This window comes from Syntrophorhabdaceae bacterium, from assembly GCA_036504895.1.
Lineage (GTDB): Bacteria > Desulfobacterota > Syntrophorhabdia > Syntrophorhabdales > Syntrophorhabdaceae > PNOM01.
Window position 1 is genome coordinate 57,672 of record DASXUJ010000048.1, and the last position, 44,517, is coordinate 102,188.

The following is a 44,517-nucleotide window of genomic DNA, read 5'->3' on the forward strand; positions in this document are numbered from 1 at the left end:
TCGGCGAGGTTCTTCCAGAGAACGCTGATGGGCTTGTGGAAGACGTTGCTTACGAAAATGCCGCCCTTCGGCCCCTTCTTTACGTCGACATAACCCGTTGCCTCGAGGAGTCTCAGGGCCTCCCTCAGCACCGAGCGGCTCACCTTGAGGTCGTCGGCGAGCTGTCTTTCACCCGGGAGCCTCGAGCCTATCTTGATCTCGTCCTTGATGATCTTCCGCTGGATCATTTGGGCGACCTGCTCCGAAAACCTCTTTGTCTCGAATTGCTGGAAGGGCGTCTCCGGCATGGTATCCCGGCCCATCCTATCTGTCCTCGGGGACCTGCAGCTTTCCGTCCACGTCTTCGAGGTCCAGCCACCACTTTGTGCGGTAGTCCGGTTTTCCATATCCTAAGAGGTCGTCTCCCATAATGGCGACACTCCTCGCGAGGGCCGAGTTTCTCATGGCCCACCCGACTGCCCTGTGAAGGGGCGTATAGGGTTTATTCCAGGGGCAGACGGTGAGGCAGGTGCCGCAGCAGGAGCCTTTCTGGTTTCCCACCCGCATGGAGGTGCACTTCTTCACGTCCGTAGGCCACTTCTCGTAGCCGTTATGCATCTCCTTGCCCCCGTCGCTCAAGGCCCCGGACGGGCACTCGCGGGCGCATTTCTTGCACTTGGAGCAGAAGTCCTGGAGTCCGAAATCGATGGGTTTGTCAGGCACGAGGGGCAGGTCCGTGGTCACCACCGCCGCCTTGAAGCGCGGCCCCAGAAAGGGGTTTACCACGCAGTCTCCGATCCTGCTCATCTCTCCCAAGCCCGCCCAGAGGAGGATTGGGGGGACCACGACCCGGTAATTGGGCGCGTGGTGGGCTTCGGCAGGATAACCGAGGCGTCTGATATAGTCGGCGAGGATATTAGCGATAAAGCCGGAAGTAGCATAGGCGAGCATGCTCATGGAGCCGCTGATCCAGTCGTGTCCCGAGGTCGCCTCCGCGGTCCTCCAGTCCTGGTCCACGAGGATGGCGATTGCATATTTATGGGGGAGGTCGACCGGCTTCTCACCTGCATCCAGGTTGAACATCTCTATTGTTTTCGAATAGACCGCGTAGGGCGGGAGCGCACAGACACCCACCTGGTCGGCCCTCAGGAAATAGGCGGTCTCCTTGATATGGCGGGTGAGCGCCTCCGGGTCGCGGGGAAGGGGCGCCTTGTCAGAGGCGATCGGTCCGTTCTGAAAAGGTATCATATTGGTCCTGATGGTCGATAAGGCGTTGCCCAGGGGCTGCTTGCGTATGAACCGCCTGAACTCCCTTTCGAGGACGGGGCCATAATCTCCCGTTGCCGCCTTGATAAAACCCGCATCCCTTTCCCGGACCCTCTCCACCTTGTCATCGTTGATGAGAGTAGTGGGCCGTTCGACTCTCTTCAATGTATGGACCGGGAAGGGTTCCGCATCTATATGGGTATATCCTTTCATGGCAAATCTCCTTAAAAAATATATAGGTCAGACCTATATATACTATTTAGAAGAATGGGATTAATTTGTCAAGAGAAAAATTAAAGATGCGAAAAGGGGGCTATTTCGCCTTGCCGCCGTCGGGTTTATAGAATACGTGACGGCCGATGGCGGCGGTCCTGATATATTTCTGCGACCAGGGAGGTTTAGATCCTTTGCCATGAAAATAGAGGGCACCCCCGGTCTCGTCCTTCAACTCCCGGTTGAGGGTCTTGCGGGCCACCTCTTTCGCAACCGCGTAGGATTCCTGGTCCTGGGCCGTGTCCGGCTGACCGTCGCACCACCAGGAGAACTGGCAGGCGCCCTTTTCGCGCCCCTCCTTGACGACCCCGCAGACCGTGTCCGGAAAGCCCTCGTGTCCCACCCGGTTCATGACCACATAGGCGATGGCCCTCATATCGGCCTCGGTCGAGCTCCTCGCCTCCCAGTAGATCGTGCGGGCAAGACAGGTGATGGCGTCTTCCAGGGGCTCTTTACCCTTGGGATCGACCGCCTGGGCTTCCGCCTCCTTGATGGCAAGGCCGGGAGGCGGCGGCGCTTTCACTCCTTCGGAGGAGGTCTCCTCGATACGGGCAGCCTTGGTTTTGGCTGCCTTCTCTTTTTGCACCTCTTCGCCGCCGCCCCCGTTGGCAGGGCATGAGAATAAGGCGAGACAGATCGCGACGAGAACCAGGGAGACGGGAATGGAGCGCGCTTCGCCGCCCGCCCCCGGCCCCTTTCCTCTCGTGAATATGAGCCGACCTATCGTCGCCATGGCCAGGCTCCTCAATCGGACCCTCCTTTTCACGCTCGCCCACTCCTTCGCCTGTTGTTCCCGGTCGCCTTTATCCGGCTATCGAATATATTCACCCCCGATGCCGAAGGCAAGCCCTACGCCCGGTTGACAAGGGATGGACCACGCCTTATTACAATAAAATGAAGCACGTGCCGGCGGATGGCGAGACGATACAAATCGTGGAGCAGGCGCCTATGAGCCTGTCATAATCCATACAGGCGGATTCCATGAATGAGGACAAGACCCATACCCGCACCGGGACCGGAGACAGAAAGCTCGGGGACGAGTGGCTCGACTGGGACGGAGGGACCGACCACGGAGAGAAGGGAGTCGACGAGAGGATAAACACGTTCCTCATCCTCGCCGCATCCGCTCTTTTCGTCTTCATCGTCTTTCTCGCCCTCGGGTGGTACCTCGCAAAACCCCGGTTCGACCAGGCGAGCCCCCTTCTCGCGTACCTCGTGGGATCGTTCCTTCTTACGCTTATTGCCGCCTTTCTCCTTATTGCCATTATCGAGGCCGCACTCCTCCTCCAGTTCAAACGGTCCTTTATCCCTTACGGAATAGAGGAAAAGCTCCTCCTCACCCTTCTGCCCAAGAGCATATGGCTCGGTACGAAGCTCGGCGTCCACAGGGACAGAATAGGCAGTTCCTTTATCAAGGCCCATAACCTGCTCCTGAAAAGCCATGCCCGAGAAGTGAAGACCGACGCCCTGCTCATCCTCCTGCCCCGGTGCCTGAAAAAAGAGGCGCGGCAGCAGGTGGCGGCGAGGGTAAACGGAAGGGCAGCTCAAATCGTGACCGTTGCAGGAGGTGAAGAGGCGAGAAAGGCGATCAGGCAGTACAGGCCCTCCCTGATCCTTGCCGTTGCCTGCGAGAGGGACCTTCTGAGCGGGATTAAAGACGTGGCGGAGAAGATACACGTCCTCGCCATTCCGAACGAGAGGCCTGAAGGGCCCTGCAAGAATACCCATCTGCGGCTCGATACCCTCGACGAGGCCTTCAGCTTTATCGCGGCGAGGGAAAAAGGACCAGGAAGGGTGTAATCCGACGATACGCAGTGTAGCGCCTAAGAAATCCGACTAAGGAGGATACACATGCCACACATGGCATTCACGGCCATCCATTCATCCGTTATTGCACTGATCGCAGGAATTCTCATCCTTATCATGCCAAGGCTGCTCAATTACATTGTGGCGATTTACCTGATCATCGTCGGTCTCCTGGGGATTTTCGGCAGGTAAGCCGGTCTTCCTTCGTCTTTTCCCGAATCAGTGCCTATATTTCATGTATGAGGTATTTTGCCCTCGCCGTCGATTACGACGGCACCCTTGCGACGCAAGGCATCGTCCATGAGGCCACCGTTGCAGCCCTCGAAAGGCTGCGCCACTCCGGGCGGAAGCTCCTCCTTGTCACCGGCCGCGAATTAGAGGACCTTCAGGGCGTTTTTTCGGGGCTCGCCATATTCGATTTAATCGTGGCGGAGAACGGCGCCCTCCTCTACGATCCCGCCAGTCGCCAGGAAGAGCCGCTTGCAAAGTCCCCTCCCGGTGAATTCGCGGACACCCTGCGGCTGCGGGGAGTCCTTCCCCTTTCCACGGGCAGGGTTATCGTTGCCACGACGGAGCCGAATCAGACCGCGGTGCTCGACACGATCCGCACCATGGGCCTCGAGCTGCAGGTGATCTTTAATAAGGGTTCGGTGATGGTGCTGCCGAGCGGGATAAATAAAGCATCGGGATTGGGGGCGGCCCTTGAAAAGCTGAAGCTCTCTTCCCATAACGTGGTGGCCGCGGGGGATGCGGAGAACGACCATGCCTTTCTCGACAGCTGCGAATGCGCCGTTGCCGTTGCAAATGCACTGCCCTCCCTTAAGGAATCGGCCGACCTGGTGACATCGGCCGCCCAGGGTGCGGGGGTCGTCGAGCTGATAGATTGGATCCTCAGGTCCGATCTCACGGAGGTCGAAGCGAAGCTCGCTCGTCACCACCTCGTTCTTGGAGAGACACTGACCGGCGAGCCCGCCTTTCTCAAGCCTTACGGTGAGAACGTTCTTCTCGCAGGCACTTCCGGCGGTGGAAAGTCGACCCTCGCCACCCGTTTTGTCGAGGATCTGGTCTCCCATCGATACCAGGCGGTGATCATCGACCCCGAGGGGGATTATGCCAACCTTCAGCCGGCGGCCATATTAGGAACAACACGTGCCGCACCGGACCCTGCCGAAGTCCTGAAGCTTCTTGAAAATCCGCTTCAGCACGTGGTAGTCAGCCTCACCGGGGTAAGCCGGGACCAGCGTCCCTCATATTTCGAGGAGATCCTGCCCCGCCTTCTCGAGATACGGGGCCGTCTGGGCCATCCCCATTGGATCATCATCGATGAGACGCACCATGTCATGCCCGCGTCCAGGACCCCCGCTGTGGGCCTTTTCCCCGAGGGGATCAGCGGCCTCATGTTCGTGACCGTCGATCCCGGCCACGTGACTCCGAGCCTGCTGCCCATGATCGACGTGCTGCTTACCATCGGAGACGCACCGGAGCAGACCATCCGGGATTTCAGCGCTCTCACCGGAAGAGAGCCACCCCTGTTCGACACGTCGGGCCTGAAACCGGGCGATGCGTTTATCTGGCCCGTGCACAAATCCGCACCGGTGCGGTTCAAAGGGAGCCCTCCGGAGATGGAGCGGCAGCGGCACAAGCGTAAATATGCCGAGGGAGAGCTGTCGCCGGAGACGAGCTTTTACTTCAGGGGCCCTGAAAGCAGGCTCAACCTGCGCGCCCAGAACCTCATGCTCTTCATCCAGGTCGCCGAAGGCATAGACGACGAGACCTGGCTCTACCACCTGAAAAGGGGTGATTACTCCCAATGGTTTCGGGGGTCGATAAAGGACGACGATCTCGCCGACACGGCGAAGGAGGTTGAATCCCTGGAAGGGATTGGGGCCTCCGTAAGCCGCGAGCGGATCAAATCGCTGATCGAGGAGCGTTACACGGTCGCGGCGTGAAGAACGAAAAAGGGCACGCACCGGTGGAAAGGGCGCGCGCCTGTGTTTAAAGCTTTATGTGGAGGCTTTCGCCGAGCTTCCTGAACGCCGCCTCCCGCCGCAGGGCGTCTTCATTTCCCGTCTTCGCCGCTACGTCAATAAACTCGCCCTTCTCTTTTCTCAAGGTGAAATATACGTTCTGGGCCCTCCACAGGTCGAGGTGCAGGGGCAGACCCTCCAGAACCTGCAGCGCCTCGCTCACCTTCTCCATGAGGGGAATCATGTCCGGCCCCTCCGGGTCCCGGGCCACCTCGTGGAGTCGCGCATGGATCCAGGTGCCGGCAGCCAGGGAGATCCCTTCCGCGTTGATCTGAACTTCCCATTTTTTCGTATCCTCCACCAATTGGGAGAGCTTTTCAACAGAGACATCGCCCCTAAAGATCGTCTCCAGGTCGTCGTTCAAAGTCTGCTCCGCCGCGAGACGCATTTGAGGAGGGACAGGGTTCCGCAAAGATTGGAGAAAAGCCATAAGGCTGTAGTTATCTTCATAGATCGTCCGGTAAAGGGCCATAATTCCGTCGTAGCGGTCTTTCAGTATCTCATTGATGACGAATCTCTGCTGATCCCTGAAGAGATGCCAGAGGTTGAAATTCGAAGAGGAAGGAAAGTGCCTGTCCATGGTCCTGACCATTTCCGCCACATCTCCTTTTTTGAATGCAGACATGACTTCATCGTGCATGGTATTGAACTTTTCTTCGGTCTCGAACTCTTTTACCCCGCTCGACACATTATGGTCGCCCATGTAGACGGCGGCGAGGTTGAGACAGGCCTCATCCCACGTCCAATCGGAGCGTACGCGCCCCCTCCCGATCGCGAGCTTCATCTTACCCGCCGCTTCCGTATCGAATACCTCATCATCTATCGTAAAGGAGTAAATACGCTTTCCTTGTTCGGGATATTCCATGAAGAGAGAGGATATAATGTAATGGGCAGCCACACGCAGGATGTCGACTTTCGCCGGTTTCACGTAGAGCTCGTACACCTTGGCACCGTCCCCGACCACGTTGCCCGGGGCCTTCGCAAGCATGGCGACGAACTCAGGCTCCACAGGCGATTCCTGTCCCAGGCCGTCGAGGAGTTGGATCATCCGCGCCGCGTATTGTATCACCTGAACGGTCTCTATGCCCGAGATCTCGTCGAAGAACCAGCCGCAGCTGGTGTACATGAGCATGGCGCACCGCTGCATCAGAAGAAGCTGGAGGGCCCTGACCTTCTCCTCGTCGCTGAGGGGCCTGACGCTGTGCTCCTCCAGAAAAAGGGAGACCTTTTCCTCCGAAGGGTCGAGTACCACATCGATATACTCATCTCTCGCGCGCCACGGATTTTTAAGGTACTTCCCCGCTTCCTTTTCATAGACCGGTAAGGCCTTGTCCCTTAGCCAGTCGAGGGACTCCCTCAAGGGCTTTCTCCACTTCTGGTGCCATCCCTGATGCATCCCCGAATTGCACCCGCAATTCTCCTTCCACCGTAACACGCCATGGGCACAGCTCCATGACGAGTTCTCGTAGATTTCGACGGCCCGGGTCGGTGGGTGGTGTTCAAGATATTCACCGTACACGGTGACCTTTGCAAGGTTGTTCGACTCGATGTGGTGGAGGGCATAGGCAAGGGCCATATCCCCGAAATGGTGGTGATGGCCGTAGGTCTCGCCGTCAGTGGCGATGTGCACGAGCTGGTCCCATGTCCGGTCATCGTTGAAGGCGCCGATCAACCTGTTCGCGAAGGACTCTCCCTGCTTCAATATATCTTCGAAGGCGATGCCTCTCGAGATGGGGCCGTCGTAAAAGAACAGGTTGATGCTCTTGCCCGAGGGGAGGGGACAGGAATAGACCATGGTGGGATCGATCGCCTCCCCGTCCACGCTCTGCCATCCGTTCACGTCGTCGAGGTCCCTCACCTGGTGCGCCTGTCTCGGCGCGAGCACCGTAAACTTGATCCCCTGCTCCGCCAGGACCTCCAGGGTCTCAAGGTCGACCGCGGTTTCAGGCAGCCACATGCCCTCCGGCTCGCGATGAAATCTGTGCACGAAATCTTTGATACCCCATAACACCTGGGTCCTCTTATCGCTCCTGTTTGCCAGGGGCATGATGAGGTGGTTATATGCCTGGGCGATCGCGGAGCCGTGGCCGGAAAACCTCTCCATGCTCACCCGGTCCGCTTCCAGAACCGCTCCATACGTCTCCGGTGCGTGAACCTCCATCCAACTCAGAAGGGTGGGGCCGAAATTGAAGCTTATCCTGGAATAGTTGTTGACGATGTCGATAATTCCGCCGTCTCCCCCTGTGATGCGTGACGCGGTATTGGGGGCGTAACATTCCGCGTCTATCCTGTCATTCCAGTCATGGAAGGGATAGGCGGAGTCCTGCACCTCCACTGCCTCGAGCCAGGGGTTTTCCCGCGGAGGTTGATAAAAATGGCCGTGAATGCACACGTATCGATCCATAGTCTCCTCGCTCTCTCATCCGTGGGAGTGGCCCATCGGAAAGGAATATATGTGCAACCTAAGTACCGGACCCAGGCCCGTCAAGAATTAAAAGTACTACACAAAGAGACGATCAACGCCCAGGGGTCTTGACAATGCCCTAGGGCCGACTCAATGTATGAGTCATGAGACGGGAGGCCAAAGGTCTGCACGAAAGTGAAAAATAATGGGTCTTTGCGGCCGTGCCCGTTTCGAAACGGTTCCCGGGGAGACGGAAAAGCGTCTCCGAAAGGAAGGAGACCATGCTCACCAGGATCTTGTCGTTCACTGTCATAGCGGTTCCCGCGGCTCTTAATCGAGTTATGGAGGCCATGCTGACGAAAAGGTAAGCCCGAAAGGGAGAAAAAGGAGGGCCGGATGGCCAGATACTCGAAGAAGTCACAGGATACGGTCAAAGAGGTGATGGAAGAATTTAAGGAAGGGAAATTGAAAAGCGGCAAGAGCGGGAAGAAAGTGACGAACAGGAAGCAAGCCGTTGCCATAGGACTTTCCGAGGCCCGCAAAAAGGGCGCGAAGGTGCCTCCGCCGCCGGACAAGTAGAACGATTCAGCAGAATTCTTTCAGCGCCCCTCTCTTGCCTCGGCGGAAAGGGGCGCTGCCACTTTCTCGAGGGATTGCATCTCCGCCTTCACCCCGTAGATCGCCTCAATTGCGGCAGCGCCGATCATGAGCAACGCGCCCGCGATATAACCGTAGAAAACGTGTATCCTGGAGCCGGTGCCGATGAGGGTGCCGAAGAGCCAGGGAGCGGCGACACCTCCCGCGGCAGTACCCACCGAATAGAAGAAGGCGATCGCCATAGCCCGCGTCTCCAGGGGAAAGACTTCGCTTACCGTGAGATAAGCTGAGCTTGCCGCCGCGGAGGCGAAAAAGAAGATCGCGGTCCAGAGCGCGGTCTGACCTTCGGGAGAAAGGCTCGACAGGGAAAAGAGATAACCGGTAAGGGCCAGGAGAAGGCCTGAAATAGTATAAGTCCCGGCGATCATCTGCCTTCTCCCTATAGTATCGAAGAAGCGCCCGAGGACGAGGGGGCCCATGAAGTTGCCTATTGCAAGAGGGAGAAGGAACTGGCCGGTCGCGGTCGCGGGTACGTGGTAGAACCTGGTCAGCACCAGGGCATAGGTAAAGAAAATCGCATTATACAAAAACGCCTGGGAGATGACCAATGAGAGGCCGACGACGGAGCGGGTCCGGTAATGGGTGAACATGGTGCGGGCGACGCTGCCGAAGCCGAAGGTCCTGCGGGGGTAGAGGGTCAGGTATTCAGTGGGGGTGGGAAGCTTCCGCCCCGTCGCCCCCTCGATCTCCGCCTCGACCCGGGCGACCACTCCCTCCGCCTCTTCGCGTCTTCCGTGGGTGCAAAGCCACCGCGGGCTCTCCGGCACATGCCTTCGCACGAAAAGAATAATAAGCCCGAGCAGCGCGCCGGTGCCGAAGGCAATGCGCCAACCGAGCTCGACCGGAAAGAGACGGGGGTCGAGAAACCCGATGGCGGAAACGGAGCCGAGGGCGGCCCCCACCCAAAAACTCCCGTTGATGATCAGGTTCACGCGGCCCCGGACCCGTGCCGGGATCAGCTCATCGATCGCGGAGTTGATAGCCGCATACTCTCCGCCTATCCCGGTGCCGGTGATAAAACGGAAGATGGTGAAGCTCAGGAGGTCCCAGGAGAAGGCGGTGAGAAAGGCGCCGCTGAGATAGACGGCGAGGGTGACAAAAAAGAAGACCTTACGGCCGTACCGGTCGGTAAGGTAGCCGAAGACAAGAGAGCCCAGCACCGCGCCCGTGAGGTAAAAAGATGCAATGATGCCGAGTTCGGGGCTGGTGAAACCCAGAGTCTCAGGCTCCTGGAGTATGCCGCTCATTGCCCCTGTGAGCGTGACTTCAAGCCCGTCAAGCACCCAGGTGATACCGAGGGCGATCACCACGAGCCAATGAAACCTGCTCCAGGGCAGCCGGTCGAGGCGTGCCGGCAGGAGCGTCCGGAAGGGCTCCGCGTCGAAAGCCGGACCCTCGGGCGGGGAAAGGGATGACGCCACTACTCACCTTCCGGTGGGAGCTTCAGCGCGGATTACTGCAGTGACTTCGTGTGTCAGTCCGTCATCGGAAAGGGGCATCCCCTGTTCATTCAGGATATGCCCGTCACATGTAATTTCCGTAAATCCCCTGTTGAGGCCATGGGGATTTGCCACTTGAATGTGATAAAGGCTTCTTCCGAAGCGGTATGTCACCCTATAGCCCGGCCAATCTTTCGGAATGCAGGGCGATATGAGGAGGGTATCGCCTCTCCGGCATATGCCGAGGATTGCCTCCAGGCCCACCCGGTACATCCATCCGGCCGCACCCGTATACCATGTCCATCCTGCCCGACCCGTGTGAGGCGCGGTGCTGTATACATCCGCGGCGACCACGTAAGGCTCCCCGCGGTAAAGGGCGATCTTCTCCTCTGTATCGCCGTGGGTGATCGGGTTGAGCATACGGAAGAGGTCGACTGCCCGCTCCCCCTGTCCAAGAAGGGCATAGGCCCAAACGCTCCACAGGGCGGCGTGGGTATACTGACCCCCATTTTCCCTGATTCCCGGGGGGTAGCCTTTGATGTAACCGGGATCGTGGGGGGTTTTATCAAAAGGGGGAGCAAAAAGCTGTACGAGCTGTGCCTCCGGGTTTACGAGCCTCTCCATCACCGATTCCATGGCTTTTTCCGTGCGGGATTTTCCACCGGCCCCCGAAATAACCGCCCAGGACTGGGCGATCGAATCGATCTGACACTCCCGGCTCCGACCCGATCCCAGGGGGACGCCGTAATCATAATAGGCGCGAAGATACCATTCTCCGTCCCACGCGGTAGATTCAAGGTTTTGCTTGATGATATCGGCATGCTCGCGGTAAGCAGCAGCCTGTGTGTTCTCGCCCTCCATGTCACATATTCCGGCAAACTCGTTCATTACCGCATAGAGAAACCAGCCGAGCCAGATACTCTCACCGAGACCCTTGACGCCGACCCTGTTCATGCCGTCGTTCCAGTCGCCTGCGCCTATAAGGGGTATACCGTGCATACCGGAGGTCGATCCCTTGCGGATCGCCCGCCGGCAGTGCTCGAAAAGGCTGTACCCTTCGGGCGTGGTCTCATAATAGCCGTATCGCTCCTCCTCGTCGGGGTCCAGGGGTTTGTCCCGGAGAAAAGGCATTTTTTCGGCGAGAATCGACCTGTCGCCCGTGCTCTTCACATAATGAGCCGTGACAAAGGGCAGCCACAGAAGATCGTCGGAAATGCGGGTGCGAACGCCCCTCACCGAGGGCGGGTGCCACCAGTGCAGCACGTCGCCTTCCTCGAACTGCCTGCCTGCAGCCATGAGAATATGGGCACGGGCCAGTTCGGGGCCCACATGGACGAGGGCCATCACGTCCTGCAACTGATCTCTGAACCCGTAGGCGCCGCTCGACTGGTAGAGCGCCGTCCTCCCCCAAAGGCGGCAGGTAAGGGTCTGGTAGAGGAGCCAGCGGTTGAGCATGCCGTCCATGGCCGGATCCGGAGTTTCAACCCTAACCGCGCTCAAGAGGCTCTCCCAAAAAAGGGTTATCTTTTGCCGGGTGTTCTCCCCGTTCCCGGGCTGCCGGTATAGGTTCGCCAGGCGCAACGCGTCCCCCCGGTCCGCGCCCTCGCCCATGATGAAGCAGGTCTCTTTTGCTTCCCCGGGCTCAAGGTCGATGTGGACCTGTAACGCCGCGCATGGATCGATGCCTGCCTCCGTGCGGTTCGCGAGGCCGATACGGGTAAGCGCCGCAGGACGTGCGGGATTTCCCATGGAACCCATGAATTCGGTGCGGCAGGCGGTCAATCCGTGAAGCTCCGTGTCGGAGCAGACAAATGCCACCCGCTCGTGAAATTCCGTATTATAGGCATTACGGGCGAGCAGTGCCTGCCCCAGCTCATCGAACTCGGAGACCACGAATTGCTGCATCCGCTCCCGGTCGTTCCCCAGGAGCCATTCCACATAATAGGTGAGGGTGACCCTCCGTGGGCGGCTCCACAGGTTTTCGAGCCGGACCTGCACGCATTTCACCGGGTCATCGAGGGCGGCGAACAGACATACCTTCTGTGCGAGGCCGTGGCTATGGTGCTCAAACTGCGAATAGCCCATACCGTGCCGGACCAGGTACGGTGCATTACCCGGAGAGGGGAGAGGCGTGGGTGACCATATCTGGGCCGTTTCTTCGTCCCGCAGGTAGAGGGCCTCCGCCGGGGTATCGATCAGGGGGTCGTTGTGCCAGGGGGTGAGCCGGTTTTCACCGCTGTTGATCGCCCAGGTGCAGCCCAGGCCGCCCTCGGACACAAGAAAGCCGAAAAAAGGGTTCGCTATGACGTTTATCCACGGCGCAGGCGTGGCCTGTCCCGGCTCGAGATAGATCACGTATTCCTCTCCCCCGGGGCTGAAGCCGCCGAGCCCGTTGTCCCATGCAAGATCCGTGGGCCGGGTAAGGGGTGGTGTGGGCTCTGTCTCTTCCGACGCGGATCGCCCGGGGACAAAGGCCGGCAGAGAGGCAGGCTCTCGCTGGAGGTTCTTCATCTGCTCGGCAAGGGAGCCTTTTTCTCCGTCCAGGATTGCCCTCGCCACCGTTTTCAGCAGAACCAGCTCCGCCTCATCGATCTGGTCGCCCCTGACGATAAAAATGCCGCCCCGGCGGTTTAACCAGGCATCACTGTTCGTGCGTGCAAGCAGCCTCAGGAGCTGCCCCTGAACCTCCTGCACATAACCCGTCTCCCGGGTATTGAGAATGACCAGGTCGATTTTCAGGCCCCGGTCCCGCCAATAGGTGTGGGCCCTGAGCAGCTCCTTCACCAGGGCAAGCTCTTCTTCCCTTCCGATGCAGAGAAGGAGAACAGGATAATCGCCCGAAACGGAAAAACGCCACAGGTCCTTCTGTCCTCTGGAATTGCTCGCGAGTATTTGCGGGTCCGCACGGAGGGCAGCATGGGGATAGAGAAGCACGGAAAGGAGTTCCTGTATGAGCTGCAGATCCCGCGTGGCAAGCTCCAGGCGGCTCAATTCCTGCTCGCTCTGAGATCTGATCTGGCCGAAGGCCCGCTCTATGGCGGGCCACCGCCGGTAGAGCTCCGCGAGGCGAAGGGCCTCCCGTCGCGTTGAGGCCGCGAGGGTGAAGTAGGCGAGGTGGACGGTGCCGTTTTCAGGCAGCTCCAGCTCACAGGCGAGGGCCATGACCGGGTCAAGTGTCGCCCCCACCGTGCCGGAAAAGCCATGACGCTGCGTGCCGAAGATCATCGGATCTGCGCAGGTACGCTGCCGCCCGAGAAATCGCGACCGGTCCGTCTCCCACATGACAGGTCCTTTATACCCGTTTGCTGCCACAAAACCGTGAATGAGCCAGACAGGGTCTTCCGATGCGGATCGGATGCGCCTATGGAAGAGAAGGGCATTCATCTCGGGCAGGTATTCGCTCTCTATAAAAAGTTTGTTAAACGCCTGGTGGGCCTTGTCCACATCCCTGGCGGCGAGGACTATCTCGCCGTAGCTCGATATGGTGAGACGTCGCGTACGGGCGCTCACGTTCGTTACCGAAAGACGCCTGATTTCAACGGGCTCGTGGGGCGCCACGGTGATCTCCAGGTGAAGCACGATATCCTGCGTCTGGCACTGAAAATCTACCTTATCCGGGGCAAAAGAGACTTTCCGCAACTGGGTCGTACCGTCTGCGGGTTGGTATCCTGCCGACCAGAGATCTCCGGTTTCCGGTTCATGGACGTAGATCCAGCTCCCCCAGTTATCGAGGGTTGAATCGGCCCGCCATCGCGTTAAGGCAATCTCCTTCCACCGGCTGTAGCCGGCCCCGCCATTCGTGATGAGGACTCCGTAATCTCCATTCGAGAGGAAATGAACGCGCGGCACGTGAGTCTGCACGGGAACCGACCACGGGGTGAGGGCCACCTTCGCCCGGGCAACGGGTCCTGACGCAGCCTCATCCTGCATGTGGTGATCGACAAAGGCCTTCTCAGGTACCTGCTCCTGAAGTAAAAGCTCCACGCTCTGGATGCGCGGATCGCAATGAAAGTGTCTGACTATGGTCCCTTCAAGCAGATAGTTGGCCATGGACAGGAATATCATACCCTGGTGGTGCGCATAGAAGGAGCGCACAATGGCATGTTTTTTCCCCATGGCAAGGCGTGCCTCGGTATAATCGATCGATTCATAAAGACCGAAATTTCCCAGCATGCCCGTGCGGACGAGGGAGGCCACATTCTCCATTACCGCCTTCGGCCGATATGGCAGCGCCAGCATCGAGGCATAAGGAGTGATCACGAGATCGTCTTCGGCCCCCCTTTTAAACCCCAGGCCGGGGACGCCGAAGGCCCTGTACTGGTAGTTCATGTGGGGATCGAACTGATAATAGGCCGATTCCGAAATTCCCCAGGGCACGCCCTTCTTTTTGCCGTAGGCAATCTGGCGCTCGACCGCCGCCATGTCGACCCGGCCGAGGAGGGAGTCGTCATCTTCATGCATGAACAGGGTCGGCATGAGGTATTCGAACATGCTGCCGCTCCACGAGAGAAGGCCCACTCCGTCTCCGTCCATCAGTGCCAGGGGACGGTTGAGGTGGAGCCAATGAGATTGAGGGACATCACCTTTTGCGATCGCGATCAGACTCGCGATGCGCGCTTCAGAGGCGAGTAAGTCATAATAGTTGCTGTCGAGTTTTCCCGCATCGACATTGTAGCCGATATGGAAGAGCTGGCGCTGCCGATCGAGAAGAAACCCGAAATCCATCTCTTCGACAAATCTATCGGACTGACGGCCGAGCTCATCATATATCTTTAAGAGGTTTCGCGCATTCACCTCCGCAGCCACCAGCGCGTCGCCCAGGTCGACAGCCCACATAAGGGCCTCACCCAGGTCATCCTCATCGGCTACTAGGCCGGGGAGCAGTGAGCGCAGGCGATTCAAAAACGCATAGGCCTCCTCGCATGCCTGTTCCACCTCATCGAGAAGCGGCGTTGGCGGCAGGGCATGGTTCAATAAATTCCACGTATCGGAGATCAAAGGCTCCTCGGAGCCGGAGATAACCACCGGCGCACGCTCGAGCATCTTGAGCCACGGCGCAAGGGTCGCCATCTCCCGCTCGGCCGTATGCAGCTGATAATGGATACGCTCGACCCAGAGGCGCACGGCCGACAGGCTTGGGGCCTCAACAGCCCGCCCCCCGGCCTCGATGAAGGCCATCAGGTGCCTGTCGAGCTCCGGCCGCTCTTCTTTCTCGAGATGACCGAGAAGGGGTCCCCACGCCGCCGGATCGTCCTTGACCGCCAGGACCTTCCCGCGAATCCGGTCCCAATAGGCCTGGAGCGAATTCACGGCGATCGGCGCCGATTCTTTCAACTGTTCGACTACCTCGTCCATTATGTCGAGCGTATCGAGGAGTCCCTGCAGGTACTGCCAGCGAATGAGCGGCGCGTGTCTCAGGGAGAGAAACCCCTGCTTCAACGTGATGAGGCAGGCGGCAAGGTTTCCGCTGTCGACGGTAGAGACGTATCTCGGGGGCAGGGGGCTTGCCGCCCGCGTATCGTACCAGTTCAGGAAGTGTCCCCGGTACCGCTCCAGCCTTTCCATTGTCTCGAACGTTGATTGCAGGCGGTTGGCCAGGGCGAGGGCGCCGATATACCCGAGGTCGTGGGCGGCCATGGCGGAAAGGAGCATGAGGCCCACATTGGTGGGAGAGGTGCGCCGCGCCGGCAGTCCCCGGGGCGACTCCTGGAAATGGTCCGGAGGAAGCCACTGGTCGTCGGGGCCGACAAACTGCTCGAAGTAAAACCACGTGCGCCGTGCGAGGCGCCTCAACTGGTACCGTTGCCCCATGGGAAGCACCTCCCGGACACGCTTCAACGGGAGACCTATCCGATAGGAGATTTCAGGTGAAAAGAACCAGAGGCACAGGAGCGGGGCACAGGGCAGAAGGAGAGACGGATTGAATGCCAGGACCAGAAGGGCAATGGCCGCGCTCACCAGCGCTGCGCCGCCCATCTCCCTCCACACGGCAATTGAAGAATCCCGCATGCTCAGAAGGCGCGCGGTGTGGGCAGCGGTGGTCCATTTCAGCAGGTGCCTGCGCGTGATAATCAGGCGGAAAAGGGTGCTCACGATTGCATCGACGGCCATAATCGCTTCATAAGGCATGAACGTGACGAGGAGGAGCCACCGGGCCGCTGACTGCCACACCGACGAAGCTACCCCCTTTATTGTGCGGCCGTTCAGAAGGCCGGATAGCTCCGATGCGGCCCCGGTAAGCAAAGGCGTTGCCGAGGCAAGGAAGACAAAGATGGTCCATGGGAGGGCCGGACCGAGAAGCCCGAGCCACGCAAGAATCAGGAGGACGAGGAGGGCAGGCGAAAAAAGGCTGCGAAAAAGGTTATCGAGAATTTTCCAACAGCTGATGAGGGAGAGCCTGTGGGGTCTCGTGCAGCGGTCTGGATAAGGCAGTCGGGTAAAGAGCCAGGGCAGGAGTTGCCAATCTCCCCGCATCCAGCGGTGGAGCCTTCGGGCATACGCGATGTAGGTAGGGGGATACTCCTCCACGAGGGTGAGGTCCGTGGCCAGGGCCACCCCGACGTGCAATCCCTCAAACAGGTCGTGACTGAGGAGCGCATTCTGGGGCACCCTGCCGGCCAGGCCCCGCTCGAACGCGGCGACATCGTAAATGCCTTTCCCCACGTAAATCCCCTCGCCGAACAGGTCCTGGTAGATGTCGGAGATGGCGCGCGAATAGAGGTCGAACCCTGTGTCGCCGGCAAAAAGCCGCATGAAACGGGACCGGCCGGCCCCCGGGGGTCTTATTTGAATCCTCGGCTGAAGGAGGGTATAACCCCCGGTTATTTCACCGGTCCTTTCATCGAGCCGGGCGCGGTTCAAAGGATGGGCAAGGGTGCCTATGAGGCGAAAGGCCTCACCCCGCGGGAGTATGGTGTCCGCGTCGAGGGTGATCACATATCTCACGTCAGGCAGTATGGTCAGATCGCCGGCAAGAACGATAAAAGAAGTGGCTTCATTCCCGGCAAGTAACCGGTTGAACTCTTCTATCTTGCCCCTCTTGCGCTCCCAGCCCATCCAGACGCCCTCAGTCTCATTCCATTGGCGCTCACGATGAAAAAGGTAGAATGGTCCGGGCGGACCGGCCGCATCAGGGCGTGCATATCGCGCGTTGAGACGCTCGATCCCCGCGACGGCCTCATCCACGAGCGCCTGGTCCGCCTCGGTCACCCTTTGGGATGCATCGGTAAAATCCGTCAAAAGGGCGAAGGAGAGGTAGGGATCTTCATTACCGAGAAAATGAAGCTCAATCTGGCGCAGCAGAGCGGCGACTTCATCCTGATCTGTCAGCAGGGCGGGGACGACCACCATGGTACGGCAATCCGGGGCGACCCCTTTGCTGAAATCGAGCTTCGCCAGGACACGGGGCGGCAGGACATGAGTGAAAACCCAGTTCATCAGTCCGGTGGCGCAGACGAGAACGGAGACGACAATGAGCGGCATGATAAGAGACAGGGACATAGGCCCCGTGTCGTCGTTGAACACGTACCGAGCCAGGGCAACGAAGATAAGCAGGGCCGTACCGCCGATACTGCCGAGGTAAAGCAGGGTCGGCCTGTCGCGCAGCCAGCGCAGGGCTCGTTCCTTCCGGGGTGGGGCGTATCCAAGACGGGCTTCCAACTGAAGGCATCCGGGACCTATGAGATAATAGCCCACATGGCGTTCGCGCGGGTCCCCGCCCTTATGCCGCCGGGACTTCTCTTCAGCGAGCCCGATCGCAAGGCGCGCCACATCGGTCTCGCTCTCTCCTGTGGCGAGGGCGAGCCTCTCCACCTCCTTTCTGTACCGGTCGCGGGTGTCGAAATCCATGGAGCCATATGTTCCGGAAGGGTCGGCCCGCAGGACCTGCTCCACATGGCTCAGGTTTTCGAATATCTCTTTCCAATCGAGGGCGGCAAGCTCTCTTAAACTCAAGATCCCATTGGCGATGATCGTCTCATCGGGGGCAGACGCCGTAGGGATGGGAATCACGGCCCCGGTCTCTGATATGCTCCCGGTTTGGGAGAGCCCCATTACCCGGGTCACGGCCTGTGCCACGGAGCCCAGAATCACCACGCGATACATGACGGGTAAAGCCCAGAGCTCGCCAATCTCGAGCACCCTGGTTTTTTGATATGATTCGATAAAGTGGAGTACCTCTCCAATCTGGAGAAGCCCTTGAGAGCTGCTCATCATCTCGACGGCGATCGCATATACGCGGGGTTTGCCCTTATATGGCGGCGCCGCCAGTTTAGGCAACTGGGCATAATAGGCGGGCGGTATATCTTTTCTTATCTCCCTGAGCGCCTCTTCAATGATGTGAAAATTATCGAGAAGCCATTCCGCTGCGTAGGATTGGGTGAATTCCTGCTCGGATAATCTGAGGAAATACTGGTAGGCCCGCTTAAGGGTATCCTCCCGTGCCTTAAGAGTATTCGCGAGCCAGTCAGGCTCCCCGGGGCCATGGGCAGCCTCGTGGGCCTCGGCCGCTCGTGCCGCCTCTTTTTCGACTTGATCAGGGTTCGAACTGGGCTCGTTCCGATACAAAAGGCCTCCATTCATTTCCCGTCCGTCTGATGGGATATTAGATTATTGTTAATGGCCTTTCATCTGTCGGGCGACTGTTTCGGCCTCACTCGGTTCGACTGCGCCTCGCGGCAGATCCTGCACCACGAGCAGCGGGGTAACACCATATTCAATAAAGGTGGAGGCCACGCTTCCATAGGGCCATTTTGTTTTTCCTGAATACCCATGGGCGCTCAGGATCACGAGATCGGCCTTTTCCTGCTTCACCAATTCATGAAGCCGTTCGGCCACGTGACTATCGGCGACGACCCGTATCTCCGTATCCACATTCGCACGTTTCTCAAGCTGTTCGAACTGCCTTGTCATTTCTTCCAGATTGCGCTCCACCACGCGGTCAGCGAGATCCATATCTTCCTGGGTCGGCACTTTGAGGCGGGGCATTTCCGGCCGTGCCGTCACATGGACGAGAAAAAGCTTACTTTCATAGGCCTGAGCCAGGGCGATTGCGGGCGATAAGACACATTCCGCCCTTTTCGACCCATCGAGAGGCAGCACAATCCTTTTGAATATTGACTGTTTCTCTTCCCGCTGTGTTTCCTTGTAGGCGCGCACCACCAGAATGGATGAATGGGCAAGGGCAATGACTTTGCGCATAACGCTTCCGTAGTTCCAGCTGCTCAACCCGCTCTGACCGTGACTGCTTAGCGCGATAAGGTCAAGGTCCCACTCGCCCACCAGTTTCACGATATGCTGTGCCGGGTCGCCATCGAGAAGGACCGACTCTGTTTTCGGACCCCTTTCTCCCAGAAGTCCGGCGAGGTTATCGAGGTAAGATTTGGCTTCCACTTTACACATGCGCCAGTCCAGCGGATCGACCGGTTGGGAGCAACCGTTCTGGTAGGGCTTTTCAAGGACCCTTAGCAGGGTTATCCGCGCGTCGAAGGCCTTGGCGAGCGCTGCCGCGTAAGGGATTGCGCATTCGGCAAGGCTCGATCCATCGAGCGGCAAAAGTATATGTTTAAACATCTCCTTCCCTCCTCGCCACGTGCAAACTGTGAAACTCACTGATCAAATATAATGCAGTTTACGGGAAGTACAATGGCGCGAGGAGCCGCGTCATGCCCATGGCCCGTCTATCTTCCGCCCAACAGCTCCTTTATCTCTTCCGGGTTTCTTGTGTTAAGCACATCGTCCGGCCCCAGCCATCCCCGTCTTGCCTGAGAGACGCCGAAGCGCATGAAGGCAAGGTCCAATACGCTGTGGGCATCGGTGGAAATAGCTACCTTGACGCCCATATCTTTTGCCATCTTACAGTAGGTGTCCGTGAGGTCAAGGCGGTCGGGATGGGCGTTCACCTCCATGACGCGGCCCCGGACCCGGGCTGCCCGCATGATCTGCTCCATATCCACTTCGTATGGCTCTCTCCTGTTAATCAGTCGTCCGCTGGGATGGGCGAGGATATGAAAGTAGGGGTTCTCCATGGCCTTCAGGATCCGTTCCGTCTGTCGCTCTCTGGAGAGCTTGAATTTGGAATGGACCGCGCAGACGGTCAGGTCCAGCTCCTCGAGACTGCGGTCGGGGAGATCGAGGGAGCCGTCTTCGTGGATATCCACCTCGATCGATTTCAAGAGCCGGATTCCTTTCAGCTTTCTGTTCAGCTCGTCTATCTCGGCATTCCTCAGAGCGAGACGGGCCGCGTCGAATCCATGGGTCATGGCAAGGCGAACCGAGTGATCCGTGATGGCGAGATAGGTGTATCCTAATTTTAGTGCGGCTTCCGCCATCTGTAATGGGGTGTTTCGGCCATCCGTCTCTTTCGTATGGGCATGGAGGTCGCCTCTGATCTGCCCGAGCCCGACGAGGGCGGGAAGCCGCCCCGACGAGGCCGCCTCGATCTCGCCCCAATTTTCTCTCAGCTCCGGCTCGATGTAAGGGAGACCGACCTGCCGGTACACCTCCTCCTCGGTCCTGCCCGCAATTTGCGTGCTCCCCCTGAAGACCCCGTACTCGTTGATTTTGAGTCCCTTCTTGAGACCCATCTTCCTGACGGCGATATTGTGATCCTTTGAGCCGGTGAAATAGTGAAGGGCGGCCCCGAAGCTTTCAGTGGGGACAAGCCTCAGGTCCACCCGGAGACCGGAGCGAAGGACGACGCTCGAGCGGGTCGTCCCGCGGGATATCACCTTCAGGACGTTTTCAAACCGGATGAAGCGGTCCATTATCGGACAATCAGCGCTGCATGCGGCGAGGATATCGAGGTCTCCCACCGTCTCCTTCCTGCGACGGTAGCTTCCCGCCACTTCCAGCCGGTCAAGGCCGTCAACACCCTTTAAATACCCCGTAAGGGACCGGGCGATCTCCTCGGCGGCGGAGAGCTTAATCCGCTCTTGCCCTGTACCGTCGGATTCTGCCCTGGTCATTTCCTCTATAACAAGACGTGCGGTTTTTTCCCCGAATCCCGGTAGCCGGCTCATCGAGCCGCCGAGCGCCGCCTCTTTCAATTGCTCGAGGGTGCTGACGCCCAGCTCCCGGTAGAGCGCTTTGACGCGTTTCGGCCCGAGGCCCCCTACCTTCATAAGCTTCGTCAGCTCTCCCGGCAGCTTTTCCTCTATGGCCTTCAATTGTGAAAAGGATCCTGTGGTTACGATCTCCCTGATTTTTCCCGCCAGATCCTGGCCGATGCCGGGAAGTTCCTTGGGGTCTTCACCCCGTTCGACCATTTCCGCCAGGCTTCGGGGAAGGCTCGCAATTACCCGGGCCGCGTTTCTGTATGCTCGCACCCGGAATTCATTGGCGCCTTCTATCTCGAGAAGATCGGCCATCTCGAAAAATTGTTCGATAATATCCGAATTGGGGACGGCCATGTTCCACCCTTCGCTGGAGGGACCTACTATTCTTTATCCCGCGGGCCGGTATAGGTATGTCCATAGGGCGACGCATTTTCTTGGGAGATCCGAAGGATATCCGCCATTATATCCCTCCTTGCGGGCCGCCGTTTAAGTCTTCATCCGCGGTTTTCACCCAGGAGCGGAGGACTTCCGCCACGCTCCATGCCTGAGAGATGCAGCCATGGGGGTGAAAGGGCGGATCGCCGTCGAATATTTCACTTATGGAACCCACGCATTTGTCCGCCAGGTGGGTCGATATCCCTTCAATAAAACCGCGGGCAGTGGCCGTGTCATCGGGGTACAGTTTGAGCCATCCGTCGATAAAGGGACCGATAAGCCAGACCCAGACCGTTCCCTGGTGGTAGGCTGCGTCGCGGGAGCGGATATCGCCGTAATATTTCGATTTATAGTGCGGATCGGAGGGAGCTAAGGAGCGCAGCCCGACCGGCGTCAGCAGGCGCTCCTTCACTACGTCCATCACCGGTTTCCAGAACTGTTGTTCCAGGACCGGATGACGCAGGGCGAGGGCGAGCACCTGATTCGGCCGGCATGAAGGATCATCGCCTTTTCCGCCGTCCAGCACATCATAAAGATACCCGCCTTCGGGAAACCAGAAGCGCTCGTTAAAGGACTTACGACATTTTTCCGCCAACTCCGAGAGGAAGGGCGCTTTTGAAACCTCCTTTTCCTCCGTCACCCATCCTTCGAGGAGCTTAAGGGCATTATACCAGAGCGCGTTTATCTCCACGGCCTTCCCCCTGCGCGGGGTGACGACCCAATCATCCACCTTGGCATCCATCCATGTAAGCTGGTACCCCTCCTGACCCTGGGTGAGAAGACCGTCCCGGGGATCGACCTTGATCCCGAAGAGGGTGCCGCGTACATGATGGTCTATGATATCGATGAGTTTGGGCAAGGCGAGGCGCAGGGTATCACGGTCATTCGTATACGCGAGATAACGGTCGAAGGCATGGAAGAACCAGAGGCTGGCGTCCGCCGTATGATAGAGGGCTTCTTGCTCGCCCTCGGGAAAAAGATTGGGAATAAGACCGTCCCGGACATAGCGGAGAAAGGATTTGAGGATCCATCCCGCCTCCGTGTGGCGTCCTGTGACCAGCGTAAGCCCTTCCAGGCTGATCATCGTATCCCGTCCCCAGTCGGTAAACCAATGATAGCCGGCGATCATCGTTCTCACTTCATCGCCCGACGCACGCGCCCTCACCTCATCCTGCATCCGGCCACCCGGGGTGATGATAAATTGATCGGCAGTAAGCACGAGCTCCCCGCCCATCCCGCTGCGTGCCCGCGGTGCGGCGGCCTGGATAAGCAATCTCCTGCGTTCGGACTCGGCCAGCAGCGCTTCTTCGGGAGTGAGGGCAAAGATGACATCCCATGATTCCGTCGATGCGACGAGAGTCGTCGAGCCGCCCTGGTACAAGGGTATATGGAAATATCCCGGACTCCACAAATTCCCCCGCGCCTCGTATCCGCGGCTCTCTTCGATCCGGTAGAGGATCTCCTCGATCTTTTTCCCATCGACTGTAAAGTTTGCGTCCTGGCCGTACAGGAAGAGCCGCAGCTTGGGACGGTCGGGACGATGAGAGAGCTCGTACCGGTTATCGAGAATGGTCAGTGCATAAGGGAGCTTCAGGCTCTCGCCGACGGGCGCCTCATGGGAGCGGAAATGGACGGCAGGGCGGAGCTCCAGGCGGAGCGGTCCCGATGCCTTTATGACCCGATAGGTGATGTGGACCGTATTTTGATGGTGAGGGAGGATAAGCCGTTTTTCGATTTCCATATCACCCACGCGGTAATACCAGACAGGCAGACCCATTTCGAGCCGGAATTCCGATATGGGGCACTCTTCCCTGACCTGGCAGTATTCAGGCGCGTTTACCTCATTCGTGAGATCGAATACTGTCCCGTCGCTCACACGGATGCGCTCTGAGAGGTGGTTCAGCATTACCATTCTTCCAAGGGGCGAGGTGAGGGCGGCTACGAGAAGACCGTGGTATCGCCGCGTGATGAGCCCTGACACCCTTCCGGAGGCATAACCCCCAAGACCGTTCGTAACGAGCCACTCACGGACGAGGAGGGGTTCGCCTTCCTCGGGCTGCATTTCCGGTAATTCGATTGTCCGGATAAAACGGTTCATTGGCGTCATCTCCCATTCCGATACTCATTCACCATTCCAGGCGCAAGCACTATAGTCGACCTTGCCGGTATTTTCCACTTCTCTTCCAGATGGAAAATGGGAGTGCCCAGGCCTCCATACAGCACATCCTCGCTGTTCCAGAGGATTTTCCACCTCCTGTCGGGGGGAGGCGCCAACAGCGGTTCGGGGGCGGGACTGAGATCAAGGTCTGAGCCGAAATTGACGCTCACGAGCCTGTCATCGCCATCTTCGCCGAAAAACCTCAGGAGAAAGGCTTCGTCGGATAAGACCGCTCCGTCGAGCCCATTTGCCCCCTGGGCCCTGAATACGGGGTCTTCCCGCCGCAGCCTCAGGAGGTCCCTGTGAAGGGCATAAATATCCCGGTTGGTCATGCGTTCCCGAAAATCGAGTTTGGATCGTTCGAAGGTCTCGGGAGCGGTCGCGTCGGCAATGCGCTCCCTCATTTCGATTTGTGCGAGACTCGGAAATTGAGCAAGAAAGGAGAGCCTGTCCTGCTGCGCCCTTCGGGAAATCTCGGGCGCCAAGTCGGAGAAGTAGAAAAACGGGGTAGATGCCGCAAATTCCTGACCCTGAAAGATCATCGGGGTGCCGGGTGAGAGCAACATAAGCGCGGTCATGGCGCGCAAAAGTCCCGGACTCGTGATTTGATGAGCCCTCCGGCCATAACCTGAATTGGCGATCTGATCGTGGTTCTGAATGAAAGTGACGAAGGCGGCGGGAGGCAGACCGAGGGTCGGCGTGCCTCGCGGAGCAGTCTGCCAGGTATAATACTGACCCTGATACAGAAAGCCCCTTTTTGCAGCGGAGATAAATTCCTGAGGTTTTCCGGAGTAGTCGGTGTAATAAGCCTCTTTGTGACCGCTGAGCACGACCATGGCGGAGTGATGAAAGTCATCGTTCCAGACCGCGTCCATCCCGTACCCGCCCTTGCTGTAAGGTTTTATGAAGCGCACCTGCTGAGATTCGTTTTCGGCTATGATTAAGGTCCGTCGCTTTCCCGCGGCCTCGCGGATCCGCTTGGTGACGGGAATCAGGATATGTTCGAAGGAATCGTCGAATATGTTTTCTACTGAATCGATGCGCAGCCCGTCCAGATGGAATTCATCGATCCAATAGCCGGCGTTGGCAATGAAAAACTCCCGGACGGCGGCTGCCTGGGGGCCGTCAAAGTTGACGGTATTCCCCCACTGTGACTTTCGCCTGGCAGTGAAATAGGATTGGGAAAAACTCCCGAGGTAATTTCCGTCAGGCCCCACGTGATTAAAGACCACGTCGAGTATGACGCCGAGGCCCACGCTATGAGCGGTGTCCACGAAATAACGAAAATCATCGGGCTCGCCATAGAGACGGGTAGGCGCGAAAAGGTCCACTCCGTCGTACCCCCACCCATATCTCCCGGGAAAATCGGCTACAGGCATCATCTCTATCACCGTAATACCCTGGGAGGCAAGCTCGGGAAGCTCCGATGCCGCCGCACGAAAGGTACCTTCCCTGGTAAAAGTACCTATATGCATTTCGTAGATGACCTGGTTGGGGAGGGCAATACCCCTCCAATCGGAGTCGGCCCACGCATAGTGGGAAGGATCGACTACCCGTGACGGGCCGTGAGGCCCTTCAGGCTGGAAACGTGAAGCGGGATCGGGGAGAAGCAACTCATCCCGGTCCAATCGAATCCTGTAAAGGGTGCCGTCTTCTGCTTCGGGTAGAAAAATAGAGAAGTAACCGCGGTCTTCGGCCTTCATTTCGACTGAAATGGGACGACCTGCCCGAAAAGAGCCCGGACCGCCCTCCAGTACTATTTCCGCTTTTGTGTGCCGGTCGGCCCAGAGGCGGAAATGGACACCTTGATCTTTAATGACTTCAGCGCCTATCGGGAGCCGCCGGGATATTCCGTCCATCCTTATCGTCCCTGTTTTCTTATATTGTCCGGTATGGGGGCCGGAATAATATCGGGAATGGACCCACGGCAAAAGACCGTTTCTGTCATTCCTTGATTCTTTGGTAATCCTAAACTAGGCAGCAGCCGCTCCTTTGTCAACGGTATGAGATCGGGGCGATATCGCCCCCCAATCGGGAATCTTCCGAAGATTTTCGGCCGGCGCCGCCACTTGACAGCCGGAAAGGTCATGACTATCCTGCGACTAAGAGGCAACGTGATAAAAGACTGCCACATGTTCCCACGCAAGTTCATTCCCGGCACCTGATCCTCCTCCGCCTGAACATGTTTCTCAGGGACAGGCTTCGGCCCCTTGTCCAGTATCTTGATTGTGTGTCCACCGATGATAGGGTGTTGCTATATTTGGGCAAAATTAACGTGAAGGAGGTGAAAGGAATGAAGAAGACATTGATAGTTTTTTTAGTGGTGATAATCGGGATGGTTTTCGTAACCGCTTCGTTTGCAAAAGGAACGGCGAAAACCAAGACAGTCTCCGGTGAAGTGGTCAGCGTCGACCCCGCGTCCAATACCGCGGTGGTCAAAGCAGACCAGGGAGATATGACCTTCGCCATGGCTTCGACGAAATGGAAAAATTACAAATCCATGGAAGAGATGAAGCCCGGAGACAAGGTGAAAATCACGTACACGGAAAAAGACGGGAAAATGATGGCCACCTGGGTCGAGAAGAAATCATTAACGGAGCGGATGAAGGAGAAGGTCAAGGGAGATGAAAAGTAGAGGCCAAACGTGTGCCGGGATGGGAAGTGGTCTCATATTCTTCTCTTCCCGGCCCGGCCCGGAAATTTTTCCTAAAAAGGAGGTAGCCCATGGATGAAGACGTGTTGAAAGGAAAGTGGAAGGAGATCAAGGGCGGGATAAAGGAGAAATGGGGAAAACTGACCGATGACGATCTCACTCAGATCGAGGGCAAACAGGAGAAACTCCTGGGGATACTTCAGAAGACCTATGGGTATTCCAAGGAAAAGGCCGAGGAGGAGTACAAGACTTTCATGAACCGGTACAATGAGCCGCGGAAAGGGTAAGGACCGGCGGGCGCTCGTGCGGCCCTAATTAAACAAAAAAAGGGGAGCCTATGAGATTCATACTTTTAATAATCGTGCTCGTATTGCTTATAGGTGCGCTGCCCAGCTGGCCCTATAGCTCCGGCTGGGGTTATTACCCTTCGGGCGGCCTCGGATTGATCCTTCTGATTCTCATCATCCTCTTGCTGACCGGCGTGATATAGAAACCGTCCGGGGGACATCCGTGCCGGACACTGACGGGATGGGTGGCCCCCGGAATTGTCGAGCAGGACAGATATTCTCGACGAGGAGGCTATCATGGCACCAAGGGACCTTCCCGGAGAATTTCCCGATCAAACACAGGAAGCTCCCGGTTTAGAGCGCAGGATGTACCCGAGGCCCGAAATCATAAGGCCCGATTATAAGGGGGCGGAAAAGCTACAGGACAAGGTAGCCCTCGTCACCGGCGGCGATTCGGGGATAGGCAGGGCAGTCGCGGTCCATTTTGCCCGGGAAGGCGCGGATGTCGCCATAGTCTACCTGGAGGCGGAGCAGGAAGACGCGGAGGAGACGCGACAGATGATCGAAAAGGAGAAGAAAAGGTGCCTCCTCATCCCCGGTGATGTACGGGACCGCGCATTTTGCGCCGAAGCGGTCAGGAGGACTTTAAAGGCCTTCGGTAAACTCAACATTCTTGTAAATAATGCCGCGGAGCAGCACCCGGCCGATTTCCGGGATATTGACCTTGACATGATGGAGAGCACGTTTCGCACGAATATCTTCGCCATGTTCTATCTTGCGAAAGCTGCCCTTGCCCATATGAGTGCAGGCGATAGCATCATCAATACCACGAGTGTCACCAATTATCGCGGCAGCGACTATCTGGTCGATTACTCCTCTACGAAAGGCGCCATTACCGCTTTTACGAGATCTCTCGGAAAGAACCTGGCAAAAGAGGGGATACGGGTGAACGGCGTTGCACCGGGTCCTATTTGGACGCCCCTTATTCCATCGACTTTTGAAAGCGTGAAGGACTTCGGTAAGAAGACACCCATAGGGCGGGCAGGCCAACCGAGCGAAGTTGCCCCTGCCTACGTGTTCCTTGCATCGGAGGACGCCTCTTACATCACAGGGCAGATCATACACCCGAACGGTGGTGAAGTGGTCAATGCATAGTCAAAAATTGTCCGGATCCGCAACAAATAAAAAGAGGAGGTCAATATGAAAAAGGTGATGGTTCTTGTTTTTGCATTTGTTTTTGTATTTGGGGTTGCCGTCGGTCTTTCCGCTAAAGAGAGCAAGTTCAAAGATAACAGCTTTGTCAAGGATGCGGCGAGCAGCGGGATGTTCGAAGTGGAGGCAGGTAAGATCGCGGCGGAGAAGGCCACAAACTCGGAGGTAAAGAACTCCGCCCAGCGGATGGTCAACGACCACTCGAAGGTAAACCAGGAGCTCATGTCGATGGCGGAGAAAAAAGGGGCCCTTGTTCCCCAGAAAATGGAGAGGTCCCACGAAAGCGACCTTGAAAAACTTAAAAAGCACGCCCTTGCCGAGTTTGACAAGGAGTATGTGGATATGATGGTGAAGGAGCATAAAGCCGCTGTATCCCTCTTCGAGAAAGAATCAAAAAAAGGAAAAGACGCCGATATGAAGGCGTTCGCGGCCAAAACTCTGCCCACACTGAAGGAACACCTTCAGATGTGGGAGCAGATGGCCGGAAAATCAAAGAGCGGCAAATGAGAGGCAGCCCGGCTCAATGCCGCCCGATAAAAGGAGGTCTCACCATGACACCACAAAGTACCCAGATTTTTAAGATGCTGGAGCATGACCATCAAATCGTGAAGTCCCTGTTTAAATCGATGAAGAGCAAAAAGTCAGACCATGACAATATCTTCGAGCAGATAAGTAAGGAGCTCACCGTCCATTTTTCAGGGGAGGAGGAACTGCTTTACCCCGTACTCGAAGAAAAAGGACCCACCCACGAAAAAACACTCGAGAGCTGGGAGGAGCACAATTATGCAAAAGAGGTGCTCAAGGACCTGAAGGGAATGAACAAACAGGACGAGCACTGGCAGGCAAAGCTTACGGTGCTGCAGGAAATGGTGGAACATCATATCCAGGAAGAAGAGGGAATCCTCTTCAAACAAGCACAAAAGGTGATCGATAAGGCCCAGTCGGATGAGATCGGAAGGCGTTATCACGAGAAGAAGGAGCAAATGAACGGACCTATGAAGTCCTGAAAAGCGTCCCCAAGGAGATATCCGGATGTACAATAAAGACCCCCCGAAATTTAAGAAATAAGAGATAATTGAAAGGCGGGAAGGGTCTGCGACAGGGGGAGGAAAGAACCCCTCTTCAGCCCACGGGAGGAAAAGATGGCAAAGACAACAGCGGATCTCTTGGTCGAAAAACTGATCGACTGGAAAGTGGAGGTAATTTTCGGCATACCGGGCGACGGGATCAACGGGATCATGGAAGCCCTGCGAAAACAGCAGGACAAGATCCGATTCATTCAGGTTCGCCACGAAGAATCCGCCGCCTTCATGGCCTGTGCCTATGCGAAGTATACCAACAGGCTCGGCGTCTGTCTCGCCACCTCCGGACCCGGAGGCATTCACCTTTTGAACGGCCTCTATGATGCAAAACTCGATCAGCAGCCTGTGCTTGCGATCACGGGACTGCAATTCCATGACCTCATCGCAACGTATACCCAGCAAGATGTGGAGCTGGATAAGCTCTTCATGGACGTAAGCGTCTATAACAGCCGGGTGATGTGCCCGCAGCACGTGGAAAATATCGTAACCCTCGCCTGCCGGTCCGCCCTTGCCTATCGGGGTGTCGCTCATCTTACTATCCCGGCCGACATTCAGACCGAAAAAATTTCCGAAGAGGAGCCTACCCCGCGGAATGTGCCGCACCATACGTCGGATGTACCGATGCACATGTTCGCGACCCTGCAGCCGGCCGACCTGACGAAAGCCGCAGAAATCCTGAACCAGGGGAAAAATATCGCCATCCTGGCAGGCCGGGGCGCGCTCGATGCGACCGAAGAATTGGAGATTGCAGCAGAGATGCTCCAGGCGCCCATTGTGAAGGCGCTCCTGGGTAAGGCCGCAGTGCCGGACGATAGCCCTTACACGACCGGCCCGATCGGCCTGGTGGGCACGAAGCCGTCTCAGCAGGCCCTCGAGGAGTGCGACACCCTTCTTATCGTGGGAAGCAGTTTTCCTTACATAGAATTTTATCCGAAACCGGGAGATGCACGGGCAGTCCAGATCGAATTGGATTCCACACGGATAGGCCTCAGGTATCCCGTGGAGGTGGGGCTTTTAGGCGAGAGCAAGGCTATTCTGCGACAGCTCCTGCCCCTGCTTAAAAGGAATGATCACGACGGGTTCCTGAAAAAGGCACAAAAAGGAATGGAGGAGTGGTGGCAGCTCATGGAAATCCGCGGGACGAGGAAGGACACGCCCATGAAGCCCCAGGTAGTCGCGTGGGAGCTCGGCAAGCGACTCTCGAAGACCGCCATCGTATCCTGCGACTCGGGCACCATCGCCACATGGTGGGCACGCCAGATACCGGTGCGAAAAGGTCAGATGCACTCTGTATCGGGGAACCTCGCCACCATGGCCTGCGGGTTGCCCTATGCCATCGCGGCTCAGATAGCCTATCCGGACCGCCAGTCTGTGGCATTCGTGGGGGATGGAGGCTTCTCCATGCTCATGGCGGACTTCGTGACATGCGTCAAATACCACCTGCCTGTAAAAATTTTCATTATCAAAAACAATTTACTGGGTCAGATAAAATGGGAACAGATGGTCTTTTTGGGCAACCCTGAATACGCATGTGACCTGGAGCCGATAGACTTTGCGGCTTTCGCCCGGGCCTGCGGCGGGACTGGATTTACCGTCGATGACCCGGAAATGTGCGGCCCCGTGATACATGAAGCCCTCAACGCCCCGGGCCCCGTGGTGGTTGAAGCCGTGGTCGATCCCCATGAGCCTCCGCTGCCCTCGAAAGTGACTGTCGACCAGGCGCTCAAATTCGCCGAATCTTTGGCGCGGGGTACCCCTTACCGGGAAAGGATTATCATGACAGTGCTCAAAGATAAAGTGAAGGAGATGATCTGAATGTCTTCTGCCGAGTCCTTTACCGGTCGTCCGGAGACGCGGGTTCTCCCATGAGACCCCTTCTGCCTATCGGAAAAGTGACCGTGTCGGCATGCCCTGTACCGACGGATTTTCCCGAAGCCGACGGTACCCTTCCATGGGATGAGACCACCCTGGTAATGGTGGAGGCCGAAGCCGGCGGAGCGCGGGGCCTCGGTTTTACTTATGCCGACATGGCGACCGCGGTGCTGGGGCTCCAGTTAAAGCGACCCGACGCCCATAAATGCGACATCTGATCAAAAGGAGGGGCCATGTCCGCCACAGTGCATGACGAATACCGATACGTGGCGGTGGTGATTGACTTCTCCAAATATATGCACCGCACCCTTGAGCTCGATCCGGCTCGTAGAGTCGCGAGGGTACACCCGGGGACTGTGCTCGATCACCTCAGGAGGGAGTTAGAAGAGCATCACCTCGCCTTCGGCCCCGACCCCTCTCCCCATTCCCACAATACCCTCGGGGGCATGATCGGAAATAACTCCTGCGGCATCCATTCGGCCATGGCAGGGGAGACGGAGGTCAAAGGATCTTATGAGGTGAGGCTATGAAACGGGACGTGGTACTGATTACAGGGGCTTCGGCCGGGGTGGGACGGGCGACTGCCCGTGAATTCGCCCGGCAGGGGGCATATATCGGTCTTGTTGCGCGCGGGCTCGAAGGGCTTGAGGCGGCAAAAAGGGAGGTTGATGCTCTGGGAGGCCGGGGTCTGATAATCCCGACCGACGTATCCGACCCGGAGCAGGTCGAATCGGCGGCACAACTCGTGGAGAGTGCCTTCGGTCCGATAGACGTATGGGTGAATAATGCGATGGAGACGGTTATGTCTCCCTTCCTGGAAATGACCGTTGACGAGTTCAGGCGCGTGACGGAGGTGACCTATCTCGGCTACGTCAACGGCACGCGGACCGCATTGAAAAGCATGCTCCCGCGCGATAAGGGCGTCATAATCCAGGTAGGTTCCTCCCTGGCATACCGGGCAATACCCTTTCAATCGGCATATTCGGGGGCAAAGCATGCGATCCGGGGATTCACCGACGCGCTCCGTTCGGAGCTGATCCACAAGAAAAGCCGGGTCCGCCTCACTATGGTGCAGCTGCCGGCGGTCAATACACCCCAATTTTCATGGTGTAAGTCCCGCCTGCCCCGCAAGCCGCGGCCCGTACCGCCGATTTATCAACCCGAAGTGCCGGCCCGCGCGATTGTGTGGCTCGCACGGCACCCGCGGAGGGAGCTTTTCGTCGGAATGAGCACGGTGATCGCTATTTGGGGCAATAAAGTTTTTCCGGCCCTGGGGGATTGGGTCCTCGGTAAGAGGGGATGGCAGGCGCAACAGTATAACGGTCCTGCGGACCCCGATCGGCCCCATTATTTGTGGCTTCCCCTCCCGGGTGATCACGGGGCACACGGCGAATTCGACGAGCGCTCCCGCTCGCAGAGCCTCGAGCTCCGGATGGCGACCCATAGGGGCTGGACCGTTTTTTTCGCGGCCGCTGCCTCGGCATTCGCCCTTCTCTCCATGTGCAGGAAGAGAAGAGGTTAACCGCCCCCGGCGGAGTAATGAGCCTGCTTCTCTTGCATGATGGAGAGAACGAGAAATATTCCTATATTCGGTAGGAGGAAGAAAGGAGAATGGAAAAAGAACAACTGAGTGCTCCAGGAGAAAAATCCTCCCTTAGAATGAAATGGTGGATGTGGGTTATCATCGGGGCCGGAGGGCTGATCCTGGTCGCGGCGATTGTCTCGCAGGTGAGTATCAAGAGTCTCAGCCGCCATATCGAGCACCAGATGAATAGCAGGCTCAAGGGCTATACCGTCCGCGTGGGACGGGTCTATTTCAAACCCCTGCCCCTCTCAGTGGGATTGAGCAACGTGGCGCTCGTGCAGAACGCAAATCCCGACCCCCCGATGGCCGATGTGAAATGGATCTACGGGAGCATCCATTGGAGAGCTCTCCTGGCGGGACATCTTGTCGGAGATATCCTGATCGATACCCCAAAGTTACATCTGAACCTCGCCCATATCCGTGAAGAAGAGAAGAGCAAGGTCCCTCTCAGGCAAAAGGGTTGGCAGGAGTCGATCCAGGCCGTATTGCCGATCAGGATCAATATAATCACCATCAGGAATGGAGAAGTGACCTACATCGACGAAGGCCCCGCCAAACCGTTGCAGGTGAGGGAAATCTTTTTGAAGGCTTCCAACATCCGCAATATATCCGTTCCCGATAAAACATATCCTTCCGGAATAAAAATGGAGGCGCGCGTATTCGAGAAAGGGGCACTCAAGCTCGATGGCCGCGCCAATTTCCTGCAGGAGCCTTACCCCGGAGTGAAAGCGACGGTGGAGCTTGCCGGGATCGAATTGGCAGATCTCACGCCTGTTCTGAAGAAGGCGAACATTCTCATCAAGAAAGGAACACTTTCCGGAAAAGGGGCCGTGGAATACGCACCGGATATTACGGAGATCAACCTTGAGAGCGTCGAGTTGAAGGGCCCGGCCATCGATTACGTGACCCTTCCGCAGACGACCGAAGCGGAGAAGGAAAGGGCCCGGGCAGCCGCGCGTAAAGCGAAGGAGGCAAGCACCGAATCTTCGGCAAAGATACGTGTGGGCCTTCTCACCATCAGCCAGGGGGCCTTCGGTTTCGTGAATAAGTCGGAAAGCCCCCCCTTCCGGCTTTTTATCGACAATACAAATGCCACGATGAAGAATTTCAGTAACAGGTTTGCGGAGGGGCCGTCCAACCTCGACCTCACCGGGAAATTTATGGGTACGGGGAGTACCCGGATAACCGGTACATTCAGGCCGGAGAAGAAAAGCCCTGATTTTAACGTGAACGTCGTGATCGAGAACACCGAGATGCCCGCCATGAGCGACCTTTTTCGCGCTTACGGCGACTTTGATATCAAATCGGGGTTATTTTCCTTCTATTCGGAAGTAGGAGTGAAAGACAACATGGTCAAGGGTTATGTGAAGCCCCTCTTCAAGGAGATGAAGATAGAAAACCGGCAGGAGAAGGGCGTGATCCACAAGGCCTATGTGGGGGCAGTGAAAGGCCTCTCGAAACTGCTCCGGAACGAGCCCCGTAAGGAAATAGCGACCCAGACGGACATCTCGGGGCCCCTTGAGGGGCCCCGCCCCGATACCTGGCAAGCGCTCGTTAACCTCGTACGAAACGCCTTTATAAAGGCGATTCTTCCAGGTTTTCAGAGAGAAGTGGGACGGCCGTCGAGCAGTTGAAAGGTGCGGCGCCTCCTTCCCTCGATGTCATACGGGCCTCGATCTTCCGTGACGCCTTGCGGGCCGGTCCGGCTCAGCCTCTTCTGAAAAGATGGGCGACGAGGCTGGCAATGAAGAGGACGATGAAGATGAAGAAGAAGATCAGGGCGATACTTGCGGCAGCGGAGGAACGAGATTCTGTAGATGAAACCCTTTCACATGTCCCGGAACTCGTTCAGGGCGAGGTACCTGAGGAGTTCTTCGGCCTTTTCCATCATCTCACGGTCGATGCCAATCGCGGGATAATCGAGGCTTACAAGAAGGCTCAAGGCCCTGTTGACATCAGCCAGGGCCTTCTTCCTTTTCGCACCGCCTTCGCCGGCCGCTCCTCCACGGATATCGACGATAAGTTTATCCCGTAGACTAACCAGTGCCCGTACCGTGTGGTCAATGCGGTTTTCAAGACTGACCGGATCGTGATCGTATGCCTCATTGAGGCGGGAGATGGTCCTACGACAGAGCTCCTCGTAGCCCGCCTCGGATATTCCCGTGGCTGTTATGCGACCCTGTTTTTCCGCTGTTTCATGGTTATTCATGGGGTCCCCCTTTTGCCATTATCCCGGCAACCCCCAGGATAACGACCGCGAGCCCCCATCTCACGATAAAAGGAAGTTTTTTTGCGGCCTCGGGTCGGTTGGCGTACTCCGACGGATGGGCGGGCATTTTACGCCCTTTGTCCTCTTCCTCCGTCTGGATATGAATAAAGTAGGCTACCGGATCGTTTCCGGACCGATTCCCTGCGCGGAGAAGCATCGCCGGCACCAGTGCACCCAGTGCGACGCCGGATATCAGGCTCATGGCGGTCATGGGCAAGGCCCGTCTGCCGAAGATCAGGGGCAGGAGCTTTCCCGTGAAAAAGATCGCGGAGGCAATTCCCAAGCCGCTGCCACGGGGGACTGCAGTGCCTTGCTCTTCCTGCCGGGCACGGGGCCTGCTTTCCCATACCTTTTGGAGCATCATCAGGGCAAAGGCGCCCGTCAGTATTGAAAGCCGCCCTAAGCCCTCCGATCTCTTCCCGGCAAGAGTCCGTACCCCTTCCATAATCGAAAGGGCGGCTGTTGCATTTGCCGAAGCGACAAGGGAGGACATGCGCGGGAAACCGGCAGACCAGAAGGGGGTGCTCGTCTCTTCGAGCTCTGTCCCCACATAAGACGAAACGACCGTGCCTGCCAAAGACGCGGGTACCTGAACAATTCGTCCCATGATGCGTCCCGCCCGAGGGAGACCAAAATCTTCCATAAGCTGTGCAACTGAAGTCAGGGCGGACAATAGCCCGAACTTCGTCAGGGACCACACTCCGATGGACATGACCGAGGTGGGACGGAAGAGGCGCAGCATATTATACCATCGGGAGCGGGTATGGAGGTCGAGGACGAAAATGAGCAGAGCCATGAGGGCCCCGGCGGAGGCCATATGCCGCCCGGTCCGCACCATGGGCCGGTCCCCTTCGCCCCCGAATAAGTCCGCCACGGTGGCGATATATTGAGCGGCGCTTCCGATACCCTCCGTAAAAAAACCGGCGCCCGCACGCAATCCATAATGGCTCGATTTTACCGCAGGCATACCGTAATATGTTTCACCCTTGTATGCGGGCAGGGGCCTGCTTTTTACTTTCCCCCGAGGTCCGGGATCCGGGTTTTTCAGGAGCCCCTTTTCCGGCTCGCGAAGAAGAACCTGCCCATTATCCAGATACATGCCACCTCCCTTTTACCCTGCTCACTCCCTCTCATTCGCAGAAGCGCGTATAGTCATCGCAGTACATACTATTATGCCGGCGACCGTAGCGAGACCCCGGAAAATGCTGTGGGCGATGCGGCGGGACGGCAGCCTCGGGGACCGCGGCAGATTGTAGACCTCGGGACTGTCGAGGAGGAGAAAAAAGGCATGGAGACCCTTGATGCCTCCCGTCGCGCCGGGTGCACCGGGTACTCCATACAGGTATGCATCATCCCTACCGAGTGCGTGCAGCCGTTCGAGCCGGCCATGGGCGCGGTCGATAAGCTCACCCACTTCTCCGAACTGTATCGAATTGGTGGGGCACGTCTTCGCGCACGCAGGCTCCAGGCCCGCCTTAAGCCTGTCATAGCAGAGGGTACACTTATGGGCCTTCCCGTCATGCATATTAAGCTCTATTACTCCGAAAGGGCAGGACGGGACGCAGTAACCGCACCCGTTGCAGATGTCCTGCTGGACTACCACCGAGCCGTACTCCGTGCGGAAAAGGGCGCCTGTGGGACATGCCTCGAGGCACGCGGCCCGACGGCAGTGCTTGCAGACATCGCTCATCATGAGCCAGTTGCTCTGGAAGGGGGCAAGCATGGTAGGCCGCGATCCGCCGTTATCGGACATCTTTTCGATAAACCGCACATGACGCCAGGTGCCGGCCGACAGACTCCCAGTATTGTCAAAGCTGGTCCCCCGGAGGCCGATGTTGTCGGCGGGCAGCCCGTTCCATTCCTTGCAAGCCACCTCGCATGCCTTGCAGCCGATGCAGAGGCTGGTATCCACAAAAAACCCATATGTCCGGCCCGGCACCACGCGCACCCCGGCGGTGACTTCCGCTTCATCCGGGATCATCCCGCTGAGGCCTTTTTCGTAGGAGACCGCTCGCGCAGGAACGGCATCGGGATACACGGGTTTTGTCATGGCATCAACCTCTCTTGAGCCTTCCTTTTTCTATATTGCAGGTAAACGCTTTTCCTTCGTGGATGGAGCAGTTAGGGTCGCCCACCACCGCCGTCAACGTGTTTGCCACATCGCCGGTCGCATATCCCTGCCATCCGAAATGCCATGGAATACCGACCTGATACACTATGCCGCCGTTGATGCGAAAGGGCCGGAGTCTTCGGGTCACGAGCGCCTGGGCTTCGATGCTGCCGCGCGCGGTGGAGACAATTACCCAGTCGAGATTTCGTACGTCCTTTTCCTCCGCCAGCTCGGGTGGAATTTCGACGAACTGTGAGGGCTGCAGCTCGGCGGTGGAAGGGATCATACGTGTGGGAAGGGCGCCCGTATGCTGCTCGGTCAGGCGAAACGTGGTGATTGCATAGGGATAGGCGGGATCGGCGATACCGTGCAACACGTTGTCGCTCCTTACCCATTTTTTTGTGACAGGATTGTCCTGCTGCGTGTAGAGAAGATTCCTGACCGGAGATTCAACAGGTTCGTAATGGGTTGGTATGGGGGCATCTTTCAGGCCTGACGGCACGAAAAGGGAGCTCTTGCCATCGGCGATCATGATAAAGGGCGATCTACCGTCAAGGGCGTCCATTCCCTTCGGCTCCTTCGACCAATCGGGTTGGAAGCCCGGCTCTTTCGTTTTCTTGAAATCCGGGACATCGAGGCCTTCCCAGTGTCCGGAGCCCTCGTCCCACCAGATATATTTCTTCTTCTCCGACCAGGGCCGCCCTTCGGGATCTGCGGATGCCCTGTTATAGAGGATGCGACGGTTCTCGGGCCAGGCGAAACCCCAACCGAGATGGGTGCCCGGGCCGTCGGGGCCGTCTGCTTTGCGGGAGCGGGCGTGATTGAAACCGGCCCTGGGGAAGACCCCCGTATAGATCCAGCATCCCACGGCAGTCTCGCCGTTATTCTTGATATCTTCGGGTCCGGCGATCTGTTGCTTGTCTTTCCAGGTATACCCGTTTATCTCCCTTATCACCGCTTCGGTTTCGGGCTCCCCTGTGGGACCTTCAACAGGGTAATCCCACGTCAGGTTCTGGATGGGCTGGTCCGCTTTCTTCCAGCTTGACCGGTAAAGTTCCTTGAGCCGGCGGCCCAGGTGATAGACAAACCAGAGGTCCGAGCGACAATCTCCCGGCGGGTCGACCACCTTGTCGTGCCACTGGATGAGGCGATGGGTATTCGTGAAAGTCCCTTCCTTCTCGCCCGGCAGCGCGGCCGGGAGCAGAAAGATCTCGGTTTTAATCTGTTTTGGGTCGAGCTCGCCGGAGGCCGCCTCAGGGGATTTATACCAGTATGACGCGGTGTCGCTTTCAAAGATCTCGCGGACTACCATCCATTCGAGGTTCGGAAGGGCCTTGCGGATCATACGGCTGTTGGAGCCTCCGATCACAGGGTTCTGACCCATAAGGAGGAGCCCCCGTATGATGCCGTCTTCGATCGCCAGGGTCATGGGCAGTTGGGAATGATCGCCCATGATCTTGGGGATCCAGCCATACCCCCATCCGTTGGTCTCCGTGGCGTGGTCGCCGTACCACGCGCGCAGCAGGCTTATGAAGAATTTGTCCAGATTATGCCAATAGCCCGTGGGGACCGCTTCATTTTTCAAATACTCATCAAGGGTCTTATGGATGGACTGGTACGCGTTCGGATGGCGCAGGTACCCCGGAAGCATGTTATAGAGGGTGGGGATGTCGGTGCTCCCCTGGATGCTGCTATGACCGCGAAGAGCAAAAAGGCCGCCCCCGGGGCGGCCGATGTTGCCGAGGAGAGACTGAACGATAGCTGCCGCCCGGATGATCTGGACACCCGTGGTGTGGTGGGTCCAGCCTACCGAATAGCACCAGGCGGAGGTGCGCTCCCGTCCGCTGTTCCGCGTCAGCGTCCTGGCTATTTCAAGGAATGTCTGCCTGGGACATCCCGTGATACGTTCCACCATCTCGGGTGTATAGGCGGCATAGTGGCGTCGCAGGATCTGGTAGACGCAATGGGCGTCTTTAAGAGTTTCGTCGCGGGGAGGCGGTCCTTTCTCCATCCGCTTCAATTTTTCGCTATATGATTCGCCCGTATTCACATGATGTTCCGATAAGGAGGAAGGCATGACCTCCCCCTTGTACTGCCAGCTCTCGTGATTATATGAGCCCGTCTCGCTGTTCCAGCCGGAAAAAAGCCCGTCCAGTTGACTTGCGTCCTTGAAGTCTTCGTTTATGATCGTGCTGATATTTGTATAGTTGAGGGCATACTCCCTGAACCAGAGGTCGTTCTCAAGGATATAACGGATCAGCCCTCCCAGAAATGCGATGTCGCTGCCCGCACGGACCGGCGCATAAATATCGGCCAGCGCCGAAGTACGGGTAAAGCGGGGATCGGCGTGAATGATCGTGGCGCCCCTCTCCTTGGCCTCGAGAACGAACCGGAATGCGATGGGGTGGTTCTCCGCCATGTTGGAGCCCATGATCATAACGCAATCGCTGTTAACGAGGTCCCATTGGGCGGTGGTGGCTGCCCCCCGACCGAAGCTTGCGCCCAGACCGGGCACGGAAGGGCTGTGTCAGACCCGCGCCTGATTTTCCACCCATACCATTCCCAGGCCGCCGGCGCAGAGTTTCTTTATGAGGTAGTTCTCCTCGTTATCGAGTGTGGCGCCGCCAAGCTCCGCAATGGCCATTGTGTGGTTTACCTCGACATTACCGGGGAGGGTTTCCACAAAGGTCTCATCCCGCGTTTTTTTCACGAGTTGGGCGATTCGGTCCATGGCCCAATCGAGGGGCACCTCCTCCCAGGATTCGGCGAAGGGTGCTTTATATTTCACCGTCGTGAGCCTGTTCGGGTTCATCATCCAGCTCACGGTGGCTGCCCCTTTCGGGCAGAGTGTTCCCTTGTTTATGGGACTTCGGGGATCACCTTCCACGTGGATGATGTCATTCCCTCTGGCATAGACAAGCTGGGCACACCCCACGGCGCAAAAGGGGCAGATACTTCCTCCCACGCGGTCCGCGTCTTGCAGTCGTGCTTTAATGGCGCGCGAACCGGGCGATTCGGCTGCTTTCCCGAACCCGTCTTCCCCGGCAGCCTGGCGCATGAGCGGCCATGCCTGACCCGTACCCGAAGACGACGGCCTTTTCGTCTTTTCCATCTTTCGCTCCTGCAAATTACACGGCGATTCCCACGGCGTGTGCCGTTGCCGATTCGAAGCCTTCATCGCCGGTGAATTCAACGATGACATGGGTGCCCTTTTCATACCAGTCGAGGAGATCATTCCCTGTCGAAGCTGTATCATGGGCGAGGGTAAGAAGAATACTTTGCCCTTCGGACGTGGTGAGACGAAAGCGGCCTTCCTGCACAAGGGTGATATGTCCTTCCGCGATTTTCATTGCCTCCCCGCATTTTATCTGCGTCGTGCCAACCATTCCGTCCCTCTAGCGGAAAAGATGGTCAGAGGGAGGAAAAAAGTCAAGTGGAAGAGGAGAGGTCCTCCTCCCTTTGCGTTCTGTTCCACACGGGTGGTGGTCGGCTCGCACGGTAAGTCCCGATCCGGCCCCAGGTCATTTAAGGCTTCATTATCACCTTGGTCGCACCGTTCGCTTTTTTATCGAACATCTCGTATGCCTGGGGTGCTTCCTGGAGCTTGACGCAGTGACTTATTATCTTCGTCGTGTCGCAACGGCCGGTCTCGATCAGATGGAGCAGCTGCTCGTTGTAATTCTTCACGGGACACTGGCCCATCCGTATCTGGATCTCCCGGTTAAAGAGGTCGCCAAACGGGAACTGGTCGTAGGCGCCGAGATAAACACCCGGGACTCCGACGGTGGAGAATTTTCGGGCCACCTTTGCAATCCACATGAATATCTGCACGGGATTTTGCCCCTCGTAGGCGGGCTTCTTGACCTGCGGCGATTGCCGGTGTCCGACCGCCTCATAACCTACCGCATCTATGCAGACCGTGCCGGCGCCTTTGGTCGCATCGTGAACGAATTCCACGGGATCGGTTTTGCTGAAATTGATTACTTCGGCACCGAGGGCGCCTGTTTTCGCGAGTCTGTCGGGCTCACGGTCAACAGAGAAGACCCGGGCGGCTCCGCGCAGGAAGGCGCTCAATACCGCAAAATAACCGACGGGACCGGCCCCGAAAACGGTCACGTCATCTCCGGGTTGAACGTTTGCAATATCGGCCCCGAAATAACCGGTGGGGAAGATATCGGAAAGAAAGATCACCTGCTCGTCGGTCAGCCCCTCGGGCACGAGCAGGGGACCCGTATTGGCATAGGGCACCCGGACATATTCCGCCTGTCCTCCATCGAACCCCCCGAGCTTCTGGGTATAGCCGAAGGCCGCCCCCACTTCACCGTTGGGATTCGACCTATCGCATTGGGACCATAACTGGTGGCGACAGAACCGGCAGCGTCCGCAACTGATATTGAAGGGAATGACGACCCTGTCTCCCCCCTTTACCTCGTGGACCTCCGGCCCCACTTCCTGAATGATGCCCATAAATTCATGGCCGAGGGTTTGGCCGGGCTCCATTCCCTCCACGCTCCCGTGATAGAGATGGAGATCGGACCCGCAGATGGCCGTGGTGGTTACCTTTAATATTGCATCTTCAGGATGTTCTATTTTCGGGTCGGGTTTATCTTCAATCCTGACGTCATAGGCGCCACGATAGACTAATGCTTTCATCTGTTCCTCCTCCAGGTGAAGCAAAGCCCCCGGCCACGACACCGGGGGCTTCAGCCATTTACATCGCCTTTTGCCAGTACGATTCGGTATTCGTATTCCACATGGGGTCACTCGTATCGGGCCAGTTGTCTTTATCGAAGCCGGGTGCGTTTTCAAGCCGCTCCCGGGGTACATCGAGTATGAACTTGTGCTCTTCCTCTGAAATACTGAAGGCTTTCCAAGGGACCGCGAACAGCTTGTCTCCCACGCCCAGAATACCTCCGAAGCTGAGAACGACATAGGCAACGGTACCTGTTTCAAGGTTGATCATGATCTCTTCGACATTGCCCAGGTCTTCACCCGCTTGATTTCTTACTGCATCTCCCGCCAGAGTGGAACATGAAAGCACTCCTCTGTATTTTGCCATGATTTTTCCTCCTTAATAAGATACGGCTCCATCCGGTAAGCCATGCCTCCCATGACGGCACCGTGTGCAAATAATTGGAGAACTGCCCCGTACGCATTATATGCCGACACGCCTGCTCCATCCCTGAAGTCTTGACCCTCCCTGCGGCAAGCGCCGGGCAAGTCTACCCTTCTTTTCATATCTGACCTGACGGCTCCCCGCGGTCCGAAAGATTCTTCTTCAGGGTCTCGGCCCCTGCTTCGGCCGCCGACTTCATAGACTCTTTGCCTGCTTCATAATATGTCTGTGCCTTCTGCGCTGCTTCAGATACCCCGCCTTTCATATCATCATAGTATTTTCCTGTCTTCTCCTTCGCATCCCCCGCCATTGCTTTCAGCTTCTCCCTTGTCTCCCGACCGGACTTCGGCGCCACAAGCAGCGCGACTCCGGCGCCGATGGCGGCTCCCATAAGAAAAGACAAACCTGATCCCATGCCTGAGCTACTCTCTTCTGTTCTCACAATTTCCTCCTTTAATAGGTGTTTAGTCTTCAGAAACTCTATCCCCCGCAATTACCGCGCGAAAGATGTTCCTGAAGCGGGTCTTGTTTCCTTCGGGCTCCTCTGAACGAATGCCCATGCGTGGAAATCAGCCGATCGAGTTCATAATGAGTGCTTTGATCAATAGCAGGAGAGGGTGAATGGAAGCTGAATGGTTTGCAACACCGGACGCTTTAGTTTAATGGAGCCATGGCTCCTCCTTTCTCTAATCTCATAGAGACACGGTAATCATTGAAGCTCTGCCGCGTCAAGCCGTGGAGAAGGTATGGGGAGAACTTTTCGGCTGATGATATTGAAGGAATTCATCCTTTGCAGGACGGAATTTTTGCGCTATTGACATCAAGCGCCGGAGTACCTATTTAGTTTTAAGAACAGGCGATCATGTGGTCCACCAGTCGCCATGAATAACACTTCAAAGGAGGTATGACGTCATGAAACGAAAGAACATGCTTATCCACCTGTTGATCCTTCTTATGTTTGTCGCTGCCTTAGCTGCTTGCGGGTCCACGCCCAAGCAGGAAAGTACCGGAGATTACGTGGACGACTCGGTCATCACCACAAAAGTAAAAGCCCTTTTGGCGAAGGATGATATCCTGAAATCATTCGAGATCAGCGTCGAAACCCGGAAGGGCGTGGTGCTCCTGAGCGGCTGGGTCGACACCCGTGATTCCGTGAACAGAGCAGGGCAGATTGCACGAAGCGTAGCAGGCGTGCAGTCGGTGAAGAATAGCCTGATGGTGAAGTAGTCCCGCGTGTCCGGCCGGGACCAAAATCCCGGCCGTGACAGGACACCCGGCTACTTCACAGGTAGATAGAAAGGAGAAGATGGTGTCCATGGGAACGTGGACGAAGAAATGAAGGAGGTGCAGATATGATTTGAGAAATTGCCACATAGGCTTGGAAATTTATATACGGATAGGTATCACGCGCACTTCCTCGTGCAGTCCGCCTCGATGCACCCTCTCAATTCATCCGATCTTCACACGTACCCGCGCAAGTGAAAAAATATTTCCAGGAGTCTCGCCGGCAGTAAAGCTGCGGGGCGAGTTGTTTCCGGACGGACGGGCGCCCCACGCAATAAAGAAGGGCGGATATCCGGGATGAAGATGGAGTAGTCGACGCAGCAAATAAAAAGACTACCCCGAACTGCACGAGGACCCCCGACTGATGCTTCTCCACTAAAGGCTGGTCGCGAACGGGTTGTATAACGGGAAAGAGGCTTGATTGAAAACCAAATTTAAGGAGACAAGTATGAATAAGCTTATCGCAATATCGGCAGTTGCATTATGTGTGCTCTTTGCAGGAGTAGGTCCGTTGGCAGCTGCGGGTGATTCTGGGTATACCAGGTCCGATTCACAGAGCCGCAGCGATAGTGTAGATCAGTCAGCCACGGGTTCCACGGGCACCGGCTCCATGAATCAGCCGGACACAGGGACCATGAATCAGCCGGACACAGGGACCACGAGTGATACGGGAACCGGATCGATGAACCAGCCCGGCACCGGCTCCTCCTCGAGCGGACCGGCCAGCGGCTCCTCCATGAGTGGCCCCAGCACCGGCTCCATGGGAGGATCTTCGGGCGGCGCAACCGGCTCGGGCAGATAAGAATGGAAAGAGGGGGCCGGGGAAGGGTCCGGCCCCCTCAGGAATATTACGGCAAGGCTATGTCTCTTTACATGCAATCAATAAGATTTTACTAAAGGGATTCACCTCATGCAAATTTTGACATGGCATGTTCAAATGCTGTCTTGAGATCGTTCCACGTCTCTTCACTGTCGATCCTCAGATCTTCCCATGCATCCTCATCGGCTGTTTTGAGGTTCTCGAGCCTCATTCTCGCCTGGCGCTGTTTATGTTCGAGGTGCTCGATCATCCTGTTGTACTCAATCCGGCCTTCCGCGTTCGCATCGGCCGCTTTGGCCCTGAGGAGATCGATTTCCCCACTCCATTCCCGCAGCCTGGTTTCCAGCTTATCTTCATATTCTTGACGTGTTTCCATCCGGACCCACCTCCTGGAATGATGTTCAAATGACATGCTTCTGTCCCCGGAGCCTATATGTAAAAGATATAGAGGACAACCGATAGGCCTCTCTTCGTGCCGGTCCGATCGATCGTCCTCTTCGTCTTTCGGGCGTGTCCGCCGCCCCTTTCTACACTCTTCGTCCCCTGAAGAATCCTAAAATAAGGACGATAATGGCGATCACCAGAATGATATGGATAAAACCGCCCAGAGTGTAGCTAGTGATCAATCCGAGAAGCCATAGAACTAGCAATATTATCGCAATGGTCCATAACATGATAAGCCTCCTGAAGTTTTTTTGTCGACGCCACCACCTCCCTGTCAGAAAATTA

General features: G+C 57.1%; 37 protein-coding genes (1 of these 37 cut by a window edge). 17 read left to right on the forward strand and 20 right to left on the reverse strand.

Features of this window, described 5'->3' with window-relative positions; all coding sequences use genetic code 11:
- The 3 genes from VGJ94_06060 to VGJ94_06070 all read right to left on the reverse strand — a co-directional run.
- Positions 1–302, reverse strand: the beginning of a protein-coding gene (locus VGJ94_06060) for a GntR family transcriptional regulator (protein HEY3276165.1). The gene continues 439 nt to the left of window position 1, outside the view; 302 of the gene's 741 nt are visible here — the first part of the coding sequence; its start codon is at positions 300–302; its stop codon lies beyond the left edge, outside the window.
- Position 303: 1 nt separating this feature from the next.
- On the reverse strand, positions 304–1,458 hold the full coding sequence (locus tag VGJ94_06065; protein ID HEY3276166.1) for a reductive dehalogenase: 1,155 nt from the start codon (positions 1,456–1,458) through the stop codon (positions 304–306).
- A gap of 100 nt (positions 1,459–1,558) precedes the next feature.
- Positions 1,559–2,251: a cell wall hydrolase gene (locus VGJ94_06070; protein HEY3276167.1), complete on the reverse strand. Its 693-nt coding sequence runs from the start codon at positions 2,249–2,251 to the stop codon at positions 1,559–1,561.
- A gap of 248 nt (positions 2,252–2,499) precedes the next feature.
- Here VGJ94_06070 and VGJ94_06075 point away from each other — a divergent pair, with 248 nt between their 5' ends.
- The 3 genes from VGJ94_06075 to VGJ94_06085 are packed head-to-tail and all read left to right on the forward strand — an operon-like array spanning position 2,500 to position 5,273.
- Positions 2,500–3,318 carry a DUF116 domain-containing protein gene (locus VGJ94_06075; protein HEY3276168.1) on the forward strand — a complete coding sequence of 273 codons (819 nt, stop codon included), beginning with the start codon at positions 2,500–2,502 and terminating at the stop codon, positions 3,316–3,318.
- Positions 3,319–3,369: 51 nt separating this feature from the next.
- Positions 3,370–3,516 (forward strand): DUF3096 domain-containing protein, encoded by a 147-nt coding sequence (locus VGJ94_06080; GenBank protein HEY3276169.1) that lies wholly within the window; start codon positions 3,370–3,372, stop codon positions 3,514–3,516.
- 47 nt (positions 3,517–3,563) lie between these two features.
- Positions 3,564–5,273 carry an HAD-IIB family hydrolase gene (locus VGJ94_06085; protein HEY3276170.1) on the forward strand — a complete coding sequence of 570 codons (1,710 nt, stop codon included), beginning with the start codon at positions 3,564–3,566 and terminating at the stop codon, positions 5,271–5,273.
- 46 nt (positions 5,274–5,319) lie between these two features.
- On the opposite strand, the gene VGJ94_06090 is transcribed toward VGJ94_06085, so the two are convergent.
- Positions 5,320–7,755: a DUF3536 domain-containing protein gene (locus tag VGJ94_06090; GenBank protein HEY3276171.1), complete on the reverse strand. Its 2,436-nt coding sequence runs from the start codon at positions 7,753–7,755 to the stop codon at positions 5,320–5,322.
- 396 nt (positions 7,756–8,151) lie between these two features.
- Between VGJ94_06090 and VGJ94_06095 the strand changes: the two genes are divergently transcribed.
- Complete coding sequence (locus VGJ94_06095; protein HEY3276172.1) at positions 8,152–8,334, forward strand: DUF6496 domain-containing protein; 183 nt, start codon at positions 8,152–8,154, stop codon at positions 8,332–8,334.
- 20 nt (positions 8,335–8,354) lie between these two features.
- On the opposite strand, the gene VGJ94_06100 is transcribed toward VGJ94_06095, so the two are convergent.
- The 6 genes from VGJ94_06100 to treZ all read right to left on the reverse strand — a co-directional run bounded on the left by VGJ94_06100 (position 8,355) and on the right by treZ (position 25,357).
- Positions 8,355–9,833 carry an MFS transporter gene (locus tag VGJ94_06100; protein ID HEY3276173.1) on the reverse strand — a complete coding sequence of 493 codons (1,479 nt, stop codon included), beginning with the start codon at positions 9,831–9,833 and terminating at the stop codon, positions 8,355–8,357.
- Between the two features lie 3 nt (positions 9,834–9,836).
- On the reverse strand, positions 9,837–18,416 hold the full coding sequence (locus VGJ94_06105; protein ID HEY3276174.1) for a glucoamylase family protein: 8,580 nt from the start codon (positions 18,414–18,416) through the stop codon (positions 9,837–9,839).
- Between the two features lie 48 nt (positions 18,417–18,464).
- Positions 18,465–19,421: a universal stress protein gene (locus VGJ94_06110; protein ID HEY3276175.1), complete on the reverse strand. Its 957-nt coding sequence runs from the start codon at positions 19,419–19,421 to the stop codon at positions 18,465–18,467.
- 107 nt (positions 19,422–19,528) lie between these two features.
- Complete coding sequence (gene polX / locus VGJ94_06115; GenBank protein ID HEY3276176.1) at positions 19,529–21,259, reverse strand: DNA polymerase/3'-5' exonuclease PolX; 1,731 nt, start codon at positions 21,257–21,259, stop codon at positions 19,529–19,531.
- A gap of 106 nt (positions 21,260–21,365) precedes the next feature.
- Positions 21,366–23,438, reverse strand: a complete 2,073-nt coding sequence (locus tag VGJ94_06120) for an amylo-alpha-1,6-glucosidase (protein ID HEY3276177.1) — start codon at positions 23,436–23,438, stop codon at positions 21,366–21,368.
- Positions 23,439–23,443: 5 nt separating this feature from the next.
- Positions 23,444–25,357, reverse strand: coding sequence for a malto-oligosyltrehalose trehalohydrolase (treZ, locus tag VGJ94_06125; GenBank protein ID HEY3276178.1), 1,914 nt, complete (start codon positions 25,355–25,357; stop codon positions 23,444–23,446).
- A 434-nt stretch (positions 25,358–25,791) separates the two neighbouring features.
- Here treZ and VGJ94_06130 point away from each other — a divergent pair, with 434 nt between their 5' ends.
- The 11 genes from VGJ94_06130 (at position 25,792) to VGJ94_06180 (ending at position 33,823) form a co-directional block, all read left to right on the forward strand.
- On the forward strand, positions 25,792–26,133 hold the full coding sequence (locus tag VGJ94_06130) for a hypothetical protein (GenBank protein ID HEY3276179.1): 342 nt from the start codon (positions 25,792–25,794) through the stop codon (positions 26,131–26,133).
- 89 nt (positions 26,134–26,222) lie between these two features.
- Positions 26,223–26,438 carry a CsbD family protein gene (locus VGJ94_06135; protein ID HEY3276180.1) on the forward strand — a complete coding sequence of 72 codons (216 nt, stop codon included), beginning with the start codon at positions 26,223–26,225 and terminating at the stop codon, positions 26,436–26,438.
- A gap of 50 nt (positions 26,439–26,488) precedes the next feature.
- Positions 26,489–26,641, forward strand: a complete 153-nt coding sequence (locus tag VGJ94_06140; GenBank protein HEY3276181.1) for a DUF3309 family protein — start codon at positions 26,489–26,491, stop codon at positions 26,639–26,641.
- Positions 26,642–26,735: 94 nt separating this feature from the next.
- Entirely contained in the window at positions 26,736–27,593 is an 858-nt protein-coding gene (locus tag VGJ94_06145) for an SDR family oxidoreductase (protein HEY3276182.1), read from the forward strand.
- A gap of 45 nt (positions 27,594–27,638) precedes the next feature.
- A complete protein-coding gene (locus VGJ94_06150; protein HEY3276183.1) occupies positions 27,639–28,157 on the forward strand; it encodes a DUF4142 domain-containing protein in 519 nt (172 codons plus the stop codon).
- 44 nt (positions 28,158–28,201) lie between these two features.
- Positions 28,202–28,657, forward strand: coding sequence for a hemerythrin domain-containing protein (locus tag VGJ94_06155; GenBank protein HEY3276184.1), 456 nt, complete (start codon positions 28,202–28,204; stop codon positions 28,655–28,657).
- 135 nt (positions 28,658–28,792) lie between these two features.
- A complete protein-coding gene (locus VGJ94_06160) occupies positions 28,793–30,547 on the forward strand; it encodes a thiamine pyrophosphate-dependent enzyme (protein ID HEY3276185.1) in 1,755 nt (584 codons plus the stop codon).
- A 50-nt stretch (positions 30,548–30,597) separates the two neighbouring features.
- The gene (locus tag VGJ94_06165; GenBank protein ID HEY3276186.1) at positions 30,598–30,822 is read left to right on the forward strand and encodes a hypothetical protein; all 225 of its coding nucleotides are present in this window, start codon (positions 30,598–30,600) and stop codon (positions 30,820–30,822) included.
- A 15-nt stretch (positions 30,823–30,837) separates the two neighbouring features.
- Positions 30,838–31,134: an FAD-binding protein gene (locus tag VGJ94_06170; protein HEY3276187.1), complete on the forward strand. Its 297-nt coding sequence runs from the start codon at positions 30,838–30,840 to the stop codon at positions 31,132–31,134.
- Positions 31,131–32,126, forward strand: a complete 996-nt coding sequence (locus tag VGJ94_06175; protein ID HEY3276188.1) for an SDR family oxidoreductase — start codon at positions 31,131–31,133, stop codon at positions 32,124–32,126. Before VGJ94_06170 ends, VGJ94_06175 begins: the two co-directional genes overlap by 4 nt.
- 89 nt (positions 32,127–32,215) lie before the next feature.
- Entirely contained in the window at positions 32,216–33,823 is a 1,608-nt protein-coding gene (locus tag VGJ94_06180) for a DUF748 domain-containing protein (protein HEY3276189.1), read from the forward strand.
- Between the two features lie 194 nt (positions 33,824–34,017).
- Here VGJ94_06180 and VGJ94_06185 read toward each other — a convergent pair whose 3' ends face one another.
- The 8 genes from VGJ94_06185 to VGJ94_06220 all read right to left on the reverse strand — a co-directional run bounded on the left by VGJ94_06185 (position 34,018) and on the right by VGJ94_06220 (position 42,126).
- Complete coding sequence (locus tag VGJ94_06185) at positions 34,018–34,398, reverse strand: hypothetical protein (protein ID HEY3276190.1); 381 nt, start codon at positions 34,396–34,398, stop codon at positions 34,018–34,020.
- On the reverse strand, positions 34,391–35,557 hold the full coding sequence (gene nrfD, locus VGJ94_06190) for an NrfD/PsrC family molybdoenzyme membrane anchor subunit (protein HEY3276191.1): 1,167 nt from the start codon (positions 35,555–35,557) through the stop codon (positions 34,391–34,393). Before nrfD ends, VGJ94_06185 begins: the two co-directional genes overlap by 8 nt.
- A 21-nt stretch (positions 35,558–35,578) precedes the next feature.
- Positions 35,579–36,508, reverse strand: a complete 930-nt coding sequence (locus VGJ94_06195; GenBank protein ID HEY3276192.1) for a 4Fe-4S dicluster domain-containing protein — start codon at positions 36,506–36,508, stop codon at positions 35,579–35,581.
- A 4-nt stretch (positions 36,509–36,512) separates the two neighbouring features.
- Positions 36,513–39,626, reverse strand: a complete 3,114-nt coding sequence (fdh, locus tag VGJ94_06200) for a formate dehydrogenase (protein HEY3276193.1) — start codon at positions 39,624–39,626, stop codon at positions 36,513–36,515.
- 70 nt (positions 39,627–39,696) lie between these two features.
- Complete coding sequence (locus tag VGJ94_06205; GenBank protein HEY3276194.1) at positions 39,697–39,918, reverse strand: hypothetical protein; 222 nt, start codon at positions 39,916–39,918, stop codon at positions 39,697–39,699.
- Between the two features lie 175 nt (positions 39,919–40,093).
- On the reverse strand, positions 40,094–41,221 hold the full coding sequence (locus tag VGJ94_06210) for a zinc-dependent alcohol dehydrogenase (GenBank protein HEY3276195.1): 1,128 nt from the start codon (positions 41,219–41,221) through the stop codon (positions 40,094–40,096).
- 58 nt (positions 41,222–41,279) lie between these two features.
- Positions 41,280–41,627, reverse strand: a complete 348-nt coding sequence (locus VGJ94_06215) for a PRC-barrel domain-containing protein (protein ID HEY3276196.1) — start codon at positions 41,625–41,627, stop codon at positions 41,280–41,282.
- Between the two features lie 175 nt (positions 41,628–41,802).
- Positions 41,803–42,126, reverse strand: coding sequence for a YtxH domain-containing protein (locus VGJ94_06220; GenBank protein ID HEY3276197.1), 324 nt, complete (start codon positions 42,124–42,126; stop codon positions 41,803–41,805).
- A 470-nt stretch (positions 42,127–42,596) separates the two neighbouring features.
- On the opposite strand from VGJ94_06220, the gene VGJ94_06225 reads away from it, so the two are divergent.
- Positions 42,597–42,911, forward strand: a complete 315-nt coding sequence (locus VGJ94_06225; GenBank protein ID HEY3276198.1) for a BON domain-containing protein — start codon at positions 42,597–42,599, stop codon at positions 42,909–42,911.
- Between the two features lie 505 nt (positions 42,912–43,416).
- The gene (locus tag VGJ94_06230) at positions 43,417–43,770 is read left to right on the forward strand and encodes a hypothetical protein (GenBank protein ID HEY3276199.1); all 354 of its coding nucleotides are present in this window, start codon (positions 43,417–43,419) and stop codon (positions 43,768–43,770) included.
- 106 nt (positions 43,771–43,876) lie between these two features.
- Here the strand turns inward: VGJ94_06230 and VGJ94_06235 are convergent, their stop codons facing one another.
- Complete coding sequence (locus VGJ94_06235; GenBank protein HEY3276200.1) at positions 43,877–44,164, reverse strand: hypothetical protein; 288 nt, start codon at positions 44,162–44,164, stop codon at positions 43,877–43,879.
- Between the two features lie 151 nt (positions 44,165–44,315).
- Complete coding sequence (locus tag VGJ94_06240; protein HEY3276201.1) at positions 44,316–44,462, reverse strand: lmo0937 family membrane protein; 147 nt, start codon at positions 44,460–44,462, stop codon at positions 44,316–44,318.
- Between the last annotated feature and the right edge of the window lie 55 nt (positions 44,463–44,517).

Excerpts from the sequence above, each read along its gene's own strand:
- VGJ94_06065 (HEY3276166.1), bottom strand. The coding sequence starts at position 1,458 with ATGAAAGGATATACCCATATAGATGCGGAACCCTTCCCGGTCCATACA.
- VGJ94_06070 (HEY3276167.1), bottom strand. The coding sequence starts at position 2,251 with ATGGCGACGATAGGTCGGCTCATATTCACGAGAGGAAAGGGGCCGGGG.
- VGJ94_06075 (HEY3276168.1), top strand. The coding sequence starts at position 2,500 with ATGAATGAGGACAAGACCCATACCCGCACCGGGACCGGAGACAGAAAG.
- VGJ94_06080 (HEY3276169.1), top strand. The coding sequence starts at position 3,370 with ATGCCACACATGGCATTCACGGCCATCCATTCATCCGTTATTGCACTG.
- VGJ94_06085 (HEY3276170.1), top strand. The coding sequence starts at position 3,564 with ATGAGGTATTTTGCCCTCGCCGTCGATTACGACGGCACCCTTGCGACG.
- VGJ94_06090 (HEY3276171.1), bottom strand. The coding sequence starts at position 7,755 with ATGGATCGATACGTGTGCATTCACGGCCATTTTTATCAACCTCCGCGG.
- VGJ94_06095 (HEY3276172.1), top strand. The coding sequence starts at position 8,152 with ATGGCCAGATACTCGAAGAAGTCACAGGATACGGTCAAAGAGGTGATG.
- VGJ94_06110 (HEY3276175.1), bottom strand. The coding sequence starts at position 19,421 with ATGTTTAAACATATACTTTTGCCGCTCGATGGATCGAGCCTTGCCGAA.
- polX (HEY3276176.1), bottom strand. The coding sequence starts at position 21,259 with ATGGCCGTCCCCAATTCGGATATTATCGAACAATTTTTCGAGATGGCC.
- VGJ94_06120 (HEY3276177.1), bottom strand. The coding sequence starts at position 23,438 with ATGAACCGTTTTATCCGGACAATCGAATTACCGGAAATGCAGCCCGAG.
- treZ (HEY3276178.1), bottom strand. The coding sequence starts at position 25,357 with ATGGACGGAATATCCCGGCGGCTCCCGATAGGCGCTGAAGTCATTAAA.
- VGJ94_06130 (HEY3276179.1), top strand. The coding sequence starts at position 25,792 with ATGAAGAAGACATTGATAGTTTTTTTAGTGGTGATAATCGGGATGGTT.
- VGJ94_06135 (HEY3276180.1), top strand. The coding sequence starts at position 26,223 with ATGGATGAAGACGTGTTGAAAGGAAAGTGGAAGGAGATCAAGGGCGGG.
- VGJ94_06140 (HEY3276181.1), top strand. The coding sequence starts at position 26,489 with ATGAGATTCATACTTTTAATAATCGTGCTCGTATTGCTTATAGGTGCG.
- VGJ94_06145 (HEY3276182.1), top strand. The coding sequence starts at position 26,736 with ATGGCACCAAGGGACCTTCCCGGAGAATTTCCCGATCAAACACAGGAA.
- VGJ94_06150 (HEY3276183.1), top strand. The coding sequence starts at position 27,639 with ATGAAAAAGGTGATGGTTCTTGTTTTTGCATTTGTTTTTGTATTTGGG.
- VGJ94_06155 (HEY3276184.1), top strand. The coding sequence starts at position 28,202 with ATGACACCACAAAGTACCCAGATTTTTAAGATGCTGGAGCATGACCAT.
- VGJ94_06160 (HEY3276185.1), top strand. The coding sequence starts at position 28,793 with ATGGCAAAGACAACAGCGGATCTCTTGGTCGAAAAACTGATCGACTGG.
- VGJ94_06165 (HEY3276186.1), top strand. The coding sequence starts at position 30,598 with ATGAGACCCCTTCTGCCTATCGGAAAAGTGACCGTGTCGGCATGCCCT.
- VGJ94_06170 (HEY3276187.1), top strand. The coding sequence starts at position 30,838 with ATGTCCGCCACAGTGCATGACGAATACCGATACGTGGCGGTGGTGATT.
- VGJ94_06175 (HEY3276188.1), top strand. The coding sequence starts at position 31,131 with ATGAAACGGGACGTGGTACTGATTACAGGGGCTTCGGCCGGGGTGGGA.
- VGJ94_06180 (HEY3276189.1), top strand. The coding sequence starts at position 32,216 with ATGGAAAAAGAACAACTGAGTGCTCCAGGAGAAAAATCCTCCCTTAGA.
- VGJ94_06185 (HEY3276190.1), bottom strand. The coding sequence starts at position 34,398 with ATGAATAACCATGAAACAGCGGAAAAACAGGGTCGCATAACAGCCACG.
- nrfD (HEY3276191.1), bottom strand. The coding sequence starts at position 35,557 with ATGTATCTGGATAATGGGCAGGTTCTTCTTCGCGAGCCGGAAAAGGGG.
- VGJ94_06195 (HEY3276192.1), bottom strand. The coding sequence starts at position 36,508 with ATGACAAAACCCGTGTATCCCGATGCCGTTCCTGCGCGAGCGGTCTCC.
- VGJ94_06205 (HEY3276194.1), bottom strand. The coding sequence starts at position 39,918 with ATGAAAATCGCGGAAGGACATATCACCCTTGTGCAGGAAGGCCGCTTT.
- VGJ94_06210 (HEY3276195.1), bottom strand. The coding sequence starts at position 41,221 with ATGAAAGCATTAGTCTATCGTGGCGCCTATGACGTCAGGATTGAAGAT.
- VGJ94_06215 (HEY3276196.1), bottom strand. The coding sequence starts at position 41,627 with ATGGCAAAATACAGAGGAGTGCTTTCATGTTCCACTCTGGCGGGAGAT.
- VGJ94_06225 (HEY3276198.1), top strand. The coding sequence starts at position 42,597 with ATGAAACGAAAGAACATGCTTATCCACCTGTTGATCCTTCTTATGTTT.
- VGJ94_06230 (HEY3276199.1), top strand. The coding sequence starts at position 43,417 with ATGAATAAGCTTATCGCAATATCGGCAGTTGCATTATGTGTGCTCTTT.
- VGJ94_06235 (HEY3276200.1), bottom strand. The coding sequence starts at position 44,164 with ATGGAAACACGTCAAGAATATGAAGATAAGCTGGAAACCAGGCTGCGG.
- VGJ94_06240 (HEY3276201.1), bottom strand. The coding sequence starts at position 44,462 with ATGTTATGGACCATTGCGATAATATTGCTAGTTCTATGGCTTCTCGGA.